Source organism: Streptomyces olivochromogenes, assembly GCF_021538895.1.
Taxonomy (GTDB): domain Bacteria; phylum Actinomycetota; class Actinomycetes; order Streptomycetales; family Streptomycetaceae; genus Streptomyces; species Streptomyces olivochromogenes_A.
The window spans coordinates 1-57,671 of the sequence record NZ_JADDRL010000038.1; the positions used below are offsets into that span (position 1 = coordinate 1).

The 57,671-nt window shown below is 68.3% G+C and carries 48 protein-coding genes and 2 pseudogenes (1 of these 50 running past the window's edge); 22 read left to right on the forward strand and 28 right to left on the reverse strand.

Going from position 1 to position 57,671, the window contains the following annotated elements:
- From IPZ69_RS20345 to IPZ69_RS20365, 4 genes are all read right to left on the reverse strand, one after another.
- Positions 1-776, reverse strand: a 776-nt coding sequence (locus IPZ69_RS20345) for an NAD(P)-binding protein (protein ID WP_235455600.1), incomplete at its 3' end; no start/stop codon positions are given.
- Between the two features lie 246 nt (positions 777-1,022).
- Positions 1,023-2,060, reverse strand: coding sequence for a chitinase (locus IPZ69_RS20350; protein WP_235455601.1), 1,038 nt, complete (start codon positions 2,058-2,060; stop codon positions 1,023-1,025).
- A gap of 85 nt (positions 2,061-2,145) precedes the next feature.
- A complete protein-coding gene (locus IPZ69_RS20355; RefSeq protein WP_308407512.1) occupies positions 2,146-3,945 on the reverse strand; it encodes a M4 family metallopeptidase in 1,800 nt (599 codons plus the stop codon).
- Positions 3,946-4,456: 511 nt separating this feature from the next.
- Positions 4,457-4,606 (reverse strand): hypothetical protein, encoded by a 150-nt coding sequence (locus IPZ69_RS20365; RefSeq protein ID WP_235455602.1) that lies wholly within the window; start codon positions 4,604-4,606, stop codon positions 4,457-4,459.
- 334 nt (positions 4,607-4,940) lie between these two features.
- On the opposite strand from IPZ69_RS20365, the gene IPZ69_RS20370 reads away from it, so the two are divergent.
- Together IPZ69_RS20370 and IPZ69_RS20375 are read left to right on the forward strand one after the other, a co-directional pair.
- Positions 4,941-5,567 carry a PASTA domain-containing protein gene (locus IPZ69_RS20370; RefSeq protein WP_235455603.1) on the forward strand — a complete coding sequence of 209 codons (627 nt, stop codon included), beginning with the start codon at positions 4,941-4,943 and terminating at the stop codon, positions 5,565-5,567.
- A gap of 162 nt (positions 5,568-5,729) precedes the next feature.
- Positions 5,730-6,245, forward strand: coding sequence for a hypothetical protein (locus IPZ69_RS20375; protein WP_235455604.1), 516 nt, complete (start codon positions 5,730-5,732; stop codon positions 6,243-6,245).
- A 436-nt stretch (positions 6,246-6,681) separates the two neighbouring features.
- On the opposite strand, the gene IPZ69_RS20380 is transcribed toward IPZ69_RS20375, so the two are convergent.
- The 3 genes from IPZ69_RS20380 to IPZ69_RS20390 form a co-directional block, all read right to left on the reverse strand.
- Complete coding sequence (locus IPZ69_RS20380) at positions 6,682-7,287, reverse strand: hypothetical protein (protein ID WP_235455605.1); 606 nt, start codon at positions 7,285-7,287, stop codon at positions 6,682-6,684.
- Positions 7,288-7,758: 471 nt separating this feature from the next.
- Positions 7,759-8,412, reverse strand: coding sequence for a hypothetical protein (locus IPZ69_RS20385; protein ID WP_235455606.1), 654 nt, complete (start codon positions 8,410-8,412; stop codon positions 7,759-7,761).
- Positions 8,413-8,536: 124 nt separating this feature from the next.
- Positions 8,537-9,205, reverse strand: coding sequence for a class I SAM-dependent methyltransferase (locus tag IPZ69_RS20390; protein ID WP_235455607.1), 669 nt, complete (start codon positions 9,203-9,205; stop codon positions 8,537-8,539).
- Positions 9,206-9,586: 381 nt separating this feature from the next.
- On the opposite strand from IPZ69_RS20390, the gene IPZ69_RS20395 reads away from it, so the two are divergent.
- The 4 genes from IPZ69_RS20395 (at position 9,587) to IPZ69_RS20410 (ending at position 14,719) form a co-directional block, all read left to right on the forward strand.
- Positions 9,587-11,158: an oleate hydratase gene (locus IPZ69_RS20395; protein ID WP_235455608.1), complete on the forward strand. Its 1,572-nt coding sequence runs from the start codon at positions 9,587-9,589 to the stop codon at positions 11,156-11,158.
- A gap of 428 nt (positions 11,159-11,586) precedes the next feature.
- The gene (locus IPZ69_RS20400) at positions 11,587-12,420 is read left to right on the forward strand and encodes a hypothetical protein (protein WP_235455609.1); all 834 of its coding nucleotides are present in this window, start codon (positions 11,587-11,589) and stop codon (positions 12,418-12,420) included.
- A gap of 236 nt (positions 12,421-12,656) precedes the next feature.
- Complete coding sequence (locus IPZ69_RS20405; RefSeq protein ID WP_235455610.1) at positions 12,657-13,109, forward strand: DUF485 domain-containing protein; 453 nt, start codon at positions 12,657-12,659, stop codon at positions 13,107-13,109.
- Between the two features lie 2 nt (positions 13,110-13,111).
- Positions 13,112-14,719, forward strand: coding sequence for a sodium/solute symporter (locus IPZ69_RS20410; RefSeq protein ID WP_235455611.1), 1,608 nt, complete (start codon positions 13,112-13,114; stop codon positions 14,717-14,719).
- Between the two features lie 262 nt (positions 14,720-14,981).
- On the opposite strand, the gene IPZ69_RS20415 is transcribed toward IPZ69_RS20410, so the two are convergent.
- Positions 14,982-17,813, reverse strand: coding sequence for a lectin (locus IPZ69_RS20415; RefSeq protein WP_374293534.1), 2,832 nt, complete (start codon positions 17,811-17,813; stop codon positions 14,982-14,984).
- A 669-nt stretch (positions 17,814-18,482) separates the two neighbouring features.
- The gene (locus tag IPZ69_RS20420; protein ID WP_308407516.1) at positions 18,483-19,253 is read right to left on the reverse strand and encodes an MBL fold metallo-hydrolase; all 771 of its coding nucleotides are present in this window, start codon (positions 19,251-19,253) and stop codon (positions 18,483-18,485) included.
- Between IPZ69_RS20420 and IPZ69_RS20425 the strand changes: the two genes are divergently transcribed.
- A complete protein-coding gene (locus IPZ69_RS20425) occupies positions 19,155-19,541 on the forward strand; it encodes a hypothetical protein (RefSeq protein ID WP_235455613.1) in 387 nt (128 codons plus the stop codon). The two genes, IPZ69_RS20420 and IPZ69_RS20425, sit on opposite strands and share 99 nt — an antisense overlap.
- Positions 19,542-19,663: 122 nt before the next feature.
- Here IPZ69_RS20425 and IPZ69_RS20430 read toward each other — a convergent pair whose 3' ends face one another.
- Entirely contained in the window at positions 19,664-20,194 is a 531-nt protein-coding gene (locus IPZ69_RS20430; RefSeq protein ID WP_235455614.1) for a carbonic anhydrase, read from the reverse strand.
- Positions 20,195-20,666: 472 nt separating this feature from the next.
- Here IPZ69_RS20430 and IPZ69_RS20435 point away from each other — a divergent pair, with 472 nt between their 5' ends.
- From IPZ69_RS20435 to IPZ69_RS20455, 5 genes are all read left to right on the forward strand, one after another.
- Positions 20,667-21,428: a DeoR/GlpR family DNA-binding transcription regulator gene (locus IPZ69_RS20435; protein WP_235455615.1), complete on the forward strand. Its 762-nt coding sequence runs from the start codon at positions 20,667-20,669 to the stop codon at positions 21,426-21,428.
- Between the two features lie 83 nt (positions 21,429-21,511).
- A complete protein-coding gene (locus IPZ69_RS20440) occupies positions 21,512-22,867 on the forward strand; it encodes an ABC transporter substrate-binding protein (RefSeq protein WP_235455616.1) in 1,356 nt (451 codons plus the stop codon).
- Positions 22,868-22,977: 110 nt separating this feature from the next.
- Positions 22,978-23,937 carry a carbohydrate ABC transporter permease gene (locus tag IPZ69_RS20445; protein ID WP_235455617.1) on the forward strand — a complete coding sequence of 320 codons (960 nt, stop codon included), beginning with the start codon at positions 22,978-22,980 and terminating at the stop codon, positions 23,935-23,937.
- Positions 23,934-24,818, forward strand: coding sequence for a carbohydrate ABC transporter permease (locus IPZ69_RS20450; protein ID WP_235455618.1), 885 nt, complete (start codon positions 23,934-23,936; stop codon positions 24,816-24,818). Before IPZ69_RS20445 ends, IPZ69_RS20450 begins: the two co-directional genes overlap by 4 nt.
- The gene (locus IPZ69_RS20455) at positions 24,815-25,804 is read left to right on the forward strand and encodes a zinc-dependent alcohol dehydrogenase family protein (protein ID WP_235455619.1); all 990 of its coding nucleotides are present in this window, start codon (positions 24,815-24,817) and stop codon (positions 25,802-25,804) included. The genes IPZ69_RS20450 and IPZ69_RS20455 overlap by 4 nt, the downstream gene beginning before the upstream one ends.
- Positions 25,805-25,840: 36 nt before the next feature.
- Here IPZ69_RS20455 and IPZ69_RS20460 read toward each other — a convergent pair whose 3' ends face one another.
- A complete protein-coding gene (locus tag IPZ69_RS20460; RefSeq protein ID WP_235455621.1) occupies positions 25,841-27,328 on the reverse strand; it encodes an extracellular catalytic domain type 1 short-chain-length polyhydroxyalkanoate depolymerase in 1,488 nt (495 codons plus the stop codon).
- Positions 27,329-27,768: 440 nt separating this feature from the next.
- Between IPZ69_RS20460 and IPZ69_RS20465 the strand changes: the two genes are divergently transcribed.
- Positions 27,769-29,124, forward strand: coding sequence for a M64 family metallopeptidase (locus IPZ69_RS20465; protein ID WP_235455622.1), 1,356 nt, complete (start codon positions 27,769-27,771; stop codon positions 29,122-29,124).
- 162 nt (positions 29,125-29,286) lie between these two features.
- On the opposite strand, the gene IPZ69_RS20470 is transcribed toward IPZ69_RS20465, so the two are convergent.
- Complete coding sequence (locus tag IPZ69_RS20470) at positions 29,287-30,372, reverse strand: helix-turn-helix domain-containing protein (RefSeq protein ID WP_235455623.1); 1,086 nt, start codon at positions 30,370-30,372, stop codon at positions 29,287-29,289.
- Positions 30,373-30,472: 100 nt separating this feature from the next.
- On the opposite strand from IPZ69_RS20470, the gene IPZ69_RS20475 reads away from it, so the two are divergent.
- A complete protein-coding gene (locus tag IPZ69_RS20475) occupies positions 30,473-31,768 on the forward strand; it encodes an MFS transporter (RefSeq protein WP_235455624.1) in 1,296 nt (431 codons plus the stop codon).
- 344 nt (positions 31,769-32,112) lie between these two features.
- Here the strand turns inward: IPZ69_RS20475 and IPZ69_RS20480 are convergent, their stop codons facing one another.
- From IPZ69_RS20480 to IPZ69_RS20490, 3 genes and pseudogenes are all read right to left on the reverse strand, one after another.
- Positions 32,113-33,702 (reverse strand): FAD-binding oxidoreductase, encoded by a 1,590-nt coding sequence (locus IPZ69_RS20480; RefSeq protein WP_235455625.1) that lies wholly within the window; start codon positions 33,700-33,702, stop codon positions 32,113-32,115.
- Positions 33,703-34,121: 419 nt separating this feature from the next.
- Positions 34,122-35,561, reverse strand: a complete 1,440-nt coding sequence (locus tag IPZ69_RS20485) for a vanadium-dependent haloperoxidase (RefSeq protein WP_235455626.1) — start codon at positions 35,559-35,561, stop codon at positions 34,122-34,124.
- 362 nt (positions 35,562-35,923) lie between these two features.
- A pseudogene (locus tag IPZ69_RS20490) lies at positions 35,924-36,041 on the reverse strand (NUDIX domain-containing protein); the annotation flags it as partial.
- Positions 36,042-36,320: 279 nt separating this feature from the next.
- On the opposite strand from IPZ69_RS20490, the gene IPZ69_RS20495 reads away from it, so the two are divergent.
- Together IPZ69_RS20495 and IPZ69_RS48105 are read left to right on the forward strand one after the other, a co-directional pair.
- Entirely contained in the window at positions 36,321-37,826 is a 1,506-nt protein-coding gene (locus IPZ69_RS20495; RefSeq protein WP_235455627.1) for an FAD-binding oxidoreductase, read from the forward strand.
- A pseudogene (locus IPZ69_RS48105) lies at positions 37,820-38,151 on the forward strand (IS30 family transposase); the annotation flags it as partial. The gene IPZ69_RS20495 and the pseudogene IPZ69_RS48105, both read left to right, overlap by 7 nt.
- A gap of 334 nt (positions 38,152-38,485) precedes the next feature.
- Here IPZ69_RS48105 and IPZ69_RS20510 read toward each other — a convergent pair.
- The 3 genes from IPZ69_RS20510 to IPZ69_RS20520 all read right to left on the reverse strand — a co-directional run bounded on the left by IPZ69_RS20510 (position 38,486) and on the right by IPZ69_RS20520 (position 41,245).
- Positions 38,486-39,391, reverse strand: coding sequence for a universal stress protein (locus tag IPZ69_RS20510; protein WP_235455628.1), 906 nt, complete (start codon positions 39,389-39,391; stop codon positions 38,486-38,488).
- 581 nt (positions 39,392-39,972) lie between these two features.
- Positions 39,973-40,338 (reverse strand): darcynin family protein, encoded by a 366-nt coding sequence (locus IPZ69_RS20515; protein ID WP_235455629.1) that lies wholly within the window; start codon positions 40,336-40,338, stop codon positions 39,973-39,975.
- A complete protein-coding gene (locus tag IPZ69_RS20520; RefSeq protein ID WP_235455631.1) occupies positions 40,328-41,245 on the reverse strand; it encodes an NAD(P)H-binding protein in 918 nt (305 codons plus the stop codon). The genes IPZ69_RS20515 and IPZ69_RS20520 overlap by 11 nt, the downstream gene beginning before the upstream one ends.
- Before the next feature lie 109 nt (positions 41,246-41,354).
- Between IPZ69_RS20520 and IPZ69_RS20525 the strand changes: the two genes are divergently transcribed.
- Complete coding sequence (locus IPZ69_RS20525) at positions 41,355-42,299, forward strand: LysR family transcriptional regulator (RefSeq protein WP_235455632.1); 945 nt, start codon at positions 41,355-41,357, stop codon at positions 42,297-42,299.
- A 30-nt stretch (positions 42,300-42,329) separates the two neighbouring features.
- On the opposite strand, the gene IPZ69_RS20530 is transcribed toward IPZ69_RS20525, so the two are convergent.
- The 5 genes from IPZ69_RS20530 to IPZ69_RS20550 form a co-directional block, all read right to left on the reverse strand.
- Positions 42,330-43,343: a BtrH N-terminal domain-containing protein gene (locus tag IPZ69_RS20530; RefSeq protein WP_235455633.1), complete on the reverse strand. Its 1,014-nt coding sequence runs from the start codon at positions 43,341-43,343 to the stop codon at positions 42,330-42,332.
- Entirely contained in the window at positions 43,340-44,146 is an 807-nt protein-coding gene (locus IPZ69_RS47435) for a MerR family transcriptional regulator (RefSeq protein ID WP_235455634.1), read from the reverse strand. The genes IPZ69_RS20530 and IPZ69_RS47435 overlap by 4 nt, the downstream gene beginning before the upstream one ends.
- A 122-nt stretch (positions 44,147-44,268) precedes the next feature.
- Positions 44,269-44,955: a winged helix-turn-helix transcriptional regulator gene (locus IPZ69_RS47440; RefSeq protein ID WP_235455635.1), complete on the reverse strand. Its 687-nt coding sequence runs from the start codon at positions 44,953-44,955 to the stop codon at positions 44,269-44,271.
- A 4-nt stretch (positions 44,956-44,959) separates the two neighbouring features.
- A complete protein-coding gene (locus IPZ69_RS20545) occupies positions 44,960-45,166 on the reverse strand; it encodes a hypothetical protein (protein ID WP_235455636.1) in 207 nt (68 codons plus the stop codon).
- Between the two features lie 199 nt (positions 45,167-45,365).
- Positions 45,366-46,580: an RNA-guided endonuclease InsQ/TnpB family protein gene (locus IPZ69_RS20550; protein ID WP_235455637.1), complete on the reverse strand. Its 1,215-nt coding sequence runs from the start codon at positions 46,578-46,580 to the stop codon at positions 45,366-45,368.
- A 50-nt stretch (positions 46,581-46,630) separates the two neighbouring features.
- Here IPZ69_RS20550 and tnpA point away from each other — a divergent pair, with 50 nt between their 5' ends.
- The gene (gene tnpA, locus IPZ69_RS20555; RefSeq protein WP_235455638.1) at positions 46,631-47,059 is read left to right on the forward strand and encodes an IS200/IS605 family transposase; all 429 of its coding nucleotides are present in this window, start codon (positions 46,631-46,633) and stop codon (positions 47,057-47,059) included.
- A 195-nt stretch (positions 47,060-47,254) separates the two neighbouring features.
- Here tnpA and IPZ69_RS20560 read toward each other — a convergent pair whose 3' ends face one another.
- Positions 47,255-47,998, reverse strand: coding sequence for an LLM class flavin-dependent oxidoreductase (locus IPZ69_RS20560; RefSeq protein WP_235455640.1), 744 nt, complete (start codon positions 47,996-47,998; stop codon positions 47,255-47,257).
- Between the two features lie 101 nt (positions 47,999-48,099).
- Here IPZ69_RS20560 and IPZ69_RS20565 point away from each other — a divergent pair, with 101 nt between their 5' ends.
- Both IPZ69_RS20565 and IPZ69_RS20570 read left to right on the forward strand, forming a co-directional pair.
- Entirely contained in the window at positions 48,100-48,528 is a 429-nt protein-coding gene (locus IPZ69_RS20565) for an organic hydroperoxide resistance protein (protein WP_235455641.1), read from the forward strand.
- A 720-nt stretch (positions 48,529-49,248) separates the two neighbouring features.
- Positions 49,249-49,620, forward strand: a complete 372-nt coding sequence (locus IPZ69_RS20570; protein WP_235455642.1) for a VOC family protein — start codon at positions 49,249-49,251, stop codon at positions 49,618-49,620.
- Between the two features lie 15 nt (positions 49,621-49,635).
- On the opposite strand, the gene IPZ69_RS20575 is transcribed toward IPZ69_RS20570, so the two are convergent.
- Both IPZ69_RS20575 and IPZ69_RS20580 read right to left on the reverse strand, forming a co-directional pair.
- Positions 49,636-50,049 (reverse strand): transposase, encoded by a 414-nt coding sequence (locus IPZ69_RS20575; protein ID WP_308407517.1) that lies wholly within the window; start codon positions 50,047-50,049, stop codon positions 49,636-49,638.
- 51 nt (positions 50,050-50,100) lie between these two features.
- Positions 50,101-52,014, reverse strand: coding sequence for an N-acetylmuramoyl-L-alanine amidase (locus tag IPZ69_RS20580; protein WP_235455643.1), 1,914 nt, complete (start codon positions 52,012-52,014; stop codon positions 50,101-50,103).
- 740 nt (positions 52,015-52,754) lie between these two features.
- Here IPZ69_RS20580 and IPZ69_RS20585 point away from each other — a divergent pair.
- Positions 52,755-53,060, forward strand: a complete 306-nt coding sequence (locus IPZ69_RS20585) for a hypothetical protein (RefSeq protein WP_235455644.1) — start codon at positions 52,755-52,757, stop codon at positions 53,058-53,060.
- A gap of 35 nt (positions 53,061-53,095) precedes the next feature.
- Positions 53,096-54,463 carry a D-alanyl-D-alanine carboxypeptidase/D-alanyl-D-alanine endopeptidase gene (gene dacB, locus IPZ69_RS20590; protein ID WP_235455645.1) on the forward strand — a complete coding sequence of 456 codons (1,368 nt, stop codon included), beginning with the start codon at positions 53,096-53,098 and terminating at the stop codon, positions 54,461-54,463.
- A 1,574-nt stretch (positions 54,464-56,037) separates the two neighbouring features.
- Here dacB and IPZ69_RS20595 read toward each other — a convergent pair.
- Entirely contained in the window at positions 56,038-56,571 is a 534-nt protein-coding gene (locus tag IPZ69_RS20595) for a DUF4232 domain-containing protein (protein WP_235455646.1), read from the reverse strand.
- Positions 56,572-56,992: 421 nt separating this feature from the next.
- Positions 56,993-57,671: the 3' end of an FGLLP motif-containing membrane protein gene (locus tag IPZ69_RS20605; RefSeq protein ID WP_235455647.1), read on the reverse strand. 1,574 nt of this gene lie beyond the right edge of the window; only the last 679 of its 2,253 coding nucleotides appear in the window; its start codon lies beyond the right edge, outside the window; the stop codon is at positions 56,993-56,995.

A 57,671-nucleotide genomic window follows, 5' to 3' on the forward strand; every position in this document is an offset into this window, starting at 1 on the left:
GTCGGCAGGGTCGCGACCGCGTACCCGCCGCGCGAGTCGTCCGTGACGGACACGACCGTCGTCATGGGGTGCACGGCCGCGCCCGCCTTCTCGGCGAGGTGGAGGTAGTTCTCGTTGAGGGTGTTCTTGGCGCCGTGCCGGCAGCCCGTCATGCACTCCCCGCACTCGGTGCAGGCCTTGCGCGCCGGGCCCGCCCCGCCGAAGTACGGGTCGGCGACCTCCTCGCCCGGCTTTACCCTGGCCTCCCCGTCGGCGTCCTCGCCGTCGCCGAAGAACACCCCGACCGGCGCCATGTGGAAGGTGTCGCCGACGCCCATCCGCTGCGCCGCCGCCTTCAGGTGCACGTCGGACGGGGTCATGGTCGGGTTGAGCCGCACACCGAGCATGCGCCGGGCCTGGTCGTAGTACGGCTGGAGCTCTTCCTGCCAGTCCGTGATGTCACGCCACTGCGGGTCGTCGAAGAAGGCCTTCGGCGGTACGTAGAGGGTGTTCGCGTAGTTCAGCGAACCGCCGCCCACTCCGGCCCCGGCCAGCACCATCACGTTGCCCAGCAGGTGGATGCGCTGGATGCCGTACATGCCGAGCTTCGGGGCCCACAGGTAGTTCTTCAGGTCCCACGAGTTCTTCGGCAGGGTGTCGCGGGTGAAGCGGCGGCCGGCTTCCAGTACGCCGACGCGGTAGCCCTTCTCGGTGAGGCGAAGGGCGGTGACGGACCCACCGAACCCCGATCCGACCACGACGACGTCGTAGTCGTATCCATCGGCGAATGGCTGCACAGAAGTTCTCCGTCTCCGGGCGTCGAAGGGTAGGTGGGCGAACATAGTGATCTCATCACGCCGGCGGATCCGGCCGACCGTCCTGTCGGGCCGAACCATTGCGAGACTTCGGTCGGCACCGGCCCGTTCCGTGCGATGAGGCCGAATCAAGGAGGGCGGGCGCGGCGGTGGCCGTCCGCACCGAAGTGCAGACGGCCACCGTGTTCTTGCAGCTGTCGGTTCCTGCGACACCTGCCCTCGATCCCGCTAACCCCGGTAGGTGCCCAGGGCCTCACTGAAGGCGAACGGCTTCTGCCGTACGCCGCTGCACGGGGGCTTGGTTCCGTCGGCCGAATCGGCCCCGTCCTGGCACTGTTTGTCGCGGTTGATCGAATCCATGGACAGCCGGCCCAGATGCTTGGTGTTGGCGAAGGCGACCAGTGCTTTCGCGTTCTCCAGGGTGAACGACCGCTTGCCGAAGTCGTTCTCGCCGATCCTGGGGGTGACGGCGAGTGCCTTCCATGCCTGCGCCTCCGGCAGTCCCAGGGTGGAGGTGAGCTGTCGCTGGGCGGCGGTGGCGGCGGTGGTCGTGTACTTCAGCAGGTCGGCGTCGGTGGCGGTGTCACCCGGGTTGCCGGTCACGGCGTTGACCGTGGAGATTTTCACGCCCTTGGCCTTGGCATCGGCCAGCACCTTGAGGCCGTTGGGGGTGAAGCCGCCCGGCAGCGCGGGCAGGCTGATCGACACGTCCAGGCCCGGGTGACTCTTCTGCAGCCGTGCAATGGCCTGCGAGCGGAGGGGGTTGAGCGTCGGCATGTTCAGGACGTATCCCTGCACGTCGAAGTCGACCTTCGTGATCTTGTACTTGTCGATGATCTTCGCGTAGGCGGCAGCCAGTTGTGTGGCAGAGGAACAGTTGGGCGTCAGGTCGCCACCGTCCCCTCCGAAGGAAACCCGCACGTCGCCGCCCGCTTGGCGCAGCTGATCCAGCTTCGCAAGGACGTCGTCTCCACCCTCGACGGCGCATCCGGTCGCGCGTTTGAGGTGTCCGACGGTGAAGTGTGTGACCCCACTGTCCTTCGCGGTCGCCGCGAGGTCGAGCGGAGGGCTGTCGGCGATGTCGATGAAGGGCGAAAATGCCTGGGTCTGCGTGCCGGCCGGCCGGGAACTGTCGTCCTTTGCGTTGTCGCGTGCGGCCAGTGCGCTGTTCGGCAGGACCGCGGCAGCGCCCGCGGCGACGGCTCCGCCGACGAGAAGGCCGAGGACTGCCTTCTTCTTATGGTGTGCACTGCGATGCTGGTTCATCTGAAATCCCTTCCGTGCGCAAATGCGGTGACTGCGATGTGACGTTGCTCCGCCGGGAGCAGGACAACCGGTGCTTGACGATCCGTCAGGAATGCGCCTCCGGGGTGTTGGCGGCGGTCACATTGACCGCCGTCCAAGCCCTGTCCACCGTCTTGTACTCGGCGCTGCCGGCGCCGAAGAGGTCCTTGGCCGCCTTCAGTGTCGCGACGCGCGCGCCGTGGAAGTCGGTCGTGGAGACCATGTAGCGGGTCAGGGCGCGGTAGAAGATCGCCGAGGCCTTGGTGCGGCCGATGCCCTTGACCGTCCCGCCGTCGTACGTGGGCGAGTCGTACTTGACGCCGTTGATCGTCTTCTTCCCGCTGCCCTCCGCGAGGAGGTAGTACGCGTGCGAGGAGACGCCGGAACCGGCGTGCACCTCGGTGTAGAAGACGTCGGGCGACCAGTAGTCGACCGTGCGCCCAAGCCGGTCCAGCGACGGCTTGTCGAGGCGGCGCATGAACTTCTGAGCCAGGCCCAGCTTCTCGCCGATCAGGTAGTCCGGCGTGTCCTTCGCGCTGTTGGTGAAGAACTCGACGTTGGAGCCGAAGATGTCGGCCAGCGACTCATTCAGCGAACCCGGCTCACCGTACTGACGGTTCGCGTCCTGGAAGGTCGGCTCCAGCTTCGCCGTCGCGTCCACCACGCCGTGGGTCAGCTCGTGACCGGTGACGTCCAGGTTGACCAACGGCTTCTTGAACGACTTGCCGTCGCCGTCGCCGTACTGCATGCACTGGCACTCATGGGACCACGCAGCGTTCGCCCACTTGTTGGCGTAGTGCACCATGGCGTGGGCGCCCTGGGAGTCGTTCGCGATGCCCTTGCGCCCGAAGGTCTTCTTGTAGAAGTCCAGGGTCTCGGCGATGCCGTACTGTGCGTCCACGGCGGCGCTGGTGCGGCTGGAGACGGCGCCGTTGCCCCACTTGTTGGTGGTGCTGGTGATCTGGGCGCTGCTGGCGTAGTCGTCCAGTTCTTGGTCCTTAGCGTCCCGCGTCTCCGTGCCGTAGCGAGTCGGGTCCTTCAGCAGGAATGTGGTGGGGGCGGTCTGGGTGGTGGTCAGGGGGACCGTGCCCAGGGACAGAGACGCGCCACTGCCCTTGACGGTGCGCGGGAAGCTGCCGTCCGCGGCCGGGGCCGGGGTGGTCGCGCCGAGGCCGGACCCCGCAGGGGCGTTGTCCGTGGCAGGGGTGAGACTCTCGCCGCGCTTGCGCAGCGTTTCGCGCAGCTCGGGCGAGACGATCCCGTCGTTGTCAGGGATGTCGCTGCGGACCTTGCCGGTGTCGGCGTCGATGACGACCGTCCGGGAGCCATTGGCCTCGGTGGTGGCGCTGTCGCTGACCTGCACCTGGTACGCGAGGGCGGATGCGCCCCTTCGGGCGTCCACCACCAAGTGGGCGCTGCCCGCCTTGCCCTTGGCGACTGAGGCGGCCTTGGCCGCTGCCTGCGCCGACGTCAACTTCGCCTTGGTCGTGGCGGGCTTGACCTCGTGGCCGGCGGCACGGGTGACACCCGCGTACGCCAGCGCGTGGTCGAGGTGCACGACGAGGTCGCCGCCGAGGACCGGCATGCCCTGGTGGGTGCGTTCGAACCGGACGTGGCGCGCGCCCTCCGGGTCGAGCATCACGTCCTGGGCCCGCAGTCCCTCACCTTTGGTGAGGCCGGTCGCCGAGGCGTGGGCCATGGCGGCTGTGCGCGCGGCCTCCACCACAGCAGCGTCAGAGGTGCCGGACGACGACACGGCATGGCCCGTGCTCGGAGTGGGGGCTCCGAGCGCCGTGGCCCCCAGACCCGTAACGGCCGTCGTGACCCCGACGGCGACCGCCAGGCTGCGTATCTTGGTTCTGCGCACTCTTGGGTTCCTTTCGTACGGATGGGTGTCGGATCACCCACCGCGCTGAGTCATGGCGCGCTCGCACCTGAGGTTGGTAGGGACCGGAGCCGGAACATGAGGCAGCGACTCCGCCTGTTTGATGTGAAAACGCCGGCGCTACGCCGCGATTGGCCGACGCGGGTCGCACGACGGACGAACGCGCCCGGCCTGGTCGCCCGAGTTGGCCCGCCCTGCCACGCGTAAGCACTTCGCAGTGCCAGCAGGTGCGGTCGGATGTAAGTGACGCTGTTCCAGGGGCCCTTCGCTGGGACCGGTCACTTGGCCGGGTCACTCGATCGAAGCAGCAACGATTGTCTGCCCGGAACCGACCTCAGGATGAGATGGACGCCGACGATCGTCACGATCAAACCCCGCTCCGGACCTGGGCGGTCGGCCCAACCGACCGCTCAGGGAGGCGGAGTCATGGGCCGGCCCAGCCCGGACGGACCACCGCCGCCGGGCAGTTCACCGCCCCGCCACGGTCGAGGTGCTAGGTGAACATGCCGAGGTCACCGGCCTGCCAGCCTGCGTTCGCCGGTACCGTCACATCAAGGCGGTACGGCGACATGGCGAGGCTGCTTCCGGCCGGGACGGAGACCGAGGCCAGCGTCCGCGCGGAGGCTGTCCGAGCACCCGTCATGCGGTGGCGGCTCAGGGTGGTGCGTCGGCGACAGCGGCGGATGTCACATCAACCAGCGGTCCACCCGGCCGCCGCTGTGGCGATCCGGAAGAACACCGGCATGTCCCGGGTGTTCCGATCCGCAGGAAAGCAGCCGTGCAATCCGTCCGCCAGTTCCACCACGACGGCCCGCGCGTACACCGCGCGCGATGAGGCCCCTCCGATGAGGAGCCTCTCCCTGCTCCGCAGCACAACCGCCACCCAATCCGGTCAAGGCACCGTCACTCCACCACCAGGCACTGCACACGCGCCGTAACCTCACCCACCGGCACAACACAAACACTTAGGGGGAACCGTGAACCGCAGGACACTCGCCGGCACCACAGCCGTGCTCGCCATCCTCGGCGTCGTCACCGCATGCCAGCCCACCAAGACACCTGGCAGCAACGGCAACACATCAGCGGCCACAGCGACCAGCGGCAGCGACAGCAAGACCGCCACCAAGAAGACCGTGCCCAATTTCGTGGGCATGAGCCTCCAATCCGCCCAGGACACCGCCCAGGAGGCGGGCTTCTACAGTCTCAAGTCCCACGACGCACTCGGCCGTGCCCGCATGCAGATCCTCGATCGCGACTGGAAAGTCTGCTCTCAGAATGTCAAGGTCGGCACGACGGCGTCGACCAACACCGAGTTGGACTTCGGCGCGGTCAAGCTCGCCGAGACCTGCCCATCCAAGGATCAGGCCGCACCATCCGCTGCCGACGGGAAGATGCCGGACTTTCGGGGGAAGAGCGTGAAGGCCGCCCGGGCCGCGCTCGACAGCGGCACGTCGATCACCGTGAACGACGTGTCCGGTGACGACCGTATGGTGCTGATCGAGTCCAACTGGCAGGTGTGCTCACAGAAGCCGTCCGCCGGCGCAGCGCTGAAGCGGCAGCCGGTGACGCTGGACGCGGTGAAGTACGGCGAGAACTGCCCGTAGTCGATGTGGGCCCCGGAGCCGCCGTCTGGCTCCGGGGCATCTGCTGCACAGCGACGCTTGGGCCCGCGGGACCGAGGCCGTCGCGAGCACGAGATCGAACACACCATCACGACTCCGCCACAACCCCTACAGAGGCTTCTGTAGACCATCAGCATCGCAGACATGCGCAAATCCCTCACCTCCGCTGCCCTCCCCATCGTGGCCCTCGTCGTGCTCACGGCATGCAGCAGCAACTCCCCCAGCAACCACCACTCAGACGCGAAGGCCGCCACACCAGCCAGCAAGCCCCTCACCGCGGACACGGCGCTCACAGGCATCACGGCCGCAGTACCGTCCGCGAAGAAATCCGGCGTGGTCACCGCCGACAACGACCCGAACCACCTGCTCGGCCGCCCCAGCCAGTACACGTCCAAGGTCACCTTCGAGGACACGCGGATCCCCGGCGACCAAGTCAGCGGCACGGACAAGGGTGACGTCGAACGCGGCGGCGCCATCGAGGTGTTCGGCAGCCCGGCTGACGCGAAAGCCCGCGCGACGTACATCCAGGCCGTCACGAAGTCGATGCCGGCACTCGCCGAGTACGACTATGTCCACGGGACGGTCCTCGTCCGCGTCTCGCACTACCTCACGCCGAAGCAGGCTGCCGGGTACGAGTCGGCGGCGGACATGCTCGGATGAGACGGCGGCCGCCGAGAACCACCCTTCCGGCACCACCACCTCAACTCGTGGCGCATTGGCCCATGGAAAACGGCCCCATCCAAACGAAGCGGGGCGGACGTGGCCGTGAGCCTGCGCTCGACCAGTGGCAGGGCAGGGCACGGCACGGGCTTCGAGCCGGAGGGGCATGAGGTGGTGGCGGAGGGTACGGGCTGTTGCAGTGCACACCAGGGGATGCGGCGCGCTTGCGCCGTCAGAACGCGTAGACCCGCGTTCCGCGCGGGGACGCCGGCGGGCAGAGCCCGCCAGGTGCTACCGCCCGCGGCCAGGCACCGGACCGCGTCGACCTTCTGCCAACGGCAGTAGCCCTCCGGCCTGTGCCTGTGCAGCCGATCCCCGGAGTTCCGAGCCTCACCCCGGCCTATCCATTGCCCGGCCGACGTCCCCGGTCACGGCATCAGCCGACGTTGAAATCGAGGTTGGTCACGTACCAGGCGCCTTTGATCTTGGCGGACTCCACTTTGACGTCCAACTGCCCTTGCTTGATCCCTGTGGAGTTGGACAGGATGACCTTCTCAAGAGTCTGTCCGTCGATGGTGATCTTGTCGGCAGGGACTACCGCCTTGCCACCGGTTTCCGGGACATGGGCGACTTCCACCTTTGGGTTGTTCGTAGGTTGCTTGGGCGTGAACGCCTTGCGGAACCTCCCCAGGTTCTGCTGCATTTGGCGCATCTCGGGTGTGTTGCTGTTACACCTCGTTGGGGTGCCGACCTGAGCGGGCGACGAAGCTGTGGCTGGTTCTGCCATCACCACGCATGCCTGCTTCGGCCGGCCCTCGATGACCGCGGTGACCCACGAGGCAACCGCTTCTTCGGCTGTTGACTGACGGGGCTTCGGGGCGGCCGTCGTCGGCTGGCTCGCAGTCGACTTGCTCACGGTCGGCGCCTTGTCCGCGCCGGAGTCCTTGTCCTTCGAGCAACCCGTGACACCCGCGACCGTCACCACCAGCGCGACTCCGGCGATCCAGCGGACCGTCCCCTTGCTGTCGCTCTGCCACACCATCCTGTAAGCCCTTCCCGAAGACGTCGATTGGATGATGCCGCCCCGAAGAATTCGCCCTCGACGCCACATCAACCAACATGACGGGATTGGCAGCCGCAGGGTTCAACCTCGTAGCGATGGCGTGCGCTCCACGAATACCACCAAGCCCGAACGAGAGGAGACGGGCACCTGTATCACGCCGGAAGCAGACGGAGCGCCTCCGTGGCAGTCACTGCGCAGACGAACTCCAGGACAGCTCACCGGCCCCAAGGCCCAGCCCTTTCTCGCCCAGATGCGCCAGAGCTCGGGCCGCGGCTTCGCGGGGCAGATCTTGCGGGCGGCGATCCGGTTCAGCGTCGATCGCCTTCCGCGTCTCCTCATCCCCACGCGCCCGCAGCAGTTGCAGGGTCGCCTGCGGCGTGCTTGCGGCCCGGTTCCATCGGCGGGAGCCGCTGCCTCCATCCGGCTCACCACAGGGTGTGACAGAAGTCGTCAGCGCTGAGCGGTGGGATGCTGGCCCGCGCGGATCAGTAGTTCCACCGCTTGCAGGGCTTCGGACACATCCGCCGGGTTGAAACGGTTGTCGATGAGGTTGGCGACGGACGTTGCGGCGTCCGAGAGGTCGCTGCCTCGTCGCCGTACGGCGCTCATCAGCACGTTCAGTGCTTCGTAGTGGGCGACCGTCCGAAGGCCGCCGCCCAGCTTCCAGGGTTCGGCCAGAACGAGGGCGGCCAGATCAGCCACGTTCGCGTCGTCGAACTCGGCCCGGCACCGGTCCATGGTGTCGACGAGCTCCGGGACGCCCCAGACGACGAACGTGAAATCCTGGGTCCCCGTCGACACAGCCACCTGCCGCGTGACCGCGACCGAGGAATCGCGGACCTCCTCGATGCAGGGGAGGAAGATGCTGAACTTCCCGCGCATCCGGTTGAAACGATGAGATTTGAAGACCAGTCGATAGTTGGTCAGATAGAGCCGTCCGCCGATGGCCTCCTTCCCTCGCATACCGACCAGCCACATGAGATCGTCGAACGCGAACCGGGACAGCCCCGCCGCTCGAACATTGATGACCGCGTTGGCGTTCTTACGAAGGATGATTCCTTCACCGGGCAGCAATTCCTCAAGGTTCAACGGCGCTATCGCCACAGCTCCCCCTCCATGTCAGCTGTACGAGCAGCGGGAGCATCCTAGATGTGCCGCTGCATGTCGGCACACCCGCGGTGAGCTGGACGAGGATGGTCGCCCTCGGGCGTTTTCCAGCCCAGGCCGTTCAACAGGGCTCGTAGTGCGAGCTCACAGCGGGCTGGCCCGTGTAGTTGGGGCCCGCGTCGGGGTCTGCGCCGATGTAGTGGAACGGGAGCCGCAGGGCTCGCCCGCCCCGCAGAATTAGTCGGTGGTGCCGGGGGCGGTACTCGTATCCGGCCGTGCGCAGGGCGGTGACGGCGGCGCGGCCCGCCGGCGACCCGTCCGCCCAGCGCACCGAGTCGGGGTCGAAGTGCGCGATCAGCAGCCCGTCCTCGGCCAGCCAGGAAGCGGCACGGGAGAGCAGGCCGAGCTGGTCGCCGACGTAGTGCAGGCCGTGGACGCACGTGATCAGGTCGTACGTCCGGCCCGGGGTCCAGGAGGAGACGGAGGCGCCGATCTCCTCCAGCGTGGCCGGAGCCGGCCGCGGGACGAGCGGGCCCACCAGGTCGACGCCGGTGAGGACCGCGTCCGTGGGCAGGGCGGAGGCGGCTTCGCGCAGGGCGCGGCCCTCGCCGGAGCACAGGTCCAGCCAGGAGGGGGCGGCACGGTCCCCCAGCCAGGCGAGGGGATCGAGGCCCAGCTCGCGGGCGTAGCTGTTGACCCCGACGAGGCCCCGCTCGCGGTTCATCGTGTTGTTGGCGACCACGGAGGATCGTTCCAGCTCGGGCAAGGACAGCAGCGGAGGCTTCGGCATACCGGCATTCTCTCGGGGCGGGCGCGGGGCGGGATCACAGGGGTTCATCGGCCTGCGCCGGCAGCTTGGTGGCCACCCCCCTCCTCCAGCAGGTCCACCACGTCACCGCGACCCGCCTCGCGTCCGAGGCGGAAGGAGCCTGGACGCGGCTCAGCTACTGACTATCAACTGCATCTCGTCAGCAACAGTTGGCAGTCCGTCCCCCAACGGCGTCGTAGAAGCTGCCAACGGATTCGTAGAGACACCTCAGGGGGCCAAGACCCGCTCCGTGGGCCGTCCGGACCAGGCAAGTGCCCAACGGCCCACTGACGCAGCCCTGCACCGCACGAAAACCTGTGATGCGCGGTTTTCGATCCATGAGTGAGAACCAGGAGTTGTGTGATGGCGAAGGCGTATCTGGTGGGCAGCGGGATCGCGGCGCTCGCCGCGGCGACGTTCTTGATCCGCGACGGCGGTTTCAAGGGATCCGACATCCACCTCTTCGAGCAACAGCCGACCACTGGTGGCAGCCTGGACGCGGGCGGCACTGCGGACGCCGGCTACACCATGCGCGGCGGGCGGATGTTCGAGGCCGAGTTCCGGTGCACCTACGATCTGCTGTCCGGCATCCCCTCGCTCGACGACCCCGCGGTCTCCGTGACCGATGAGATCCTGGCCGGACACGAGGACTTCGCCTGGGACGACATCACCCGCCTCGTCGACGGTGACGGCAAGACGGTGGACACCGGCTCGATGGGCTTCTCCGAACGGGACCGGCTGGAGTTGGTCCGCTGTCTGGCGACCCCCGAGAAACTTCTGGACGGCAAGCGGATCACCGACTGCTTCAGCGAGCACTTCTTCGCGACCAACTTCTGGTTCATGTGGTGCACCACCTTCGCCTTCCAGCCCTGGCACAGCGCGATCGAGTTCCGGCGCTACCTCAGGCGCTTCATCCACCTCCTCCCCCAGTTCGCCTCCATGTCGGGCATCCATCGCACCCGCTACAACCAACACGACTCCATCGTGCGCCCGCTGACCGCCTGGCTGCGCGAAGCCGGCGTCACCGTGCACACCGGCTGCCACGTCACCGACCTCGGGTTCACGCCGGGCATCCCCAGCGGTACCGTCGACACGCTGTTCCTGAGCAGGCGCGGAGAGGACGAAGAGGTTTCCGTGGCTCCCGAGGACCTGGTCCTGGTCACCCTCGGCTCCATGACCGACGCCTCCAGCCTCGGCTCGCACAGCTCTGCCCCGCCCCCGGCTCCCCACCGCTCCGACGCCTGGCTGCTGTGGCATCGACTGGCCCGGGGACGCGAGGACTTCGGCAACCCGGCCACTTTCGACAAGCATGTGAAGGAGTCCCGCTGGGAGTCCTTCACGGTCACCTCCAAGGACCCCGCGTTCCTCACAGCGCTGGAGAACTTCAGTGGGCGACCGGCCGGCAAGGGCGGGCTGATGACCTTCACCGACTCCAACTGGTTGCTCACCATCGTCGCCAACCGACAGCCCGTCTACCGCGAGCAGCCCGAGGACGTCGGAGTCTGGTGGGGCTACGGCCTGTTCCCCGACCGGGCCGGCAACCAGACGCCCAAGCCGATGACCATGTGCTCCGGACGGGAGATCCTGGAAGAGGTCCTGCACCATCTGAGGTTCGACGCGCCGACGGCGGCGCGGGTCCTTCGGACGTCCACCGTGGTGCCTTGCGTGATGCCGTACATCACCAGCCAGTTCCTGGTCCGCAACCGCGAGGACCGGCCCAAGGTCGTGCCCGACGGATCGGTCAATCTCGCCTTCATGGGACAGTTCACCGAGGTGCCCGACGACGTCGTGTTCACCGTCGAGTACTCCGTACGCACGGCCTGGACCGCGGTGGCACAACTGCTAAAGCTCGACAAGCAGCCTCCGCCTGTCTACAAGGGCCACCACGACCCCCACGTACTGGCCGCCGCCCTGGAGACGATGCATCGCAGGTAGCGCGAACACAAGAGAGTCGGGGCCCCTGAAGACGCCCTCGGCCTCGACGACGCATGATGGCGACGGTGTTGTGGCGGTACTGCCGAGAGCTGCATGAGCCACCCGATGCTTCGCTCGATGTCCAACGCCGCGGACTCACCTTGAAGCCGCGGACGTCGGGCGAGCGTTGGACCGGATGGACGTCGATACCGAAGCCGGGGCGGCTGCCTGCTGAACCACTTCGCCGCCGTGCTGGCACAGATCCGGACCGCCAGCGGCACGAACACCTGTCCGGCGCCCTGGAGGACAGACAGCGCAAGCTTGACGGCGCGGGGTCTGGCCATGCTCGACTCGGCCGGACACGTCAGCGGCTATCGGAGCCTGCTCGGCGAGGACAAGCCGTCAGGCTGTCCCTGACAGGTGTTCGGTGTCAGGGCTAGCCTGACGCCATGACCGATGTCGCAGGCACCCCCTCAGCTCCGGCCGCGCCCGAGTCTCACCGGCTGTCCCCCCGCGACGAGTCCCGCGTCGCACTGGCCCTGACGCTCCGTCAACTGGCCGACGCCGTCCTGGACGCCGTACCGGTCGAACCGGATCCCGCCCCCGGGGACCTGCTGCGTACGGCACTGCGGCTGGCGCGTCGCGCGGAGGACGTGATCCGGGAGGCGGTAGTCGCCGAGCGCGAACGTGGCACCACCTGGGGGCAGATAGGGGAGGCCGCGGGCATGACCCGGCAGTCCGCGCACGAGAAGTGGTACGGCGACATCCATGCCTGGGCGGCCACCGGGCGCAGTGCGCTGCCGGCGCACCTGAAGACGCTGGAGGTGGCGGCGGAAGCGGACGCGCGTCATGCCAGGCTGCGCCCGGACCGGCCGCAGGCGGTCACCTCGGGCCTGGACGCGGTCCGTTTCCCCGGTTCCCACGCGTACGAGGCCAGCCTGCGAGCCCGCGGCTCCGCCCTGCACGTCCGCCGTATGGAGCTGGACGCACGGGCCACCGGGCTCAACGACGAGTACGGCGCACTGCATGCCCAGGGTCCCGCGGCCGTGCCCGTCGGCGGTGACCCGCTGGAGATCTCGGCCCATCGCGGGCACGCGTCCGCGGTGCGCGCCAACCGACTCGCCATCGCCGCGGTGCACGAGGAGATCGCCGATGTCTACGACCAACTGGTCACCGCGGAGCCGCCCCTGGCCGAGGAGCACCGCACACAGGCCGACTGGCACCGCAACGCGGCGCGGCAGGCCAGCACCTATGCCGACCTTCTGCGCGACGGTGAGGGCTGACCGCGCAATCCATTGTCAGGATGATCTCGGCCAACCTCCGAGGGTGACCCCTGGCGCGCCGCCTACCAACGGAAGAGGCCGCAAGGAGTGCGCCTGATACAGCCATCCACCGCACGCATACCAACCACTCAGTTTGTCGAAGGACTCCCGCAGGTTCGTACCAAGCAGTAGCGTGCCCTCACCCCCCGCTTCCCTGCGGTCCCGCACGGGCCCTGAGCCACGCAAGGAGAAACGGGATGACCGACGCGTTCTCGTCCCCCGAGCACCCACCACGTCACATGGCCCCGCCGGACGGCCCCGCGCTCCACTCGTCTCGCTCCTACGCCGCCTACCCCTGGCCGCCACAACCGCTACCGGAGCCCGAGCGAAGGACACCGCGCTCTCCAGCCCACGGTCATCACAGCGACCTGCGCACCCTGCGCGGCGCATACCGCTGGCAGCGCCGTGTGGCCACGTTCACCGCGCTCGGCTATTTCACGCTCTTTCTCGTCCTATCCGCGTTGGCGCCGTCGCTGATGACGCGCACCGTCTGGGGCGGACTGTCCACGGGACTGCTGGTCGGGCTGCTCCAAGTGCCCGTCACCTGCTTGTCCATCGGCCTGTACGAGTACACGGCGCGCCGCAGGGTCGACCCGATCGCGGACCGCATTCGCAGGCACGCCGAGCTCGACGCCAAGCGGAGGGCGTGACGATGACGGGCTTCAGCAGTTCCACCCAAGCCATGTCTCTGGTGGCCTTCACGACGGTCGCCACGATCATCCTGCTTCTCTGCGTGATGACGGGACCCGACGGGGACGACCTCGACGAGTTCTACACCGGGTACGGATCGCTCTCCCCGATGCGAAACGGCCTTGCCATCGCCGGGGACTACATCTCCGCCGCGACGGTCCTGTCCACCGGAGGCGTCATCGCGCTCGACGGGTACGACGGCGTCGTCCTGGCGCTGAGCACGGCCCTCTCGCTCATGCTGCTGATGTTCCTGCTGGCCGAACCGCTGCGCAACGCAGGCCGGTTCACCATGGGCGATGTGTTCGCCCGGCGGATGCCCGGCCGCGCGGGGCGGATCGCCGCGTGCGCTGTGACGATCGCGGCGCTGGTGCCGATGATGCTGATCCAACTCGCGGGCACGGGCGATCTGTTGTCGTTCATCCTCGGTTTCTCCAGCGACTCGCTGAAGACCGGGTGCACCGTCGGAATCGGCGCGCTGATGATCAGCTACGCGGCGATCGGCGGCATGAAGGGTACGGCCCTCATCCAGATCCTGAAGATCGTCATGCTGCTCGGCTCCGGCGCTGTCGTCGCAGTACTGCTTCTGCGGCAGTTCGCCTGGGACCCGGGCGCATTGTTCTCCGCGGCGGCGCAGAGGAGCGGGGTGGGGTCCGCGTTCTTGCACTCGGGTCTGCAGTTCGCCGGCGGGTCCTATCCCCGAATCGACATGATCACCTCGGAGTTGACCGTCGTCCTCGGCGGCGCCTGTCTTCCGCACGTCACCATGCGCATGTACACCGCGAGCAGCGCCCCTCAGGTGCGCCGGTCCATGTCCTGGGCGGTTCCCTGTGTCGCCTTCTTCGTGCTGATCATCACGGTCGTCGGCTTCGGCGCGACGGCGCTGGTCGGGCGTACGACGATCGCCGCCGCCGACCCCACCGGCAGGACCGCGTATCTGCTGGGCTCGCGGGCGGCCTTCGGGGCTGACGTGTCGACGGCCGAGACTTTCCTCTTCACCACGGTCACCACAGCGCTCTTCCTCACCTTGCTCGCCTCAGTCGCCGGGATGATCCTGGCCTGCGCCAACACCCTTGCCCACGACCTGTTCGTCGGTCGCACGCAGCCGACCGCCCGTCGCGAGATGATCCTCGCCCGTGTGTCCGCCCTCGCGGTGGGCGCTCCAACCATCCTGCTGGCCACCCTCGTCCAGCACCACAACCTGCAGCCGCTGGCGCTCCTGTCGGTGTCCATCGGCGCCTCGGCACTCGCGCCGGCGCTGGTCTACAGCCTCTTCTGGCGGCGCTACACCCGCACAGGTCTGCTGTGCACCCTGATCGGTGGCACCCTCGCCACCATCGCTCTGATGACCGGCACCAACCTGGTGTCCGGCTCCCCCTTCTCCGCCTTCCCCAACGCCGACTTCAACTGGTTCCCGTTCACCACCACAGGTGTGGTCTCCATCCCGCTGGGCTTCGCCTTGGGCTGGGCGGGTACCGTGATCTCCGGGCGGCAGAAGGCCGAGGAGCAACGCCGCCAGTACGAAGCCATCGAGGCATGGATCCTGGCGGGGGCCGTACGGCGAGGAAGCTGAGCGCATCCCCGTTTGCCGCACAGACGTTGGCCGAGCGCCTCGCCGCCTGCCCCTACTCCCCCATCACCGTCGCCCTCGCCCTTCTTCGCTCCGCCGCTTGGAGGTCAGAAGGGCGAGGGTGTATGGAGCCGACGCCAGGCATCGGGGAGGACTGCAGTAGTAGCGGTCCATGTCCCGCCATCTGCGCCTGCTCGGCTATCGGGACGTCTCCGGTCGCCTCACGGGTGATATGCGGATGAGGCGCTCGCGCGTGGCGGAGGCGTCATGCCGGTGGCAGCGTCCACTTCTGCGCCGCGGTCCCGTTGCACGTGTAGATCTGCAGTCGTGTCCCTTCCGTGGTGGAGGAATTGGGGTCGTCCAGGCAGAGACCGGAGTTGGGGTTCGTCAGGGAGCCGTTGGCGCCGAGCGTCCACTTCTGGGCACCGGTGCCGTTACAGGTGTAGAGCTGGACGAGCGTGCCGTTCGTCGTCCCGCTGTTCGCCACGTCGAGGCACTTGCCGAGGGTGCGCAGGCTGCCGTCCGCCGCGACCGTCCAGTCCTGTGCGTACGTCCCGTTGCAGGTCCACAGGCGGATCGCGGTGTGATCGTCGGTGCCGGAGTTGGCGTCGTCGATGCACTGCGCCGCATTCACTCCGGACTTGATGGGACCCACCCGTGGTTTCGGCGGGGCGGCTGTGTCACCGGGGTAGGAGGGCGGGGCGGCGGACGCGTTCGCGGCCCAGTCGGTGTTCGGACTGGTGCCGAGCGTAAAGCTGAGCGTTCCGCCGGAGGTGATCGCGCTCGTGGGTGCGTAGGCGTTGTTCCACACGGACCCGTTGAAGGTCGCGGACTGCACGTAGGGCGCGTTGTCCGCGGCACCGTCGCCGTTGATCGTCAGGGTCTTGCCGGAGGGCAGATTGATCACGGCCTGCGAGAACAGCGGCGAGCCGAGGGCGAGGTCCGACGTACCGGGCGTCATGGGGTACATGCCCAGTGCGGACCAGACGTACCAGGCGCTCATCGCGCCGAGGTCGTCGTTGCCGTCGGCGAGGCCGGCGGGGGTGTTGGACCAGATCTGGTCCTGGATCGAGCGCACCGTCGCCTGGGTCCGGTAGGGCCGACCGATGTAGTCGTACTCCCAGGGCAGTTCAATGCTCGGCTCGTTGCCGACCCACGCGTAGCCGTTGGCGCCGGTGTAGCTGCGCAGGACGGTGTCGAGGTAGTCGGCCATCACTTTGTCACCGCCCTTGGCGGTGGCGAGCCCGGCTACATTGAAGGGAACCATGCCGGAGTAGATCCACGAGTCGGCCTCCACCATGTCTGTACCGCTGGTGGGATCGAATCCGCTGGTCCAGGAGCCGTTCGCGTTGCGGGGCTGGACGAAGCCGGAGGCCGGGTTCAGCATGTTGCGCCAGTCCTGCGCGCGATGGGCGTATGTCTGCTGGCTCCGGGTGTCGCCGAGGGCGCCGGCGAAGGCGGAGAGAGCGAAGTCCGCGGTGTCGTATTCCAGGGTCGTGGCCACCGGGCCGTAGAAGTTGCAGCAGCCGTAACTGCCGTCATGGGGTTCGTAGCCGGGGTTGTCCAGGTAGTTCAGGCCCGGTCGGTCGTTGTTCGCGACGCTCGCCTGCTTCAGCAGGCCGGCCAGCGCCTTCGACGTGTCGAAGTTCCGCGCCCCGAAGGCGTAGTAGTCGGCGATGATCGCCGCCGCCGGGTCGCCGACCATGACGAAGGACTCTCCGTTGTTCTCCGACCATTTGGGGAAGATCCCGGTCTGGATGTAGTCGTCGGTCATCGACTGGGCGGTGTCGGAGGCGACCTGAGGGCTCACCAGTGCCTCAAGCTGGGCCTGGGAACGGTAGACGTCCCAGCCTGAGTAGTTCGCGTAGGCGGCGTCGTGTCCGGTATCGACCGTGTGCGTCTTTCCGTCGAAGCCGTAGTACTGGCCGTTGGTGTCGCTGATGACGTTCGGGTGCAGCAGCGAGTGGTAGAGCGCCGTGTAGAAGATTTTCTGCTGGTCTGCCGTGCCGCCGGATATCTGCACCTTGCCCAGCGCCGTGTCCCAAGCCTTGTGGGCCGCGGCGCGCACGCCGTCGAAGTTCCAGTCGGCGTTCTCGGCGCTCCGGTTGGCGACCGCGTTGGCCGCGGAGACGTAGGAAATGCCGACCTTGGCCTGGACGACCTGGTTCGCGGTCGTGTTGAACGTGACGTGCGCGTTCGAGGCGGCGGCGCCGGGGGACGCGTCCTGGGGTACCGCCCTCTCGGCGCGAGGCTTCGGCAGGGATCCGTGCAGGCGTGGCTTGTTCGGCTTCTCCGGGACAGTCTTGCCGGCCCGGTCGGCGGTCGGCTTGGGCGTGTTCGTCGAGTGGGCGAGCGCGCTGCCGCTGGAGGTGAACGGCCGGTCGAAGACCATGTCGAAGTAGACGGTATACGTGTTCCCTGCGCCGCAGAATCTTCCGCTGGTGACCTGGCCGCTGACCTCGGTATTGGAGACGACGTTGAACTGTGTTGACGACCCTCCATTCTGACTGCTGGTCAGCTTGAAGAGGAGGTCGGCCTGGGCGGTCGCGGGAAAGGTGAAGCGAGCCATGCCGCTACGTGTGGTGGTGGTGAGTTCGGTCGTCACCTTGTTGTCGAGGGCGACCTTGTAGGAGCCGGCCGAGGCGGACTCGTTGGCGTGTGAGAAGGAGTCCGTCGCCGTGTTGCTGACAGCGCCCACCGTGGGCAGCACCGGTATGTCGCCCGCGGCTCCGCAGCCCGGTCCCGCGATGTGGGTGAGGCTGAATCCCGTGATCGAGGAGTCCTTGTACTCGTACCCGCCACCGGGTGGCCGCGACGAGGTGTCCGGGCTCCACTGCACCATGCCGAAGGGGACGTCCGCACCGGGGAAGTCGTTTGCGTCGTTGGACGTGCCGATGAAGGGATTGACCAAGTCCGCCGGCGCCGACACGAGTTCCGCCGCTCTTGAGGGCCCCGCCCAGGCGACGGGAGCGGCTAATGCCTGCGCGCCCAGGAGGGCGACGCCAGTGGCGGCACCCAGGGTCGTGCGGATCCAGCGGCCGCGGCACGGTCGTCTGCGCGTACGATGTCGGCGGCCGCCGACAGGAATCGAGAACATCGCGAGCTGCCTCCTGAGGGATGCGTTCGGGAGTACACCGAGGCGGACGGACGAAGAGAGGCTCCGGTGAGGGGCGTTGGTCCGGCCGGGGAACGGGCAGCGGTCCGCACAGTGGCGAGAGGTTCCGTTCTCTCATGCATGAGGCTGACCAGGAGGGCGCGTTGGCAACGTTGTCGTCGTTCGGCGGTGTACCGCCAGATGAACTCCTCACAGGCAGGGCGGCGGGACGCACAACGGCTCACCTCGACATCACATGTGACAACGTTGTCCTGACGACCGAAAGTCCGAACGGGTATTGCAGGGAGTCGAGAATTCTTCTCAGCTCTCCAGCCGCTGGACACCAGACCGGCCCGGAGCACTGTCGCAACGTAGCTATCGGTCGTGCTCACGTCAAGACTGTGGGGCGGGTCGGGCCACTTCTCCGACACGCGGGGCGAACAGGCGGTCAGCTTCGCAGTACCGGAGGGCAGTTGGGTCCCGGGGCAAGGGCACCCACCTCGTCACCGCCCGCGGACGCGCCGGTCACGGGATACGGGCAAGGACCGGACAGCGACCTCCTCCCGGAGATCACCCGGGCGCCGCCGTTGCCGGCCTAGGCACCGGATGCCAATGTGCGAGGTGCGGCGGCGCCGGCCAGCTCCCCCGTCATCACGGTCCGCTGAACCGGGTTCAGGCCACACCCGCCTGTGGGGCGCTGAGCGTGTAGGTGGTTCCGACGCTGGTCTGCACCCATGCGTCCGGGAGCGCTGCGGCGAGGGTGTGCTGGGCGCGCCAGCCGGTGCAGTGACCGGGGACGATCAGCTCGGGTGCGAGTTCGATGAGCGCGGCCACCGTTGGGCCGATGACCGGCTCGAAGGCGGGACCGCTCAGGTGGAATCCGCCGATGAGGGCGAGCAGTTCGGTGACGCCGGTCAGCCTCATGGCGTGCCGGATGATGTTGACCACTCCGGCGTGGCCGCACCCGGTGATGATGACAAGTCCTCGGCCGCGCACGTTGATGACGAGTGCCTGGTCGTCGATGACGGCGGGGTCGTGTCGCCAGCCGTTCCCGTCCCAGGCCTGGTGTGCCTGCGGCATGCCGTGCTCGAACTCGGTGACGCGGTCCACCTCGCCGGTGATCAGGGTGCCGCCGGCCAGCAGTGACGGCTGCCGCCGCTCGATCACCTCGAACCCTTCGCGTTCCAGGGCACCCCGTGACAGCGTGGGCATCTCCAGACTCTGGCCGGCGGGTAGTTCCAAGCGGCGACGGGTCCAGACCGCGGGGTGGACGGTCAGCGGCAGGCCGGAGCGCCCGCGCAGCCGGGCCAGGCCGTCGAAGCCGCCCGCGTGGTCGAAGTGTCCGTGGCTGAGCACGACGCCCTGCAGGCCGCCGACATCGATGCCAAGACGCTCGGCGTTCACCGCCAGCGCGTCCGGCGACGCGCCGGTATCGAACAGCAGCGTGCTGCTCGTGTTCCCGCTTTGGATGGTGACCAGGGCGGAGAAGCCGTGCTCGGCACGCAGCCCCGCGAGGCCTCGCCGTCGGCGAACTGCCGCGCGGCGGTCCGCCCGGCGCCCATCGACGCCCGGGTGACGCCTTCGGCAGAGGTCAGCAGGGCATCAAAGGTGTTGTCGACCATCGTCGTGACCCTGACCTCGTCGACCTCGGGCAGCGTCACCGGGTCGACAGCCGGTCCCTCCGCGACGCGAGGCGCCGACCAGGCCGCCTCGGCCGCCGAGTGCCCGTGATCGTCGCACATGCTAGGAAGCGGCTCCCCGCCGACAGGACCGGCCAGGGAGGCAGATGCCGGTAGAAGCCGCACGCCCACGGCGGTCACGCCGGCCGGACCGGCCGCAGGCGCCGCGCGGTGTCATCCTTCCACTCGCGCGGGCGGGACGACGACCTCGATGAGCCCGGTGGCCACGTCGTACACAAGCCCCGAGACGAAGACTCCGTCCGGAAGCTTCTGCTTGAGGACTTCGACGTCGACACGGACGGCGGCGACCGGGTCGGTGACCGCCTTGGCGTCCAGGTCCCCGGCCGCAACTTCGAAGTAGTCGGCCAGCAGCTCGGGGAACGCGACCAGGTCCGTGATCCCGCAGTCGGTGTGGTGCAGGACCGCGTAGTGGACGTGGCCCGGGCGAGGGCCGCCCGCGCGGGCCTGGACGACCTTCGAGAGCATCTCCAGCGTCCGGAGTGTCGCGGGGGCGACCCGCCCTCCGACGTTGCGGATCACCGCTGCCTCGCCGAGCTTGAGCCCGAGCACGTCGGACGGGTCGACACGAGGGTCGACGCATCCGATGACCGTCAGACTGCCACTGGGCATCAGCTTGAGGCCGGCGAATGATCCGCCGTCGGCGAACCCGGCGTTCCGCTCGGCCAGCTCGTCCGTGTCGATCACTGTGACGGTAACCCCTTGTTGCTCTGAGCCTGGCCCCCGATGACGCCGACGGGGACCTCCAGTTGCCACCAAGCTTGGTCCGCCGCTGCGACCCATGCCACTCGGCTTTGGGGCAGATCGTGATCACACAGGTCAACGCCTTGCGCGATCCGACACGGCGCAGGTGGCCCGATTTCGTGCCAAACCTTGGGCGGGTGTCCGGATCCCTCCGGAAGGAACGGGCAGGGAGCGGGCACACCCCAGTCGGCGAGCGGGCAGCGGCTCCCCGCGCCGCGGAGCCCTCGACCGCGAAATCCAGGGGCTTCGCACTCCGAAGTACGGGCATATTCGGTCATCAACGGCTCTACGACGAACCTGGTCAGTACCGCCAATCGCTTATAGAAATTTGGCCACCGGAGCCGAAACGGGCCGGGCACCGGAAAAACAGTCGGTGCGAGCACAACGCGCGGAGCCGTGAAACGGAGGTGTCGCCGTGGACGCCGAGGAACGAAGACGCGGGATTCTGGAAACGGCACGCCGTTGCGGATCCGTGGACGTCGGAAAGCTCGCAGCCGACCTCGGTGTCTCCAAGGAGACCGTGAGGCGCGATCTGAACCTGCTGGAGGGGCACGGGCTGGTCCGCCGTACCCACGGCGGTGCCCATCCCGTGGAGAGCGCGGGCTTCGAGACCACGCTCGCCTTCCGCATCACCATGCACGTTCCCGAGAAGTCCCGGATCGCGGCCGCCGCGGCCGAACTGCTCGGGGACGCCGAGACCATCTTCATCGACGAGGGCTACACCCCACAGCTCATCGCCGCCGCCCTCCCCCGCGACCGGCCACTGACCGTGGTCACCTCCTCGCTGACCACCGCGGGTGCCCTCGCTTCCTCCGACAACTTCACCGTGTTGCTGCTCGGCGGCCGAGTGCGTGGCGGGACACTGGCCACGGTCGACCACTGGACGACCCGCATGCTGTCCGGCTTCGTCATCGACCTGGCGTACGTCGGCGCGAACGGCATCTCCCGCGAGTACGGGCTCACCACCCCCGACCCCGCGGTCAGCGAGGTCAAGGCCCAGGTCCTCAGGGCCGCCAGACGCCGGGTGTTCTCCGGGGTCCACACGAAGTTCGGTGCCGTGAGCTTCTGCCGCTTCGCGGACGTCACGGCGTTCGAGGCGATCGTCACCGACGCCGGGCTGCCCGCTTCCGAAGCACACCGCTACTCACTGCTGGGCCCCGAGGTCATCCGGGTCTGAGCCGCGTTTCCTCCCGCCTGTCCCACCCCCGCAAGCCGGGGGCCTGGTTTCCCACGCCCTCGAGACATCCCCTGGAGTCAGTCATGCGCACACGAAGAATGATCCACGTCCTCGTCACGGCCACGGCCGCGGGCTCATTGCTGGCCGCCTGTAGCGGCGCAGGCGGCTCGACGGGCTCCGGGGGCGGCGGGCAGAGCATCAACGTGCTGATGGTCGGCAACCCGCAGATGGAGGACATCGCGAAGCTGACGAAGAGCACGTTCACGAAGGACACCGGCATCAAGGTGAACTTCACCGTCCTTCCCGAGAACGAGCTGCGCGACAAGGTCACCCAGGACATCGCCACCCAGGCGGGTCAGTACGACGTCGCCACCATCGGCGCCTACGAGGTACCCATCTGGACCAAGAACGGCTGGCTGCACGACCTCGGTGCCTACGCCGACAAGGACGCGAGCTTCGACAAGGCCGACCTGCTCAAGCCGATGGTGCAGTCGCTGTCCGGCTCCGACGGCAAGCTCTACGCCCTGCCGTTCTACGGCGAGTCGTCCTTCCTCATGTACAACAAGGACGTCATGAAGGCGAAGGGCATCACGGTGCCCGAGCACCCGACCTGGCAGCAGATCGCCGACATCGCGGCCAAGGCCGACGGCGCGCAGCCGGGGATGCGGGGTATCTGCCTGCGTGGTCTGGCCGGCTGGGGTGAGTTGGGGGCGCCGCTGACGACGGTGGTCAACACCTTCGGCGGCACCTGGTTCACCAAGGACTGGAAGGCCCAGGTCAACGGCCCGGCGTTCAAGAAGGCGACGAACTTCTACGTCGACCTGGTCAGGAAGCACGGAGAGGCGGGAGCGGCCCAGGCCGGCTTCACGGAGTGCTTGAACGCCATGAGCCAGAAGAAGGTCGCGATGTGGTACGACGCGACCAGCGCGGCCGGGTCGCTGGAGGACCCCAGCTCCAGCAAGATCGCCGGCCATGTCGGGTACGCCTACGCACCGACCCAGGAGACCAAGAGCAGCGGCTGGCTGTGGTCCTGGGCGTGGGCCATGCCCAAGACCACGAAGAAGGCAGACGCGGCCTCGAAGTTCATGCTGTGGGCCTCCAGCAAGAAGTACGAGAAGTTGGTCGGCGAGAAGCTCGGCTGGTCGCGCGTGCCGGCCGGTAAGCGCGCCAGCACGTACGAGATCCCGCAGTACCAGAAGGCCGCGGCTTCGTTCGGTGACATCACCCTGAAGTCCATCGAGGGAGCCGACCCGGCCAACCCGGGCGTCCAGCCCAGGCCGACCGTGGGCGTCCAGTACGTGGCCATCCCCGAGTTCCAGGACCTGGGAACGAAGGTCGCCCAGGAGATCTCCGCCGCCATCGCCGGCAAGACCAGCGTGGACAAGGCGCTGAACGACGGCCAGAAGCTTGCCGAGGACGTCGCGAAGAACTACCAGTGACCGTCACCGCCCGGTCGGCCTCGGCGCCGGCCGGGCACCGCTTCCCCACCCCGGCCTCCCCCAGTACTTGACGGGCCGGAGAGGCACCCCCTCAGGCAGAGGAATCACCCATGACCACGCTCACCGCTCCACCCAGGACAGCACGACCGCCTGGCCGGCCGCGCACGTCCACCGGCGTCGGCAAGTGGCGGCGCCGCATCCCGCTGCTGCCGGCTCTGGTCTTCACCATCGTCGTCACACAGCTGCCCTTCGTGGCCACGCTCGTCATCTCCACGTTCCAGTGGAACATTCTCAAGCCGGGCGACCGGCACTTCGTCGGCCTGTCCAATTTCACGTTCGTCTTCACCGACGAGCGACTGCGCACAGCGGTGTTCAACACCGTCGTGCTCACCGCGTCGGTGGTGTTCATCAGCGTGGTTCTCGGCCTCGGTCTGGCACTGCTGCTCGACCGCCGGTTCGCCGGCCGCGGTCTGGCGCGCACGATGCTCATCGCGCCGTTCCTCGTCATGCCGGTCGCGGCGGCGCTGCTGTGGAAGCACGCCATCTACAACCCCGACTACGGACTGCTCAACGGCACCCTCAACGCCGTCTACCGGCTCTTCGGCGCGGACAACGGCCCCACGGTGGACTGGGTTTCCTCCTACCCCATGCCGGCCGTCGTGGTCTCGCTGGTCTGGCAGTGGACCCCGTTCATGATGCTGATCCTCCTGGCCGGTCTGCAGGCGCAGCCCGGCGACGTCCTGGAGGCGGCCCGTGTCGACGGGGCGTCGGCCATGGCGACCTTCCGTCACATCACCCTGCCGCACCTGCGCCAGTACATCGAGCTGGGAGTCCTGCTCGGCACGATCTACGTCGTGCAGACCTTCGACGCCGTCTACACCATCACCCAAGGCGGCCCGGGCTCCCAGACGACCAATCTGCCCTACGAGATCTACCTGACCATGTTCCGCAAGTACGAGTACGGCCAGGCGGCCGCCGCCGGAGTGGTCGTGGTACTCGGCTCGATCGTGATCGCGACCTTCGCGCTGCGCACCATCGCGTCGCTGTTCCGCGAGGAGGTGTCCCGATGACGCACGCAGCCGTCGCCGCACCGGGCGCGAGGCTCAAGAAGCTCATCCGCCGTCACGACGACCACACCGGTGCGCCCCGGCTGTCGCCCCTGTGGACGTTCGTCGCCTGGCTCGCCACCCTGGCGTTCTTCGCGCCGGTGGCATGGATGGTGCTCACCTCCTTCCACCAGGAGGCCGACGCGGCGACCAACCCGCCGACCCCCTTCGCCTCCCTCACCTTCGACCAGTACAAACTGCTGTTCAGCCGGGACATCACCCCGTTCCTCCTCAACTCGGCCATGGCCAGCGTCTTTTCGACACTGCTCGTGCTCGCCCTGGCGGTGCCGACGGCTTACGCGCTGTCCATCAAGCCGGTCAAGAAGTGGACCGACGTGATGTTCTTCTTCCTGTCCACCAAGTTCCTGCCCGCCATCGCGGCCCTGCTGCCGGTGTACCTGATCGTCAAGGACGCCGGAATGCTGGACAACGTGTGGACGCTGATCATCCTCTACACCGCCATGAACCTGCCGATCGCGGTGTGGATGATGCGCTCGTTCCTCGCCGAGGTCCCCAAGGAGATCCTGGAGGCCGCCGAGGTCGACGGTGCCAACCTGCTCACCGTCCTGTGGCGGATCGTCGCACCGGTCGCCATGCCAGGGCTGGCCGCCACCTCGCTGATCTGCTTCATCTTCAGCTGGAACGAGTTCATGTTCGCCGTGAACCTCACCGCGACGCAGGCGTCCACCGCGCCGGTCTTCCTCGTCGGCTTCATCACCAGCGAGGGCCTCTTCCTCGCCCGGCTCTGCGCCGCCGCCACGTTGGTCTCCCTCCCGGTTCTCATCGCCGGTTTCGCCGCCCAGGACAAACTGGTCCGCGGCCTGTCCCTAGGAGCAGTCAAGTGAAAGCCGCCGTCATCGAAGCCCCCGGCAAGGTCACCGTCACCACGGTGCCCGACCCCACTCCCGGGCCGCGCGAGGTCGTGGTCGAAGTGGCGGCCTGCGGACTGTGCGGGACCGATCTGCACATCCTGCAGGGCGAGTTCGCACCGACCCTGCCGGTCGTACCGGGTCATGAATTCGCCGGGGAGGTCGTGGGACTCGGCAGCGAGGTCACCGAACTCGCGATCGGCGACCGCGTCGCGGTGGACCCCTCGCTGTACTGCAACGAGTGCCGCTACTGCCGGGCCGGACGCAACAACCTCTGCGACCGGTGGCGGGCGATCGGAGTGACCGTGGCCGGCGGCGCCGCCGAGTACGCAGTGGCACCCGTCGCCAACTGCGTACGGCTGCCGGACCATGTGGGCGTCCAGGACGCGGCACTCATCGAGCCGCTGTCCTGCGCCGTGCGCGGCTACGACGTGCTCAACAGCAGGATCGGCTCCCATGTGCTGATCTACGGCAGCGGGACCATGGGCCTGATGATGCTGGAGCTGGCCAAGCGCACCGGTGCCGCCTCGGTCGATGTCGTCGACGTCAACCCGGAACGGCTGGCGACGGCCGGTCAGTTGGGCTGTACCCAGACAGCGACATCGGCCGACAAGCTGGGGCGGCCGAGTGGCTGGGACGTGGTGGTCGACGCGACCGGCAACGCCGCCGCCATCCAGGACGGCCTGGACCGGGTCGCCAAAGCCGGAACATTTCTGCAGTTCGGGGTCTCCGACTATGCGACGACGGCCACCATTTCGCCGTACCGCATCTACAACCAAGAGATCACCATCACTGGCTCCATGGCGGTCCTGCACAGCTACGAGCGCGCGGCCGAACTGTTCGCCACCGGGGTACTCGATCCCCAGGTGTTCATCAGCCACCGGCTGCCGCTGACGGAGTACCCACAGGCACTGGACCGGTTCGCCGCGGGCCAGGGGCGCAAGATCGTCGTGCTGCCCTGACCTGTCACCGTGAAACCGCGGACGCCGGGCGGTGTGTCAGGACCCGCAGCCCGAATCGGCGATCACGTAGTAGCCGGACGAGGTCTCCTGAAGGGTGTGGGTGACGGAGACGTTGTACAGACCCATGTTCTGGCTGGAGCCGTTGGCGTAGACATAGCCGAGGCTTTGGTGGGCGCGGCCCGCGGCGACGTGGTGGTAGTTGCTGTCGGTGAAGCATTGCGGCTGGTATCCGGTGGTGGTGGCCGAGACCGCGGACGACCGTGCGCCGACCGCGCCGCCGGAGTCCACCGCCGCGACCGTGTAGCCGTACCGAGTACCGGAGTTGAGAGCCGTGTCGGTGTACGACGTCCCGGCCGTCGATCCGGCCTCGGTGCCGCCGCGGTACACCTGGTACGCCGCCGCGCCGCTCACCGCGGACCAGGACAGCGACACGGTGGTGTCGGTCGTGCCGGTGACCGTCAGCCCGGTCGGAGCCGGGAGGCTGCCGGTGTCGCCCCCGCCCGAGGCGTCCAGGCCCCAGAACTTCGCGGTCCAGTACGAGGAGCAGAGGTAGTTGAGGTAGTACGTCCCGGTGCTGCCGCACTGGTCGGTGCCGGAACCGGGATTGACCGCGAGGCCGTGTGCCATGCCGGACACGGAGAAGGTCTCCACCGCCGCCTTGCCGTTCGCATCGTCGTACACGGCCCGTGTGGTGCCCCCGGTCAGGGTGGTGGTCGAGGACGGGGTCTGGCTGAGGCCCCAGACGTTGGTCCACTGGTCCCGTTCCTCGGTGGCGTTGGCCGGGTTGACCGTGGTGTCACCGGTACCCTGCCAGATCGCGACCCGCGGCCAGGGCCCGCCCCAGCCGCCGGAGGCACCACGGACCGCGTCGCCCCACTGCCCCGGGGTTCTGTTCACCGCGTTGTACTCGCAGGTCAGCGCGCTGGTGAGGTCGGTCGCGCAGCCCGCCGGGATGCCGGAGTCGATGGCGCCGCCCGCGAACACGTCGGGGTAGTCGGCGAGCATCACCGACGTCATCGCACCGCCCGCCGACAGCCCGGTGATGTAGACGCGGCCGGCATCGCTGCCGTAGTGAGACCTGGCGTAGTCCACCATCTGCTTGATCGACAGCGCCTCACCCTGGCCACGGGTGTCGTCCGAGGACTGGTACCAGTTGAAGCAGGAGTTGGCGTTGTTGGCGGTGGTGGTCTGCGGTAGGACGAGTGCGAAGCCGTACATGTCGGCGTACTTGGACCAGCCGGAATGGCTGTAGTAGTCGCCCGCGCTCTGAGTGCACCCGTGCAGGGCCACGACCAACGGCGCGCCGGACGGCAGGCTGTCGGGAACGTACTGGAACATCTGCAGGTTGCCGGGGTTGGAGCCGAAGCCCGTGACCTGCTGCAGGCCCGCGGCCTGAGCCGGGGCCGGGGAGAGTCCGAGGACCACGGCGATCAGGGCCAGGACCGTCGCCGCCGCGGAGACGGGGCGCGGCCATTTCAGGCGCCATACGCGGCGCGGTACGAACGGGGGGAAAGTCGGGTTCATGGTGCCACCTGGGTGATCGCGACGGGCGAGGAGAGGAGAAGGCAGCCGCGCCCTGCCTCGAATGCCGTTGCGCGGCCTCGGAGTTACGGGGACGTTACGTCCGGGATTTCGGGGCCGTAATGGGGATGCACGCCACCTCGTGGCGGTACGGCGTGTGGGTCCGCACCGTTGTGGCACGGGCCAGGACCCACGTGAGTGCCTCGGGGTCGGCACAGGGCCGCTCGCGGGTGCGTATGGGCCCGCGGCAGTGCCCGCTCACCGTCGGAGGGGTGGCACGGCTCATCGAGCCCGCCCAGACGCTGTCACTTCGTCCGGCACGGTGCGCCATTCGCCGTTACCGCAGGGTCACTTGAGTACAAGTCTTGCCGCTTGTGACGCCAACCCCCTATGTTATGCGGCTAGTTAAGTCCACTTAACCCCCCACTTAATGCGAGGTCCTCGTGCGCGTCCACAGACACCTGCTGCCGGCATTCACCGCAGGAACCCTCGTCTTAGCCGGGCTCTACGCCGCGAGCATCCCGTCCCACGCAGCCGACACCTCCCCCACGCGGCCCCCGTCCTCCGCAGCCGCCGGTGAGAACACCCGGACTGTCGAGTACTTCCCCAGCACCCACAGTGAGGGCAGACACCGCCAGGTCTCCGCCACCGTCCCGCAATGGATCAGGCAGAGCCGATCGGCCCCGGCGGTGAGCCCCGGCAAGACCCGCGTCACCGCACTCCAGCGCACAGGCGCTCCCGACGACCGCCTCGATGTCGTGATCATCGGCGACGGCTATAAGGCCGGTCAGCAGTCCGACTTCGAGGCGGACGCACGCACCAAGCTGAACGCGATCTTCCAGATCGAGCCGTACAGGAGCTACCGCGGACTGTTCAACTTCTGGCTCGTGGAGGCCATCTCCAACCAGTCGGGGGTCACCGGCGACCCGACTCGAGACGTCGTCAAGGACACCGCCGTCAGCAGCTACTTCTACTGCGACGACACCGAGCGACTGCTCTGCATCGACGAGCAGAAGGTCGACTCCTACGCGCAGCGGGCACCGGACTCCGACATCGTCTTCGTCATCGCGAATTCCACGAAGTACGGCGGCGCCGGGTACAGCGGCCTCACCTCCACCGCCGGCCACACGGGTATCGCCACGATGTCCTCCGACAACCCCAGCTCCTACCTGATAGGCGCCCATGAACTCGGCCACTCCATAGGCCTGCTCGGGGACGAGTACGAGGACGGGGGCGGCGACCGCTACCCCGGACCGGAACCCACCGAGCCCAACCTCACGATGCAGACCGCCGCCGACATGCAGGACCACCGGGCCAAGTGGTACCGCTGGATCGGTGAGAGTGACCCGTCGGGCGGCACGGTCGGCGCGTACGAAGGCGGCGGTTACCACCACCACGGCATCTATCGCCCCACCGAGAACTCCATCATGCGAAGCCTGAGCAACGACAGGTTCAACCTGCCCGGTCAGGAAGCGATGATCGAGGGCTTCTACCGCCACGCCTCCCTGCTCACCGCCCGCACCCCCACCGCCCGCACCCTGGGGGCTTCCGACCCCCTTCGCGTCAGCGTCGCCCGGCTGCCGCGCGACGGTCTGTCCGACGTGCGCGTGCACTGGTACGTCGACGGAGTCGAAGTCCGGAAGGCGGTCGGCCGCCGCACAGTCACGCCGAGCGCGCTGCGGATCAGTCCGGGTACGCACACGGTCACCGCGACGGCCACCGACGACACGTCGGCGCTGCGCGAGCCCGCGGCCCGGCAAGCTGCCTCCAGCAGTGTGAGCTGGCAGATTGCCGAGTAGAGCGGTCGCCGTCGACGATCACGGCCCTCAGATGCAGGGGCCTGTTGGACCTGTCGGCGTCGTTCACCGACTGCCGGTCGATGTCCCGCACCGGCCAGCCGGCGCGGGACATCGACCGGCTCACGACGGCATCGCGTTGTCTTTCTGGCAGACCGAAGCCACTCAGCGCAGTACGGCCGCCAGCAAGTCGGAACCCAGCGCCGTCAGGTCGGACACATTGAGGACGTAGCGAACATAACGACCATGCCGCTGGGCGGTGAGCAGCCCCGCCCGGCGCAGGACGGCGAGGTGTCGGGAAACCTCCGGAGGTGAGAGTTCCCAGGCATGGGCCAGCTCACCGTTGGTGTGCGCGCCGCGGGCCAGGGTGCGCAGCAGCCTCAGCCGTACCGGATGGGCGAGTGCCTCCAGCCGTAGAGTGACCGTTTCCAGCGATACCGGCTCTGCTGGGCTCGGCTCGGCCACGGGGTACTGCATCACCGGCTGCCACCCGGGCGCGAAGACCGCCACCAGGTGCGGACTGCCGAAGACACTGGGGATGAAAGTGACCCCTGTGCTGTGGGCGGCGGTCGCCTTGTCCTGCAGTTTGTCCACGACGATGCAGTCGCCGTCCGGTGCCAGGGTGACCGCACCGGAGACCGACGCGAGTGCCGCCCCGATGCCCTGGCGCCTGAGCAGGTCGTTCTTGAGGCGCAGGTCGGTGGCGAGCTGCACGGCGACGTCCGTCCAGGCGGCGTCGAAGAAGGCCTCGGCACACTGTTCGAGGGTGCGGCGCACCCGCGCCCGCACGGCGGCCGGGTCCGCGAGCAGACGTTCCGCGAAGGCTTCTTGTTGCGCGCCGCGGGCCTGGGCCAGGTCCAGGGCCCGCTCGCGCGCGGTCGTATCGGTGAGCGGCGAAGGAGATCCGAAGTGGACCCGGTTGCTGCCGCACGTCGTCACGAGCGCGGCGGTCACATACCTTTCGTCGTCGATCCGGTCCACGTCGTCCAACTCCTCGGCGAGGGTGGGCCGAGGCCGGGCGGGGAGCAGAAAGTCGGCTCGTGAGGAACGCCAGAGGAACTCCGCCTCCCTGAGCCGCTCGGCCAGCTCCGGCCGCAGCCCTGCCCAGACTTCTCCGGCCCAGTCGGCGAGCTGGGGATGATGCCCGGGTTCGGCCAGCACGTGCAGCATCGCGGTCAGCTCGGCCAACGGGGAGGCGGCGAACCGCAGCCGCTCGGACGGCAGGCCGCTGATGTCGATCCTCAACGTCATCCCCGCATCATCACCGACCGCATGGCCGACGACGACGTCGGTTGACGGTATCCGTCAACCGACGTGGCCGGCCCGGCGGCCGCACGCACCGTTTGACGTCATGGCAACCACCATCAAGACCCAGCCCCGCGCTCTCGTCCGTGCCTCCGGAGGAGCCCGCTATGCCGTCGCCTTGGTCGTGGACGCGCTCGGCACCGGCCTGCTGCGGCCCTTTCTGCTGCTCTACGGGGTGATGGTGCTGAGGCTGTCCGCGCCGACCACCGGCATCGCCATGACGGTCGGCGTCGTCGCGGGCCTGGTGTGCATGCCCGCGGTGGGCCAGTGGCTGGACCAAGGCGCACGCAGCACGGTCGTGGCAGCGTCGATGCTGGTGCGGGTGCTGGGTGTGGCGCTGCTGCTGGCCACCCCGGCGGGGCACGTCTGGCCGTTCGCGACGGCGGCGCTCTTCCTCGGCATCGGCAACCAAGCCTGGCCAGCCGCGCACGCGGCTCTCGTGGCCACGGTCTCCCACGGCCGGGAACGCGACGCCGCTCTCGCGGCGGCCCGTGCCCTGCGCAACGCCGGCCTGGGCGTGGGCGCGCTCGTCGCCACCGCCTGCCTGGCGGGCGGCACCACCGCGTTGCGGGCGCTGGCAGCCGTCACCGGGCTCGCCTATCTCGCCGCGGCGGCCCTGGCGTGGTCGGTCCACCTGCACGCGCAGCCGGCCGCCGCTCCGGCCAAGGACGGGGACGACGGGCGCGCACCTCGGATGCGCGCACTGCTGGCCGCGAACGTGGTCTACGTCTTCTGCCTCAACGTCCCCGAGATCGCGCTCCCTCTGGTCCTGGTGACGCAGTTGCACGCCTCCCCGGTGTGGTCGGCGGCCGTCTTCGTGGCCAACACGGTGCTGGTGGTCACCCTGCAGGTTCCGGTCACCGTCCTGATGTCCCGCTTCTCCCGGCGGACCGTGCTGGCTCTTGCCGGCGTGGTACTCGCCGCGTCCTACCTCGGCTTCCTCGCGGCCACCTCACTGGGACACGGCTGGGGTGCCCCGGCCGTCGCCACGGTGTCCGTGGTCTGCACCCTCGGCGAGATCCTCTACGCCGGTAGCGCCACCGCGCTCGTCACCGCCCTCGCCCCGGCCCACGTGCTGGGACGCGTCCTCGCCCGCTTCCAACTCTCCACGGGCTTCGGCCTCGCCGTCTCCCCGGCGGCCATCACCGCTCTCGCTCCCCATGGCCCGACCGCCCTCTGGGGCACCCTCACCGCCACGACACTCCTGTCCACCGCCGCCGTGGCCACCGAGCAGGACCGAGGAGCGCGGCTCAGCGGTCGCCGCCGGACGCGCCCTGCTCGCCGAGGTGAGTCAGCCAGGTGTGCCGCGTATCACCGCGAGGGTCTTGATAGTGGAAGGTGAGGCCGAGTGCGTCCGCTGCGACAGGGTCGGGGGGTGCGGGACGGCCAGTTCGCGCGTCGGCTCGCTCACCTGGGCATAGGGGTCGATGCGATCGATCCGTCGCGGAGGCTCGCGCGCTGTCCGGCCGGATGGCCGATGACCGGAGTCCGCGCTTCCAGGACGTGGACGTGACGGAAGTCGAACTCCCCAAGGCGCACTACGATTTCATCTCGTGCCTCGTCAGCATCCCTCGACCGCAGCCAGCCGGGCCAGGGCCTGGCTGCGGAAGTCATAGAGCTCTTCGACTGTCTGTTCCGACCGGGCCGGCGACAGCGTCTTCTGACAGATTGCCTCGCCGCCTGGGCTCAACTCGTGCCGATCGCTTGCGGGTAGTCGAAGAAGCCGGAGGGGTCGTATTTCCGCTTCACGTCGACCAGACGGGGGTAGTTCGTGCCGTAGTAGGCCTCCCGCCAGTTCTTCAGCGTCGGGTCGGGGAAGTTCTGGTATGCGTGTTCGGGCGACCTGCCGGGGAAGATGTCGTCGTAGAACTGCTTGAGCCAGCGGAGGTTGACTTCGGCGACGTCGGGGCGGTCGTAGTCGGCCCACGAGGTCTCGGCGGCGAAGACGAAGAGGTCGTTTCGGTGTACGAACGCGGTCGCGTTCGGCGGTACCTGGTTGATCTTACCGCCGAGGGCGAACATGGCGAACCCGGCTCCGTCCTCGTTGTTGCTGCCAGGCCAGTCCAGCAGGCGCTCGGCAGCCGCGCTGACCTGCTGGTCGGTCAGGAGAGTGCGGGAGTCGAGGATCGCCGATTTGGTGGCAAAGCGATCGATCGGTGTGGTGGCGCTCAGCAGCACGCTCGCCTCACCGGGCGTGACCTGACGAACGGACGCGCTGTTGCGGGCGCGTTCCTCGGTCGTGCCGATCTGGAGCAGCGGGTCGAGGATGGCACGCAGTTCCTGGACAGTGCCGTAGAACTGGCCGATGGCGTTGACGTTGGCGTTGGCATGGATCTGTGTCCTGGTCGTTCCGTGGGTGCCAATGCCCAGACGCAGATGGAACCGCTTGTCGTCCGCGGTGTCCTGGGCGATGTGCTGCGCGGCGGCGATCACCGGCAGTACGGAGTCCAGGCTCCAGCGGAGCTGGTAGAAGCCCACGGTGCCCTCGAACTGCTCGTACTGGAAGGTGAACGAGGTGTGGACACCGAAGTTGTTGCCGGCTCCGCCGCGGCAGGCCCAGAACAAGTCGGGGTGCGTATCCTTGCCGGCCTTGACCGTGCGTCCGTCGGCGAGCACGACGGTCGTGGAAACGAGCCGGTCGCATGTCAGCCCGAACATCTTGTCGCTGAAGCCGATACCGCCGCCAAGCACCAGCCCTGCGACCCCGACACTGGGGCAACGGCCGGTCGGCACGAACATGCCCTGGTCCTCCAACAGCGGATGCAGGTCGCCATTGGTGACGCCGGCCCCTACGGTGACGGTGCCGGCGTCGTGCACGACCTTCATCGGCCCATAGACCCGAGGGCGGGCACGACCCGGGATCGGGGTGGAGACGATGCTCTTCATGCGGGCCATGTTCAGCAGCAGGCCCCTGGTGGTCGAATACCCGGCGTAGTTGTGTCCCAGCCCGGAGCGCGGTACGACGGGCAGCCCTACCGCGCGAGCCCAGCGGATCGCCTCGCACACGTCGCCGGTGGTCGCGCAGGCAACGATGCCGGCAGGCAGAATTCCGGCGTACCTGTGGTTGAACGGCAAGGCCAGCGACACGTATTCAGAGCCATACGGCCGGTAGAGGGTAGCCCCAGGGGACAGCGCATCAGCCAACCGCTTCCAGTCCCGAGCGCCAACAGGCCCTGCTGCCTCGGCTGCCGCCGCACTCTCCGGTGCCTGCAGCGCCAGTGCCCCACCAACACTGCCCAGCACGCCTGCCCGCAGCACATCCCGCCTGTCGATCACAGCGACCCACCCTCACGCAGCAGTCGCAGGCTCCTCCTGCGATCCCATCGGCCAGTTCACCGATCGTCGACCGGTGCCGTCCCCGCCGGCTGCCCACTCGCCAGACGCACCACGCGAAAGGACGAGAGACGCACGGCCAAACAGCTCAGACAGTGGCACCATGCCGCGAATCGCCCGCGAGGGTACGGACTCCTGACAGCGACTTGGCCGGTACCGCTGGGCCAGCGGCCGTCAGCGCCTCCACCATGCGGTACTCGGCAAAGGCGCTGACGGCTTTCCCGACATCCAGAGGACGGGTCGACACGCGCGGTTTTCAAACCGAAGGCTGTGCCGACGCGACTATGGAGTTGTCCACGGTCTGGCCGGCGTTGTCGCGGCGGCGCCCAAGCCCCCGCACAGGCGTGGACCACGGTGTCGTCTCACCACTGATGCGAACTGCCCGGTCGCGTCGGCCGCAGCGCGTTGGCGAACACGTAGTCGCCAACGTTGGTACCGATCGCCCTCCCGTCCTCGGCGTCCCAGCGGAAGTGCACGCCCAGCCAGAGTCGGCTGAACTCGCCCTCCTCGGCGACCTGGCTGAAGCTGTCGATCCGGCGGTACGACTCGATGGTGTGCGGGTCCTCGGAGTGGGCGATGAACGAGACGTTGTCACGACCGAAGAAGTGCTTCATCGCGGTTGCCCACGCACCCGTGAAGTTGGCGTGCCCGGAGGTCCAGGCGCAGAAGCACGGGGTGAACGGACGCCCTGAGCGGTCCGCGCTGAGCGGCTCCCAGGTCGCGTTCGCGCCGCCCGTCGCCTGGATCGCGGACACCGGGCGCCACAGCTCGATCGGGCTGTCGAACTTGGAGTCCCAGGCCGCGATCCCGGCATCCGCCAACGACAGCGCCGACAGCGCGAACAAGTGCGTTGTCTCGTAAGTGTCGAGCTTGAACTTCTTGGCGACGATCCCGGTCAGTTCGAGCAACTGCCCCGGGGGGTGGTAGGTGCCGTTCAGGTCATGGTCCCAGAACCAGCCGATGACGGTCTGCTCGTAGGTGCGCTCGGTGGAGTCGACGGCACCGACCCGTCGTACCTCGTCGCGTTGGGCCGCGTACTCCGGGCTGGCCACCAGATCGGCGTAGGAAGTGAAGCCTCGCAGGGTGGGAGGCCGGAACTGCGAGCCGGAGCGGAGCACGAACGGCCTCACCTTGCCCCAGTTCGGGGTCACCGCGTCGCTCGGCTGCTTGCAGGCCCCTTCGTCGGGCGTCGCGTCTTCACCCGTCGGCCGCCAGGCGCCAGGTGTGGTGGTGTCGCCGTGGTAGACCTCCGGGTTGTCCGAACCGTCGCCCGCCCGGGATTTGTTGATCTGTCTCACCACGGGGTCGACCACCAGGCGGTCGAGGGGGTCGTAGGAGTGGGGGGAGTGGCCGGTCCGGGCCCTGTACTGGGCGTCGATGTAGGCCTGGTCGCCCGGGTACAGCTGCGAGATCGTCCGGTACGCCGTGCGGTCGATCAGCCGCTCCTCCTCGTCCGGACTCGGCCGCGAGTGTTTGTCGGCGTACTTCAGTGGCCGGTTGAGGTACGGCTCGTACTTCAGGGTTCCGTACGTGTACTGATAGGCGCTCTCGGCGTTGTAGATCGCCGCGAAGACGATCGCCCCCGACCTGGAGAGTTTGCCGGGCGAGGCGTCCCAGCCCCGCGCATTGCGGAACGTCTGGGCCAGGACCTTGTTCCAGTACTGCGTCGGATCGTCCTTGTGCCCAGTCGCGGCGGCGGCCTGCGGCGCACCGGCCGCCACCGGACTCAGTCCGGCGAGCAGGGCACCGGCCACGGCGGCGGCCCGTAGCCGGCCCAGGCGTCCGCCAACACGGGACTTCAAGCGCGGGAGCCCAGACTTCGCGGCCGGTCGACGGCCATGATCTGGATTAAGAGGCACGGCATTCCTTTCGACGTCGCTGATCAGCAGCGGCAGCGTAAGGTCGGAAATACGCAAATCAAGATCAGCCACGCCGATATACCGCGCGCCTGATATGAATTCAGGATTTACGCGGAAATGCTCATCCGGTCTTGATTGACAGCCCCGCTGAGCTGTGATCGCCCAGGCGTGAAGGTCTCACTCGTGTGAGCGATTTCCTGATCCACCGAAAGGCGGCCGTCCGACACTGACTCCGCGAAGAGCGCATGCTCGCCCGGCAAGTCAGCCCACCCTGCGGCCGTTCTCCAAGAGGTAGATCGCGTCGGGTTCACCGCGAGCAGCCGCCCGAGCTCGCGGTCGCGGCCGATCTCTTCGGCCGTCTCGCGGCGAGCGCCCCGGGCGCGGCGTCTCCCCGTTGTCGGACTCGATGGTGCCACCCGGAAGCGTATGTCGTCGATCGGCTGTCTCCTGGCCCATATCGGCGGTCGGCCGGACTTTTTTGTTCCTTGGCGACAGCGACTCCAGCACCGCCCACTGCTCGTCCGTCAGATCTCCGCGCGCCACAGAGCGCCGACCCGGGGCGGGGTCTACGGCATCACGCGCTGGGCGTGGTTGGCGCGTGTCGAGACGGTGCACCGTGGCCGCCCTTGCTACTGTCCGCTTCGCCTAAATCATCCACAAAGGACCGATTCGCACCTGTTTGCGGTCGAGAGGACATGGACCATGAACGACTTTTCCCGTCGGGGACTGCTCAAGGCGACCGCGGCCGCCGGCGCCGGCGCTGTCGTCGTCCCGGGCATTGCGGCCGCGGAGGCCCCGGGCGCGAGCGCCGCGAATGCCGTGAGCACAGGGCCCGAGCACGGGAAGTGCGCACCGGCGGAGCTGACCGGCCGCATCGTCCGCCCCGAGGACTCCGGCTACACGGACGCGCGCCTCGGCTGGGACCAGCTCTTCTCCCACTATCCGCTGGTCATCGTCTTCGCCCAGAACACCCAGGATGTGGTCAACGCCCTGACGTGGGCGCGGCAGAACGACGTGGCGGTGCGGGTGCGCAGCGGCCGCCACGCCCTTGAGGGCTGGTCGAACGTGGACAACGGCGTCGTGATCGACATCAGCGAGTTGAAGTCGGTCGACATCGACGCCGACGCGCGTATCGCGAGGGTCGGCGCCGGGCTCAACCAGGAAGAAGCGGTGACCACGCTCGCGAAGCAGAACTTCGCGGTGACCACCGGAACGGAGGGCAGCGTAGGCCTGTCCGGTGCGACGCTCGGCGGCGGGTTCGGCTTCCTCACCCGCTGGCTCGGCATGGCCTGCGACAGCCTGGTGGGGGCCGAGATCGTCGTCCCGTCGGGTACCGAGTGCGCCAAGGCCATCCAGGTGGACCTGCACAACCACTCGGACCTGCTCTGGGCGCTGCGCGGCGCGGGGAACGGCAACTTCGGCATCATCACGTCGCTGACCTACAAATTGGCTCCGCTGAAGAGCGTCACTTATCTCCAGGCGACGTGGCAGGGCATCGACGACCTTCGCGCCATCTTCGAGGCGTATCAGCGTACGGCGCCGACCACCGACGCCCGCCTCGGAACCCAGCTCGAAATCCACCGGAACCAAATCTTCCTGTTCGCGGTTCTCCCCGAAGGAACGCCGGAGGAGACGAAGAGGCTGCTGGACCCGATCCTGTCGATCGACAGCCCGACGGTCACCACGCAGGTTGATAACTGGGGCAAGGTGTACGCGGACTTCCAGATTCCGATCGAGCTCGAACCGGCGAACTGGAAGTTCCACTCACAGTTCTCCAGCAAGCCGTTCCCGGGCGACGCGATCGACATCGTCGACACGTTCATCAGGAACGCCCCGACGGATGACAGCAACTACTTCGTCCAGGCTTTTGGCGGGAACGTCAGGAGGAGCCCCCGCGGCGGCACCGCGTTCCCGCACCGCGACACGCTCTTCTACGCCGAACCCGGCGTCGGCTGGGGCAAGCGCAGCGACCAGCCGGGCGTCTGCGACCCGCTCACCTCGCAGTGCCAGGCCTGGATCGCCGAGTTCAGCCAGGCCCTGCGGACCTACGTGGACGGCGCCTACGTCAACGTGCCGAACATCGCACAGCAGGACTGGGAAACCGCCTACTGGGGTGACAACTTCGACCGGCTCCGCAGGATCAAGGCGAAGTACGACCCCCACAACGTCTTCCAGTACGAGCAGAGCGTCCCACCCGCGGTCTGCTGACCGAGCACGGCCCGAGCCCTCCCGCAATGGAGCAGGGCTACAGCACGCGAGAAGCCGCGCGGATCGTCGGCATCAACCTGCGCACCGGCAAGCGGTGGCGCAACGGCCAGCACTCCCCGCCCGGTGGCCGCGGGCCGATTCCTCCTGTTGCGATCGTCGAGGAACCGGCTCCCGCATCTCGCTGCCTGACCGCAGTCCCTCCACGGTCAGCCGGGAGATACGGCGCAACCACCGCCCCAGGTCCAGGGGCGGCTGGACCTACCGGCCCTTCGAGGCCCACCACCGTGCTGAGGCACGTCGAGTGCGGCCGAAGCCAGGGAAGATCAGATCAGCCAGAACACCGACATGCCTACAAGCATGTCTCCGGCCCGATCAGGAACGAGCCGAACGCCGCTCCGCGTAGGGCCGCCGGGTCCGCCGCCCGGTCCACGGTCCGCAGGCTCAGCTCAGAACCATTGACGCCGACAACGATCGGAAGGTCCCTCCTGATCACCGTCCGGGGCGAGGGTGGGCTCCGCCGGCTGCGGCCCGGAAAGAGAGCCGCGTTCGATCGGCCACTCGGCGGGGCGACGTCGACGGCCGTGGTGGCGGGCGATGTCGATGCGGCAAAGGCCCGTTCGAGCGCCGGCTTCATGGGCTGTTCTCCGCGAAGTGCCGGGTCAGCCGTGCGGAACGACGGCGACGGGCGCGGTGATGTGGTGCAGGGCGGCGTGGGTGACGTGGCCGATGTGAGCACCGATCGCTCTGGTGCGGATACGTCGACCGACGACCGTCAGCGACGCGTCACGCGAGGCGTTGACGAGGGCCTGAGCGGCACTGCCGCTCAGGCTCGACTCGATCACCTCGACGTCCGGGAACTTGTGCCGCCAAGAGGACAGGACCTCGGTCAGGGCGGCGGCCTGCTGACGCTTGAGCGAGTCGTGGAGTTCGGCGTCGCCCGAGAAGCGGTGGAAGGAGGTGAGCGGCTCGGGCCAGGCGTGCACGACGCGCAGGGACGATTCCCGGCGGGCGGCTGCCTCGAAGGCGAACTCCAGCAGCGTATCGTCCGGAGCATCGGTGTCGAGGCCGAGCACCACGGGTCGGAAGGGTGCCATGGCAGAGGGTACGCCCGCCGGATCCATCTTGTGCTCGTCGGCGGCCTCCTCCTCCGCCCGAACAAGGACCACGGGTCGTTCGGCACGGGCGACAACGGACAGACTCACCGAACCGACCACGAACCCGCCGATCCCGCCGAAGCCCCGCGAACCCAGCACCAACGGCTCGGCAGTGCGCGCCGCCCCGCACAGGATGTCCACGGCGTTCCCCGTCAACTGCTCGCTGATGACCTCAAGACCCGGGTGGCGCAAGCGCAAGGCCTCGGCGGACTCGCCCAGAATCCGCTCGATCCAGTGCTCCTGGGTCTCGGGGCGGATCAACAGAGCCTGAACCGTGTCCTCGGACACCGGCGCCCAGACATGGACGATCTTCAGCGGCACACCGCGCAAAAGGGCCTCACACGCCGCCCACTCGGCGGCAGCCCGGCTCTCGGGCGATCCGTCGACACCTGCAGTGATGGTCGGGGACATGCTCTGCACCTCCCGCGTGAGGGTTCGATTCCAGCGTGGTGAGGCGTCTATCAGGTCGGAGGGCACGCGTCCCTGAGTGGGGTCAACCGACCCGCTGGAGGGACCGTCGCCCGACGTCGGAGCCAGTCGAGCCAACCTGATCGCAGGCTTGATGACAGCCGCGTAGCTCGTTCCGTCCCGAGCGTCCGCCGACGTCCTTCCGAGGCCATGAGCCACTCCTGACATCAGGCTGCCTGGCAGGCGTGCTCCCCCTGGACATTTTGCACGGTGATCGTGGCCGCCGCAGGCCGGATGCCCACGGAGGGACTCCGGGACAGCCCAGAGGACGGCTACGCGCTGCTGCGCCGGCCCGCCGGACATGGTGAAGGCCGGTGCGGTCGCCGCAGGGGACCTGCTGTCCTCGCCCACCATCACCATCCGCACGAACGCCACTCTGTCCGAGGCCGCCCAGATCATGGCTCATGAGACGTCAAGCGGGTGCCCTTGGTCGACGAATCCGGTCTGCCGCGTTTCCATCCGCTCAGCTGAACCGTTGGCCGGTGCTTCCGCAGGACGGCGGCACCGGCCGGTCAGGGAGAACATCAGGTGGCGAGGGTGGCCACCGGCTCCAGGTCGCAGGTGCGGGCGTAGCCGTTCTCAGTTCCCACGAGTAGGGCCACGACCTCGAAGTAGCGGTCCCAGAAGGGGGTTTCGCGCAGCGCGTCGATCAGCAGCCGGTAGGCGCCGTGGTCGTCCGCCTCCCAAACCCAGATGTCGGTGACCCGCGCCGAGTAGAACTCCGTGTCGTAGAAGCGGGAGCGGACGCCGTGGGTGCGGGCCTCGATCACCGGGACGACTTGGGTGGTGAAGGCCTGGACACGTTCGGCCACGGTCATCGACAGCCACTCGGGCGTGGTCTTGACCAGCATGAACGCGGTGACCGGCGGCTCGTTTCGGTCAGCGGGCATCGGCTGCCTCCGGCAGGGCGAGGACGGCGGGCTTGAGGGTCTGCGCGCACCACTGCGCGAATCCGGTGGCCGGGCCCACCTGCGGCGAGCGTTCAACCCCCGAGTCCAGGCCCTGGTCCTTCGCGCGCTTCATGTCGACCATGCCCTCGACGAACGCCTCGTTGAGGCCGTAGCCGAGCAGGGTGGATCGGAGTTCATCGAGCGGCTGGCGCTGGTAGCGGACCGGACGGCCCAGCTCCTCGGTCATGATGCGGGCCAGGTCGTTGGGCGACAGGTCCTGCGGACCGAGCACCGGAACACTGCCGACGCCGGTCCAGGAGCGGTCCAGCAGCAGCCCGGCCGCCGTCGCGGCGATGTCGGCGACGGCCACCAGCGGGGCCGTACGGTCCGCGACGACGGTGTCGGTGAAGACGCCGTCGTCGCGGATCGAGTCGACCTCCTCCAGCAGGTACTCGAAGAAGGACGGGTTGGCCAGGGCACGGTAGGCAACGCCGGAGTCGGCGATGAGGTCGTCCATGGCCAGGGAGGCGGTGACCAGGCCGGCCTGGGCGGCCTGCGGAGTACCGCGGCCGAGCGCCGAAACGCCGACGACATGGCCGACACCGTGGGCGGCGAACGCCCACGCGGCCGGGCGGGTGAAGCCGCTGTACGCCTCGTCGGGCGTGACCGAGGCATCCGGCGGCACCAGCCAAAAAACGGCGTCGGCCCCGGTGAACGCGCGCTCGATGGTCGCGGCGTCGCCGTGCGACCCGGTGACCACCTCGACCCGTCCGCGCGCGGCCTCGGGGAGCCGGGCAGGATCCCGGACCACGACGCGCAACTCCTCTCCGCGTTCGGGCGCGGCCTCGACCAGCAGCGACAGCAGCCGACGGCCGATGTTCCCAGTAGGGGCGGTAATGACGATCATGAAAACCTCGCGGTCTTTGTCGAATCGGTACGGCCCCCTCATCGTGCAAACGCCAACCGCATTGCCACAATGGGAACTTGAGCATCCAATCATTGCCTGAAACGGAATAATGCCGGTGAGCAGCCCAGCCCCGAACCTCGACGCCAACCTCGCCGTCGCCCTCGACGCCCTGCTGACCGAACAGAGCGTCACCCGCGCCGCGGCGCGGCTGCACACCTCCCCCGCGGCGATGAGCCGTACCTTGGCCCGGCTGCGCCGGGTGCTCCAGGATCCGCTGCTGGTACGCGCCGGACAGGCGATGGTGCCCACGCCCCGTGCCGAGGCACTGCGGGACGAGGCCGCCGGGGTGGTGCGCCGGCTGGAGGCGTTGCTCGCCCCGAGCGGCGGGATCGACCCCGCGGCACTGCGGCGCACCTTCACCGTCCAGGCCGCGGACCTGGTCGGCGCGGCACTGGCGCCGGGTCTGCTCGGGCTGGCCCGGCGGCGGGCGCCGGGCGTCTCGCTGCGGGTGCTGGCCGAGGAGTGGGAGGCGGGCCCCGCGCTGCGCGAGGGCCGGATCGACCTGGAGATCGGGGCCATCGACCACGTCGACCCGGAGACCCGGGTCGAAGAGCTGGTCACGCTGCGGATGGCGGCCGGGGTCAGGGCTGGGCACCCCCTCACCGAAGGAACCCTGACGGCCGCCAGGCTGGCCGCGGCCGAGCACGTGGCGGTCAGCCGCCGGGGACGCTTCACCGGCCCGCTGGACGCGGCCTTGGCCGAGCAAGGGCTCAGTCGGCAGGTCAGCGCCGTCCTGCCCGGGCATCTGGCAGCGATGGCGCTGGCCGCGGTCGGCGACGTGGTCTGCCTGGTGCCGATCGCGCTGCCGGGCGAGCCCCCTTCACCACTCAGCGACGCGGCGCACGCGCTGGGACTGCGCCTGCTGGAAATCCCGCTGCCGCTGCCACCACTGACGATCGCCATGGCCTGGCACCCGCGTCACAGCGCCGACGGGGCCCACGAGTGGCTGCGTGGAGCCGTGCGCCGGGTACTTCGTCCGGCCCAAGGGGAATAGCCCAGGTTCTTGAAGCGGTTTTGAAGGCTGTCAAGGCTTGTTCATGCTTGGGGCTTCACTCTCCAGGCAGCTCAACGCCTGCATGGCCGCGCACTCCAGGCGCGAAAGATCACGGAGCACCGTGCCTGCCTGTGCGAGGCACGGTGCGTCGGCTGATTCACCGGCCTTTGTGATCAGTGCCGCGACTTCCGTCCACAGGGAGGCTGCTTCGGAGTACAACCTGTGGCCGGTGCGCAGGTGGCTGCTGTCGAGCAGTTGGGTGCATTCGGCGAGGAAGTCGCGATAGAGATTGCGAAACAGGGCGCCGCCGGTGCCGGCCTTCTCCATCAAGAGGGCAGCCTGAGGCAGGTCCCGCTGCGGGTTGTCAGTGCGCTGGAGCCATGTGGGTACCAGCTTGCCGGCCTTCTCGATGCCTCGGTGACCGAGGTTGGCGATGGGCGGGTTGAGGAAGGCGTCGGCGCAGGCAGTGATGGCAGGAATGATCTGGCCACGCGGGGAGGGCAGGCTCTTCGGAGCGGTGAGGGTGAAAGACCGGTGCTTGGCGGTCATCGGGCCGCGCGCGGACCTGGCCTGGGCGAGGCTGGTCAGGCTCGTGGATACCGCTCCGCCCTGAGGGGCGGTGTCCACCAGGTAGGCGTCGTGGTCGTCGTAGCCGTACATGGCGACCATGTGACCGCCGAAGTGCACCTTCGACCCGAAGTAGTCGAGGTAGTAGCTGTCGAGCTGCAGTCCGACGGGGTGACCGGCGGCGACGGCGGCTGCCACGTTCTCCCATGCCCTGCGGGGCGAGGTGGTCTCCTGGACCAGGAGCTCAAGCCCGAGTCTGGTGGACAGGTTTCTCGTGAGTTCGAAAGGCTTGACCCGCCCGCCGAGGAAGGGAAAGCCCATGTTCTTGCTGTCCCAGTAGATGAAGGACAGACCAGAGCCGAGGCCGAAGAGCATGGGCTCCGACAGGTCGAGTCCCTCGTGCCGCAGCAGCACCCCCAGAGCTGTCGTCTCACAGTGCTGCGTACCGCGGGTGTCGATGTCTCTCACCTTCGTCATGCCACGCGCTCCTGAACGGGGATGATCAACCGGGTCATCAATCCTTCTTGCGGTGCCTCTGCCGGCCCGACGAGATAGGCCTCGCGTACGGGCGCTTGCGGGCGCAGTCCACGCTCGTGGATGGCGGCGAAGAGAGCGTTGTAGGCCAAGGGCAGTTGGGCATAGGGCCCGATGTGCACGGTCTCGGCAACGAGTCCGCCGGGCAGCGCCTCGGACTCCAGGCCGGGCGTCCCTGCCCCCTCCAGCGTCTGGACTCCGACGGCGATCTCGATCCTCTCTTCCAGATCCAGCGGGTACAGCCCCCACAGCGGCGGCTCCCATGCGATTCCCGCCTTGGCGAGCACGGGCAGCAGTCGGCCTACGCACTCCTCGACCTTCTCCCCGAGCACCGCAGGGGTGCAGACCGCTCGCACCACTGCCAACCGTCGCTCCGGCTCTCGGCCCATCGTCACCTCGTAGCCGGGTAGACCACCCTTCGCCAGCCGCTGCAGCATCTCCAGCCGTGCCTGATCCCTGCTGATCCGCTCGGCCAGCCGGTCCCGTTCAGCGCGCAGGATCTGTGCCCTGGACTCAGGCTCGGCAGCAAGCGCCTGGGCGATCACAGCCAGCGGAAGATCCATCTCGCGGAGCAGGGCGATGGTCAAGGCATCGCGTGCCTGTCCAGGGGCGTAATAGCGGTACCCGGAGCCGGCGTCCACGCGGACCGGGGCCAGTAGCCCCATCTCGTCGTAGTGCCGTAGCTGCTTGACGCTGAGCCGGCACAGGCGGGCGAACCGCCCGATGGTGAGGAGTTCGTCTTGCACACCATCATGGTGGACTCTCCCATGGTGGGAGAGTCCACCACTCCACCCATGAGCCCCAACGCCGCACTATGTCTCCTCGCCGCCGGCATCGCTCGGGGCGTCCCGGTCGCACAGACTCCCGATCAGGGAGAAGCCTGGTCCAGCTTCCGGGGATGCGGTGGCGGCAGGCGGAACAAACCCCTGAGCCTGAGCAGGGCCTCCTCGTCGCCAGATGCGGACGCGGCACCGGTCTCGACGGCCTCCCCGAACGTGAAGCCCTGACCGGTCAGGCGGAGGAAGGCCTCCTGGCTGATCGTGATGATCGCGTCCGGGTGCTGAGCAGGCCCGTGAAGCGCCTCGATCGTCCCGTCGTCGATTCGAGCATGGAACAACTCGTCGTCGATGCGGAATTCGTACACCGCGTGGAGGCCTGCGGCGGCCTCGGGGTCGAAACAGGCTCGCAGGCCGAGCACCGCCCACCCCGGATGGAACGTCTCACTCGCGCGGCGTTCACCCATCGCCCACTTCAGGCCCCACCGGGCCAGTTCAAGGATCGCCGGTCCGAGTTCCTCGCCTGCCTCGGTGAGGGCGTATGCGGGGGTCCGGGCGGGTGGGGGGAGCGTGATCTTGTGTGCCAGCCCCTCGCGTTCCAAGTGTTTCAGGCGGGCGGCCAGCAGGCCGGTGCCGAGGCCGCGCAGGCTGGCCTGCAGGTCGCCGTACCGTTTGGGTCCGGTCAGAAGTTCGCGGATCAGCAGCAGCGTCCAGCGCTCGCCGACGAGGTCGAGGGTGCGCGCGGTCGCGCAGTACTGGTTGTACGTTCGCTGTTCCACTTCGTCATTCTAGACTTCGCGCTTCCGCTTCTTGAAGAGCGCAAACATCGAGGAGTATCCGGGCGAGCGGCTCCGGATCGGTCAGCATCACGTCGTGCGGGTCGTCCAGGGCGTGGGTCCGGTATCCGACGGCCTGGCCGAACCGGTCGAAGGGATAGATCTGCGGCCTGCAGTGGATGGCAGTTCCGGGAATCCGGTCGACGCCAGCCACGCTGCGGTGTCGGGGTCGACGATGCCGAACGCCGCGGGGCCGGGATCAGCCGGCCGCCCCCGTGTGTCTGGGCCGCCGTACGGACCGCGTTGACGAAGGTGTCAGGGGCCAGGCTGAACATGCTGGCGCCGTCGGACCCCGCCCATCCGTCCACGAGGGCGATGTGACTCCTCCCCCGGCTGAAGCCGGGGGCTTCTCGCTACGCCGGATTGGCGCCGCGACGGACCAGCCCGGCCCGTAGAACGTTGGTGGCTCCCACTGTGTCGGCGTGCGCGTGGTGGCCGCACGAGAGGCAGTGGAACTTTTCCTGTGTGGGCCGGTTCTCCTTCGCGGTGTGCCCGCATTCGGGGCAGGTGCGGGAGGTGTTGCGGGGGTCCACGGCGATCACTTCCCGTCCGGCGCTTTCAGCCTTGGCGTGCAGGATCGTCAGGAACACCCCCCATCCGGCATCGTTGATCGACTTGTTGAGCCCGGCCTTCGCGGCAGCCCCGTTGGGTAGGAAGGTGCCCGGCCGGTCGGGGTCGGGTTTCGGTGCGGGGGCCTTGCCCATGTTGCGAATCTTGAGGTCTTCGTGCGCGATGAAGTCGTGTGCGCGGACCAGGCCGAGCGCGGTCTTGTGTGCGTGGTCGAGCCGCTGGCGCCGCACCTTACCGTGCAGTTGGGCGACCTTTTGCACCGCGCGCCGGTGGTTGGCGGTTCGGTCCTTCGCCTTGCGGCGCGGGAACCGGGACAGGGCCTGCTGCGCCGTCTCCAGTTTCGCGGCCGCACAGCGGCCGTGGCGCGGGCTGGGCACGAACCCGCCGTTCGAGTCGGCGAGGAAGTTCGCGATACCCAGATCGATGCCGATCACGGAGCCGGTCGCGGGCAGCGGTTCGGGCTGGTCCTGCTCAGCGGTCAGCACGACGAACCACTTTCGGCCCTCGCGCTTCACCGACACGGTCTTGACGTGGCCGGCCACCGGGCGGTGCTGGTTGACCCTGACGTGGCCCACGCCCTGGAAGCGGACGCGGGTGACGGCATCGTGCGGGGTGGAGTTCCACCGGCAGCCGTCCCCGTCCTTGGGGAAGTCCACCGTGTCGAACCAGTTCACCCCGCGAAAGCGCGGGTAGCCCGGGGCATCTCCGGACTTGACCCGGCGGAAGAACGCGGCGAACGCCTTGTCGAGACGGCGCAAGGTGGCCTGCTGTGAACTGAACGACCAGCGGCCCTGACGCTCCGGGTCGAACGCCCGGATCTCCTTGAGCTGCGCGGACTGCATCCCGTACTGGACGGTGGTCTTCGAGACGTGCCGCCAGGCGTCGCGGCGTTCCTGCAACGCCGCGTTGTAGAGGGAGCGGTGATCCCGCAGCATCTCGACCAGCGCCTGCTCCTGGCGGACGGTGGGCCGCATGAGGAACTTGTACGCACGAATCATCCAGCCCACCCCCTCCGGTCAAGTCCACTCGATCCTACTATACTTGGCGCATGTCACCGCGCTGGGAGCCAAATCCCGACATCAGACGGGGAAACCACGTCATCCACAACCTCCACGCCCACTTGGTGTTCGTCACCAAATACCGGCGTGAGATCTTCAACGACGACATGCTGACGCGCTGCGAGGCGATCATGCGGGACGTGTGCGAGAGCTTCGGCGCGCAGCTGCGGGAGTTCAACGGCGAAGGCGATCACGTCCACCTGCTCGTGCACTACCCGCCGAAAATCGCCCTGTCCAAGCTCGTCAACTCCCTCAAGGGCGTCAGCTCCCGATATCTGCGCGCGGAGTACACCGGCCGGATCAACCGGATCGGGACGGGATCCGTGTTCTGGTCCCCGTCCTACTTCGCGGGGTCCTGCGGCGGCGCACCGCTGAGCATCGTCAAGGAGTACATCGAGAACCAGAAGCGCCCAGCCTGACCGTCACCCCGAAGACGCAGAGATCTCCGGCGCTTCGCGCCTCCGGGCCGAGGATCGCATTCCCGCCCGGCCTGAAGGCCGGGATTCCCTGCAAAGAACAAGGGATGGCCGACGGCACTCGACCGTGCGTCCGCGGCCTCCCGTACGACCAGGCCCACGGGCCGTGCCAGGCGCCGTGGACGAGTACGAAAGTGGTCATCGCTGATTCCCCGTACGCAGCAGGGGCAGCACCTGGTCGGCGAACTCCTCCAGCCCCGCGTCCTGGTCATCGGTCGCCAGGCGGATCACGAGGTGACGGGCGCCGGCGGCAACGTAACCGGTGCGGTCAACCAGTCGGCGGCCTGGCGGATGGGTAAGCCAGCCGTCGGCCAGGCGGGCCACGCGCCGCAGCGCTGGCGCACCGTTTGCCGCCAACCAGATCGGCGGTCCTCCCGGGCGGGACGGCGGAGGCGCGATCCGCACGTCGTCGAAGGTGAAGTGTTCGCCTTTGTACGACACCGTCTTCCCCGACCAGAGCTGTCTCATGGCGTCGATCGACTCCTCCATACGGCTGATGCGGCGCTCGAAGTCGGCGCCGATCGCCGTGAATTGAGCCTCGGTGTCGGGGGTCGGGAACCCGCCGCCCATGCCCGCGATCAGCCTTCCTCCCGACAACCGGTCGAGGGTGGCGAGTTGGTGCGCCAGCAGGATCGGATGGCGCAGCGCCGGCAGCAGCACCGCCGGGCCGAGCGCGACCCGCTCAGTGGCCTGAGCCGCCGCGGCCAACAGCAGCAGCGGATCCGCGCGCGGTCTGGTCACGGGGCTGTCGCCCGCCCAGACCGAGTCAAGTCCCAACTGCTCTGCTCGTCGCGCCTGGGCGACGAGCCGCCCGAGGTCGTGTTCACCCAGAACGGACCGGTCGCGTGTCGGCAGTAGGTAGCCGATCTTTAACTCCGCCACCTGCCCTCCCCGTCGTCGTGAGGGTTGTGATCGTATGCCATTGACTTCTCATTTTTGAAGTGACAGGTTCATATTTCAGTAGCCACGAAAGGAGTTGCACGATGACCAAGGCGCTGTACACGGCGCAGGCGCACGTCACCGGAGGCAGGAACGGCCACGGGCGCACAACTGACGGACGGCTGGATCTGGAGCTGCGGCAACCCAAGGAGCTGGGCGGGGACGGTGAAGGCGTCAACCCCGAACAGCTCTTCGCGATCGGTTACGCCGCCTGCTTCGGTACGACGCTCGCCCTGGTCGGCCGGAGCAGCAAGTCACAAGCGGACGACGCGGTGATCGACTCGCACGTCTCGCTGATCCCCGTCGACGGCGGCCGTTTCGAGCTCGGCGTCGAGTTGCACATCTCGCTGCCTTCTGTCACCGACGAGCAGGCGGCCGAACTGGTCAGAACCGCCCATCAGGTCTGTCCCTACTCCCGAGCCACGCGTGACAACATCGGCGTGGCATTGGTCGTCAACGGAACCCGCCTGTGACATAGCCGGGGACTCGGCGTGGGTGGGACGGTCTTGATACGACCGTCCCACAACCGTGTGCCCTCGCCGCATGCACGCACTCGCACTTCGCGCTCTGGAATCACTCCTCGATCTTCCAACCGCATCCGGCACACGGACCAGGTCGGCAACGGTGGCCCCCGGTGCGCAGGCACGGCAGCAGGCGACCTCGTCGGGCCCACTGATGCTTCGACCGGCCGGGATCCGAAGCTGCCGGGTCGACTCGTCACCGTCGAACGCCCACACCGCGGGCAGGCGGGAAGCGGCCCAGTCGTAGAACCGTTCGCCCTTGGCTGCAGGACCTGCCGACGACACTGCCGTGCCTCGGGCGGCGATTGGGCGAGGAGGCGGTCGATGTGCGTCAGCCGTGAACTGTGGAGGCCAGGGCGCGCAGTCTCACGGCTCGGGCGAGGTCACCCTTGGCGGCGACGGTGCGATTGCCGGGGATGCGGGCCGTTCGGCAGCGCACCCGTTCACGCAGGCCGTCGGCGGCACAGCGGCAGCGGGAGAACAGGTGCTGAAGGCCATGTGGTACGGCCGGAGTACTCGGCCGCCAGTTCGTCGGCACGTCGTGCATCACGGCACCGAACTACTCGCGGCGTTCTCATTCCATGCGGCGCGGGCACACGCTCGCGGGACGGCTGGACCACGGCCGCCTCACCCAAGGTCCCCCGCTGCCGATCACGGGGCACACTGGCCGACATGCCTCTATCGCTGCACCACATCGTCATCGACGCCCACGACCTGCCCGCCCTTGCCCGGTTCTGGGCTGAGGTGCTGGGTTGGCGGATCCTGTCCGAGCGGGAGCGGGAGGTCGTGGTCGGGCCGGACGAGAAAGCACCGGTCGGCATCTGCTTCATGCCGGTGACGGACCCAAAGGTCGTCAAGAACCGCCTGCACCTCGATCTGACGACCGCCCCGGACGACCGGGAGGCCGAGATCGAGCGCATCCTCGCACTCGGCGCCCGCAGGGTGGAAGTCGGGCAGAGCGGCAACGAATCATGGACCGTGCTGGCCGATCCGGAAGGCAACGAGTTCTGCGTAGTTCGCCCGAAGCAGACCCTTGTGGGCTAGGGCCTGTCCGGCGGATCATGCCGGGGACGCGGGGCCTGGCACGCCCATCTGCGGCGTTGTCGTCGGTTGCCGACGCTCCGCGTCGACGCCCTCCTCCGCGTTGAGCCGGGCCTGGCGGCGCTGGCGACCTCCGGTTCCACCGGTGTCCTGGCCGCGTACAGCAGCCTCGGCGCTCATCCCTTCCGTCAGCGCGGCGAACATGCCGACGTCGCGCCGTTGACCGAAGCGGTCGCAAAGCGTCTGGCGGGCCCCGAACTCCTCGGACATCTCCCGCCATTGGCTGCCGGTGCGGAACCGCCAGATAACGCCCTCGAACCGTTCGCGCAGGCACTGCGGGAACGGGCCGTACCGTCCGACGGTCCGAAACAGACCGCACTGATCACGACTCCAAGACAGATGCTCGGTGCGGCCCCGGCAGCAAAGGGTCAGCCTTTGCTGCCGGGGCCGGGTCCGCCTGTCGTCGCGTCTGCCGCCTGGTGGTTACTGTGCGGTGACGTCGGAGGCGTACACCAGGGCAGTGCGGTGGTTGTACTGGATGGTGTACATGTTCTTCCCGCCCGTGACGACCCTTCCGGTGGAGGGGAAGTAGTCGTCGGTGGGGGCGGGTGCGGCGGTGGCGACGTACGCCTGGCCTGCGGGGACGTTGTAGAAGCTCAGGGGGGCCTGAGTTGAGGGGGAGAGCCCGGCAGGGTACTCGTTCGCGTCCGGGTAGCTCGATCCGTACACCGCCACCGGTGAGGTGCCGGCGGCGCTGACCAGCGTCACATCGTGGGCGGGTGTGGTGTTGCAGCCGTGCGGATTGAAGAACCAGACTTTCGTGCCGCTGTACCAGATGGCCGTCCAGTCGTCCTGGCGGTCGGCGACGACGAACTGCTGCCCAGCCGCCACGGTGCTGCCCCAGTCGTTGATGCGGTCCGTGCCGACGCCATCCGGATGAACGGCCTGGTCGCCGAAGAGCGGCGCGGTGGCGCTGGGCGCGGTGCGCAGGTAGACGAAGTTCGAGGGCTGGGTCCGCTCGGTGCACTCGGGTGTGGCGCCGGTGGGGTCGTCGGACGGGCAGACCTGCACGGTCTGCTGGTTGCGGTCGTAGCCGGGGGTGATGGTGAGTGCGGAGCCGACGGGGCCCACGCCGTGCCGGCCGCTCGCCGGGGCGTGCAGCAGCCGCATGAAGCGCTCCCAGTCCCAGGACGGGCCGGGGTCCCAGTGCATGCCGGAGATCAAGGCGGATTTGGGTCCGGGCACGTTGTCGTGTCCGATGATGTGCTGCCGGTCCAGCGGGATGCCGAAGCGCTCGGCCAGGTACCGGACGAGTTCCGCGCTCGTCTCGTACTGGGTCTGGGTGTACCAGGTACCGCCGCCGGCGGCGGCGTAGCCCTCGTGCTCGATGCCGAGCGAGTGCAGGTTGGTCGAGTAGTTGCCCGCCTGGAAGGAGATGTCCTTGGTGGGCACCATCTGTGTCACGGCGCCGTCCGAGGAGCGGATGACGTAATGGGCCGATCCGCCGCCCGGCTTCTGGAAGGTGTTGAGGGCGGCGTCGTAGGACGACTCGGTGTCGTGGATGACGATGGTGTCGATCCTGATCCCGTTGGCGGGACGGTTGGACACCTGGCCGTTGGCCGGCGCGGCGGGCAGGAAGGCGCAGTTGATGGTGGCGGGGCACTCGGTGCCGTCCGCCGCGGCCGTCGTCTTCAGGTGCAGCGCGGACAGTTGTCTGGTGGCCGGGCGGACGCCCGGGGTGGGCGGCAGGCTGATGTGCTGTCCGTCCCGGGTGGTCTCCTGCGCGCCGTTTTCGATGGTGTCAAAGACCCGGTCGGCGAAGGCACTTGCCGCACGCTGCTCGGTGGAGCCGCTGTAACGGGCGACGGCGGCGTACCACTTGCCCGGGTCCTTCGGGGTGCCGCCAACCGTGCTCTTCGCGTAGGAGGCCAGGAGGGCCGCACCTGCACGGATGTTGGCGCCCTCCTCCGTGCGCAGTCGCTTCGCGGGCAGTCCTGTCAGTCCGGCGGCGGCCTGGAGGGTGTGCAGGGGCGGAGCGGAGGCCATTTTGGCCAGGTCCGCGCGGCCTACCGCGCCCGCGTCGCCCGCGGCCAGCATCTTGGCTGTCACGTCCGTCAGATGCATGGGCCCGTAGCCGCCGCTGGTGCTGCGTTCGCCGGCATGGGCGTCCCACGCGGACTCGTGATAGGCCACGGCGAGCAGGACGGGCAGCGGGACGTCGTACTCCGCCGCGGCCTGCTCGAAGATGTGCTGACGGCTGTCGGCCGCCGTCCGATGTCCGGCCGTTCGATGTGCCGTCGCCTCGACGGGCGGCGGGACGGCCGCGATCCCCGCGGCTGCCAGCACACCTGCCGCGAGGGTCAGTGACAGCCGCCGGTGCGGATTGCGTTCATGCACGTGTAGGTACCTGACTTTCCTGCACTGATTCGGGTCTCCATGAGCCACCGCAGTGGCGCTCCGTAGCCGAAATGCGGCCCAGGAGCACCCAGTTGAGTACGCGGTGATCTGTACATGAAGTGATGGCGATCAAGCGTGCCGGGTTCCCGCTCGCGGACCTCATGTGTGCCCGGTCGACTCGCGCCGTTGTTCGGGGTGTCTTGTCGGCGCGCACCCGCCTGGGGAGGGTGCGCGGTCTGCCCGGTCCCAGCCGCGGCACCCTGATACGGCCAGGACGGCCTCAACTGCGGGAAGTCCCTGCACTGCCCGACGGTGATCACGCTGGACATGGGTTTCTGCCCCTGCTCGACGGCCAGGTGCAGTTGTTGGTGGTCGGGCCGCCGCGCGAGCAACGGGGGGGCGGCCGGGCCGGCGTCTGGCGTGACGTCGTCCCGTCGGTACAAGTGCGACCTTCAAACGGTGAGCCGTTCAGCCTGACAGTTCGCGAGGCTCTCCCGCATCACGTCGGCGTCAGAGTTCATCTTCGAAGGGCGTCAGAGTGCACGCTCGGCAGGAACAGGCGGCACGCGAGCGCGTTGTGCGTCTCCCCCGTCCAACTGCCTGGCAAGAAAGGTTGCACTGCGATGCAACCTGCCTCTGAGCCCGTGCGTACTAGAGGCGATACTGCACCTCACCCGGGGAATCGCATGCACTTGGACCGTTCGGCCGGTCGGACCGCCGGCCGTTTCGGCGCTGGTCTCTTGGCCTACGCGGACCAGTTCTCGGCCGCCGGCGCTTGGGCGGACGCGGGTTCCGGCGTCAGGGCGGCCGCTGACACGCCGGATGCCCGTGCCTCCACCACGGCGGCCGAGAAGGTCGCGAACGGGCACACCGACGGAGTGGGCAAAGCGTCCGGCGTACGCCCGGCTTCGTCGGTGCCGGAGCCCTCCGTGCTCGCGCAGGCGCGGGTGAACGTATCCGACGGGCAGACGGTCGGTGCGGAGATGCCGATATCGGTCACCTTCGCCCGGCCGGTCCCCGTCACCGCGCGCAAGGCCTTTCGTTGACCCATTGCCCCCACTCCTGAAAGTTTCGAGTCCCGATGAGCGAACGAACTGCCAAGACTCCCGAGAGCCCCTACCTTCCGGGTGGCCGGCGCCGGCACCGCAGACCCAGTCAGAACGGCACGGGAACCGGCCTGCGCCGGGCTCTCGTTCTCGCCATGGCCGTGCCCGTCGCGTCCGCCGCCCTGGCGGGTCCGTCCGCCTTCGCCGCCCAAAAGGGTGCCGGCTCGACGGCCAAGACCCACGACCTGGACACCGACGACCAGCAGATGGCCAAGAACCTGGCGACCCGGGTTCTCGATCAGCGGCTGGGCTCGAACGTGAGCGGCGTGGTCCTCAACGCGGATTCGAACACCACCGTATGGGGCCACCACGCCTCCACCGCGCTGATGCCGGCGTCCAACGCCAAGCTCGCCACTTCGACCGCCGCCCTGACCGTGCTCGGCCCGCAGCACCGGTTCACCACGAAAGTCGTCTACGGCCACGGCACCTTGACCCTCATCGGGGGCGGCGACCGCACTCTGACCACAGCCGACCTCGCAGGTATGGCGAAGACCGCGATCGCCGGGCTCAAGTCCGCGGGCCGCACCACCGTGAAGGTCACCGTCGACGACGGCCTGTTTCCGAAGCCGACCCTGGCCAAGGGCTGGAACGACGGCTACTACCCCGACACCGTCGCCCCGGTCCGCGCGCTCGTCGTCGACGGGCGCGGCGTCCAGGACACGTCCATCGACGCCGGACAGGTCTTCGCCAAGCAACTCGCCGCGGGCGGCGTCACGGTCAGCGGCGACGTCACCCGAGCAACCGCACGCCCGACGGACGTACCGGTGGCCCAGCACAAGTCCGCGCCGCTGTCGGGCATCGTCCGCACGATGCTCAAGCACAGCGACAACAACATCGCCGAGACCCTGCTGCGGATGACCGCCCTGGCCGCCGGCCGCCCGGCCACGTTCGAGGGCGGCACCGAGATCGTGCGCCATGTGCTGAGCCGGGTGTACGGCGTCTCGCTCGACAACTTCGAACTCTACGACGGCAGCGGCCTGTCCCGGGCCGACCGCATCCCGGCCGCCACACTCGCGCAGATCCTCGAACTGCTCACGCAGTCCCGCTACGCGCCGACCCTCGGCTCCATCCTCGACGGCCTGCCCGTCTCCGGCGAGGCCGGCAGCACGCTCGGCCCGGAGTACGGCCGCTTCGACGACGCCAAGTCCAAGTGCGCGGTCGGCAAGGTCCACGCGAAGACCGGCACCCTCACCGGCGCCGTCGCGCTGAGCGGTCTGACGCAGGGCAAGGACGGCAAGTGGAAGGTGTTCTCCTTCGTCGAGAACGGCGCCACGACCGACCCGAACGCCATCAAGGACGCCATGGACGGCCTCGCGGCGACCGTCAACGGCTGCTACGCGTAGGGGATTCAGCCTCGGTACTGGTGGGCTCTGGCATTCGACTGTCGCCAGATTCCCGTGGAACGCGGCCCGTTCGTGACCGTTTGCGATCTGCGGGGGGTAAAGCGTCGGCCGGCCCGGACGAGCGGGCCGTGCCGGCGCTCCCTCGCCGCCCGGAGGACTGGCTCAGCGGCCGGCCGACCGCCCTGTTCCGCGGTAGGGCGCGAGACGTGGACCGGCGCGAGACCTCCTCCACCGTGTGGTGCATTCGGAGCCTGGCGGCCAGGGCCTCGGCGAGCTTCCAGGCCAGACTCCAGCGTGAGCTGTAGGCCGGTCAGCAGTGCGCACTTGGTGGGAAGCGTTGGCAGTGAAGTCACGTTTTACGCCACAGAAGTTGGGGCAAAATGCGCAAAATCCTTCCAACGGAGTTACATACCCCACTCCTCAGCCAACGACTGAACACTTGATCGACCTGCCCCGTTGACCCCAGTAACCGGTAACCCGCCTACAGACCGGTGAGTGAGGTTCGCACATGGCAAAGATCGCCCCGAAAGAAGCCAAGCGGCGTCTCCCGACCGCTGACCGCGGACCGTCCTGGGCATGTGTTCCCTCCCATCGACAGGAGGACTGAACGGTCGCGTCATGGACTACTGCATCCCGTGCAGCCGCACGCTCAACAGCGCCGTAACGTGCCCGGAGTGCGGAGCATACGACTCCGACATGGCAGAGCTGAGCCATCACACAGACGATGTTCCCCGAGACGACACCGCGATCACGAAGGTCCATGTCCCCGAGGGACTGCCCCCCTTCGACTCCGCCGGCGATCCCGGATCGGCCACTCCCGCACCCGACCTCTCGGCAGCCCGCAATCGTCCTCCGCGGTTGAAGAAGTACGCCGTCCGGTCTCTTGCCGCAGCCGCCTTCACCATCCTCGGCGGCCTGGCCACCGCATCGGTGCTTCCCCAGTCCACAGCCCCACGAGCCGCGTCGATCCCGGAAGGCCCATCCCCCGATGAACTCCAGGGCCCGGTCTCCGATTCACCCACTTCGCTGGAACGTGTGACCACGCACCCCGCCCGAAAAGGCGTCCAGGACCGAAACAGTGACGGCAACCGCCGCCCTCTGCCGACGCCAACTCGCAGCGAACCGCCGACCTCCCGCCCTCCTTCCATCACCAGTGCGCCGCCGCGCGTGAAGCCCAAGCCGACCCCCCGACGCTCCAGCAGCGGCCGTCCCAACTCCCCCACGCCGACGGCAACCGCTTCCGCGAGGCCCTCCGCCAGTCCTTCCAGCAGCATCAGCCCCGCTCCTACCAGCAGTCGTTCGCCGAGCGGAGGAGAGACCGCCGGCTGAACACGGGCCGGGCAGCCCCGGCGTCAATACCGCTGGGAGTGAGGGCGGCAGGGCGGCGGTCAGCAAGGCCTGCGGTAGGGCACTTCGGGGATCGTCTGATGCCATTCCCGTACCGAAGGGCCACCGTCGGCCGTGTGCACATCGCGGCCGCCACCGCCTTCGGTGACTCCTGCTAGGCCTGTGACGGGACGTGGTCGCTCGCCACGTACAAAGTGCCTGCCACAGTGGCGAACGCCAGGGCCGTTTCAGTGGAGTTGGGGTGCTCCCAGCAGCATGTCGAGGTCACACACCTGTGCCCGCCGGTGGTGCCCTTTCGCATCGGTCAGGTCCACACGAGAGCCGTAGTCATGCGCTGTGGGGTGCGGGGGCCGTACGTCGACGCGAGGGTTGTATTCGGCCATGACCTCACAGGACCCGGACGGCGACCCGATCGCGTCATAGAAGACCGGGATCGCGATGCTGTGGCCCGCCTTCAGCACCAGATGGACCGGCGCAGATTCCTTCGGCTTGGAGCCGGCCGACGGTCCCTTGCCGACATGCACACTGAGCTCCGGGTATCCATCGAAGGCGCAAGGCTTCGATCCCATGTGCGCGGCGCTGAGCGTCGCCGTCGGCGTGTTGTGCGGCTTGCCCGGGAGAAGGGTCATCTTCCAGCTCAACTGGGACGTTCCGCATGCGGCAATCCGGGCGTCCGAGACGCTGTCACTCTGTCCGCAGGCAGCGGCACTCAGCAGCATCACCAGACCAACCGCGTAGACCGCCGCCGTCCCACGTGACATGAGAACTCCCCTGGATGACGTCACTCTCGCGGGGCCGAGTGCCGCCGCTCCTGCCTCACCGGCCGACTAGATGCGGGCGGGCGCACCGAGGTTCCACCCCGACGGAGCCCAGATCTCCGAGGCCCGGCCGCTCCAACTCGATCCGGGCCACGGGAACTTCGGCCTCGATCCGGTCAACCGCCACGCTCCCGTGCGGGGACGTACCAGAGGTCGCTGTTGGCTCCGGTGACGACGGCGACGCGGCCGGTCTGGGCGGGGATCGTAAGCGGTCCGGCCGGACAGGAGCCGAGTCCTGCCGATGAGGCTGGTGTGGGAAACCTGGCCGCAGGGTGCCGCAGCCGTCACACGGCGTCCGCGATCACATCTCGGAGATCGGTGCCTCGTGGCGTCGTCGGTGAGGAAGGTACGGAATCCGATGCCTTCAGGGCGCCGGATTCCGCCGTTCGGCACGCGCGGCGAACCACCGTATAGCCAGGGAGAAGGCCCACGCGGCCAGGAACAGAGCGGTGGCTATGCCGACGGTCCACCAGCGCAGGTCCCCGTCGACCGCGAGATCCTTGCCCACTCCCGGGTGCACGCTGTTCAGCAGGACGTGGAAAAAGAAGGTCAGGCCGGTCAAGTAGAGCGCGAACCAGGCGAACTTGTTCCAGTCCTTGAGGTGTTGCCCGTCCATGCCGGACAGCGGGAGCATGCCGAATACCACCACCTCGATGCCGCCGACCACCGCCAGGCCCAGCGTGTAGGCGATCGCATAGCGGAGGCTGCCGGGCGAGTCGTGGTGCCTCTGGACCTCCTGCACCACAGGCGCGCCCAGCACCCAGACGAACACCGAGGCGGCGAGCACGCAGATGCCGCCGATCAGGATCGCCTGGCCCCTCGGCATGCTGTCGTCGGGGTCGGAGCGTCGGGCGCCGGCCACCATGTAGACGGCGACGAGGCCGTACACGTACGGGACCGGGAACTCCAGTAACCGGGACATCAGCGCCATCAGGGCCGCCAGCAGGAGCCCGGCGGGGACCACCCGCAACTCCGTGCGGATCCCGCCCCGACGTGGGTGGCGCAGGGAGTCCTTGGTCTTCTCATAGGCCACCAGGACCATC

Bases quoted from the DNA above. Each gene is read 5' to 3' on its own strand.
- IPZ69_RS20350 (WP_235455601.1), bottom strand. From the start codon at position 2,060: ATGAACCAGCATCGCAGTGCACACCATAAGAAGAAGGCAGTCCTCGGC.
- IPZ69_RS20365 (WP_235455602.1), bottom strand. From the start codon at position 4,606: ATGACGGGTGCTCGGACAGCCTCCGCGCGGACGCTGGCCTCGGTCTCC.
- IPZ69_RS20375 (WP_235455604.1), top strand. From the start codon at position 5,730: ATGCGCAAATCCCTCACCTCCGCTGCCCTCCCCATCGTGGCCCTCGTC.
- IPZ69_RS20380 (WP_235455605.1), bottom strand. From the start codon at position 7,287: ATGGTGTGGCAGAGCGACAGCAAGGGGACGGTCCGCTGGATCGCCGGA.
- IPZ69_RS20390 (WP_235455607.1), bottom strand. From the start codon at position 9,205: ATGCCGAAGCCTCCGCTGCTGTCCTTGCCCGAGCTGGAACGATCCTCC.
- IPZ69_RS20395 (WP_235455608.1), top strand. From the start codon at position 9,587: ATGGCGAAGGCGTATCTGGTGGGCAGCGGGATCGCGGCGCTCGCCGCG.
- IPZ69_RS20400 (WP_235455609.1), top strand. From the start codon at position 11,587: ATGACCGATGTCGCAGGCACCCCCTCAGCTCCGGCCGCGCCCGAGTCT.
- IPZ69_RS20405 (WP_235455610.1), top strand. From the start codon at position 12,657: ATGACCGACGCGTTCTCGTCCCCCGAGCACCCACCACGTCACATGGCC.
- IPZ69_RS20410 (WP_235455611.1), top strand. From the start codon at position 13,112: ATGACGGGCTTCAGCAGTTCCACCCAAGCCATGTCTCTGGTGGCCTTC.
- IPZ69_RS20415 (WP_374293534.1), bottom strand. From the start codon at position 17,813: ATGTTCTCGATTCCTGTCGGCGGCCGCCGACATCGTACGCGCAGACGA.
- IPZ69_RS20440 (WP_235455616.1), top strand. From the start codon at position 21,512: ATGCGCACACGAAGAATGATCCACGTCCTCGTCACGGCCACGGCCGCG.
- IPZ69_RS20445 (WP_235455617.1), top strand. From the start codon at position 22,978: ATGACCACGCTCACCGCTCCACCCAGGACAGCACGACCGCCTGGCCGG.
- IPZ69_RS20450 (WP_235455618.1), top strand. From the start codon at position 23,934: ATGACGCACGCAGCCGTCGCCGCACCGGGCGCGAGGCTCAAGAAGCTC.
- IPZ69_RS20460 (WP_235455621.1), bottom strand. From the start codon at position 27,328: ATGAACCCGACTTTCCCCCCGTTCGTACCGCGCCGCGTATGGCGCCTG.
- IPZ69_RS20470 (WP_235455623.1), bottom strand. From the start codon at position 30,372: ATGACGTTGAGGATCGACATCAGCGGCCTGCCGTCCGAGCGGCTGCGG.
- IPZ69_RS20475 (WP_235455624.1), top strand. From the start codon at position 30,473: ATGGCAACCACCATCAAGACCCAGCCCCGCGCTCTCGTCCGTGCCTCC.
- IPZ69_RS20495 (WP_235455627.1), top strand. From the start codon at position 36,321: ATGAACGACTTTTCCCGTCGGGGACTGCTCAAGGCGACCGCGGCCGCC.
- IPZ69_RS20510 (WP_235455628.1), bottom strand. From the start codon at position 39,391: ATGTCCCCGACCATCACTGCAGGTGTCGACGGATCGCCCGAGAGCCGG.
- IPZ69_RS20515 (WP_235455629.1), bottom strand. From the start codon at position 40,338: ATGCCCGCTGACCGAAACGAGCCGCCGGTCACCGCGTTCATGCTGGTC.
- IPZ69_RS20520 (WP_235455631.1), bottom strand. From the start codon at position 41,245: ATGATCGTCATTACCGCCCCTACTGGGAACATCGGCCGTCGGCTGCTG.
- IPZ69_RS20525 (WP_235455632.1), top strand. From the start codon at position 41,355: ATGCCGGTGAGCAGCCCAGCCCCGAACCTCGACGCCAACCTCGCCGTC.
- IPZ69_RS20530 (WP_235455633.1), bottom strand. From the start codon at position 43,343: ATGACGAAGGTGAGAGACATCGACACCCGCGGTACGCAGCACTGTGAG.
- IPZ69_RS20550 (WP_235455637.1), bottom strand. From the start codon at position 46,580: ATGATTCGTGCGTACAAGTTCCTCATGCGGCCCACCGTCCGCCAGGAG.
- tnpA (WP_235455638.1), top strand. From the start codon at position 46,631: ATGTCACCGCGCTGGGAGCCAAATCCCGACATCAGACGGGGAAACCAC.
- IPZ69_RS20565 (WP_235455641.1), top strand. From the start codon at position 48,100: ATGACCAAGGCGCTGTACACGGCGCAGGCGCACGTCACCGGAGGCAGG.
- IPZ69_RS20570 (WP_235455642.1), top strand. From the start codon at position 49,249: ATGCCTCTATCGCTGCACCACATCGTCATCGACGCCCACGACCTGCCC.
- dacB (WP_235455645.1), top strand. From the start codon at position 53,096: ATGAGCGAACGAACTGCCAAGACTCCCGAGAGCCCCTACCTTCCGGGT.
- IPZ69_RS20595 (WP_235455646.1), bottom strand. From the start codon at position 56,571: ATGTCACGTGGGACGGCGGCGGTCTACGCGGTTGGTCTGGTGATGCTG.